39 protein-coding genes (1 of these 39 running past the window's edge) are annotated in these 57,671 nt (G+C 44.6%); 27 read left to right on the top strand and 12 right to left on the bottom strand.

Features of this window, described 5'->3' with window-relative positions; genetic code table 11:
- From rpoB to JFC07_RS06915, 3 genes are all read left to right on the top strand, one after another.
- Positions 1-2,473, top strand: the 3' portion of a protein-coding gene (rpoB, locus tag JFC07_RS06925) for a DNA-directed RNA polymerase subunit beta (protein WP_068405086.1). 1,646 nt of this gene lie to the left of the window's left edge; the window shows 2,473 of its 4,119 coding nt (coding positions 1,647-4,119); its start codon lies off the left edge, out of view; its stop codon occupies positions 2,471-2,473.
- Positions 2,474-2,640: 167 nt separating this feature from the next.
- Positions 2,641-6,861, top strand: a complete 4,221-nt coding sequence (rpoC, locus tag JFC07_RS06920; RefSeq protein ID WP_102077692.1) for a DNA-directed RNA polymerase subunit beta' — start codon at positions 2,641-2,643, stop codon at positions 6,859-6,861.
- A 276-nt stretch (positions 6,862-7,137) separates the two neighbouring features.
- Positions 7,138-7,680: a DUF6586 family protein gene (locus tag JFC07_RS06915; protein ID WP_102077693.1), complete on the top strand. Its 543-nt coding sequence runs from the start codon at positions 7,138-7,140 to the stop codon at positions 7,678-7,680.
- A gap of 133 nt (positions 7,681-7,813) precedes the next feature.
- Here the strand turns inward: JFC07_RS06915 and JFC07_RS06910 are convergent, their stop codons facing one another.
- A complete protein-coding gene (locus tag JFC07_RS06910) occupies positions 7,814-10,489 on the bottom strand; it encodes a penicillin-binding protein 1A (RefSeq protein WP_198328726.1) in 2,676 nt (891 codons plus the stop codon).
- 213 nt (positions 10,490-10,702) lie between these two features.
- Here JFC07_RS06910 and JFC07_RS06905 point away from each other — a divergent pair, with 213 nt between their 5' ends.
- The 11 genes from JFC07_RS06905 to JFC07_RS06855 all read left to right on the top strand — a co-directional run bounded on the left by JFC07_RS06905 (position 10,703) and on the right by JFC07_RS06855 (position 27,696).
- Positions 10,703-11,758 carry a pilus assembly protein PilM gene (locus JFC07_RS06905; protein WP_198328725.1) on the top strand — a complete coding sequence of 352 codons (1,056 nt, stop codon included), beginning with the start codon at positions 10,703-10,705 and terminating at the stop codon, positions 11,756-11,758.
- Entirely contained in the window at positions 11,758-12,411 is a 654-nt protein-coding gene (locus tag JFC07_RS06900) for a PilN domain-containing protein (RefSeq protein WP_102077696.1), read from the top strand. The genes JFC07_RS06905 and JFC07_RS06900 overlap by 1 nt, the downstream gene beginning before the upstream one ends.
- Positions 12,408-13,139 carry a type IV pilus inner membrane component PilO gene (locus tag JFC07_RS06895; RefSeq protein WP_198328724.1) on the top strand — a complete coding sequence of 244 codons (732 nt, stop codon included), beginning with the start codon at positions 12,408-12,410 and terminating at the stop codon, positions 13,137-13,139. The genes JFC07_RS06900 and JFC07_RS06895 overlap by 4 nt, the downstream gene beginning before the upstream one ends.
- Positions 13,139-13,672, top strand: coding sequence for a pilus assembly protein PilP (locus JFC07_RS06890; protein WP_068405097.1), 534 nt, complete (start codon positions 13,139-13,141; stop codon positions 13,670-13,672). Before JFC07_RS06895 ends, JFC07_RS06890 begins: the two co-directional genes overlap by 1 nt.
- A 27-nt stretch (positions 13,673-13,699) precedes the next feature.
- Positions 13,700-16,072, top strand: a complete 2,373-nt coding sequence (pilQ, locus tag JFC07_RS06885; RefSeq protein WP_198328723.1) for a type IV pilus secretin PilQ — start codon at positions 13,700-13,702, stop codon at positions 16,070-16,072.
- 165 nt (positions 16,073-16,237) lie between these two features.
- On the top strand, positions 16,238-16,801 hold the full coding sequence (aroK, locus tag JFC07_RS06880) for a shikimate kinase AroK (RefSeq protein ID WP_068405099.1): 564 nt from the start codon (positions 16,238-16,240) through the stop codon (positions 16,799-16,801).
- 89 nt (positions 16,802-16,890) lie between these two features.
- Positions 16,891-18,066, top strand: coding sequence for a 3-dehydroquinate synthase (gene aroB, locus JFC07_RS06875; protein ID WP_198328722.1), 1,176 nt, complete (start codon positions 16,891-16,893; stop codon positions 18,064-18,066).
- Between the two features lie 207 nt (positions 18,067-18,273).
- Positions 18,274-19,401, top strand: coding sequence for a hypothetical protein (locus JFC07_RS06870; protein WP_068405103.1), 1,128 nt, complete (start codon positions 18,274-18,276; stop codon positions 19,399-19,401).
- A gap of 818 nt (positions 19,402-20,219) precedes the next feature.
- A complete protein-coding gene (gene gltB, locus JFC07_RS06865) occupies positions 20,220-24,683 on the top strand; it encodes a glutamate synthase large subunit (protein WP_198328721.1) in 4,464 nt (1,487 codons plus the stop codon).
- 140 nt (positions 24,684-24,823) lie between these two features.
- Positions 24,824-26,245, top strand: coding sequence for a glutamate synthase small subunit GltD family protein (locus tag JFC07_RS06860; RefSeq protein WP_102077735.1), 1,422 nt, complete (start codon positions 24,824-24,826; stop codon positions 26,243-26,245).
- Positions 26,246-26,460: 215 nt separating this feature from the next.
- Positions 26,461-27,696: an FUSC family protein gene (locus JFC07_RS06855; protein ID WP_198328720.1), complete on the top strand. Its 1,236-nt coding sequence runs from the start codon at positions 26,461-26,463 to the stop codon at positions 27,694-27,696.
- 119 nt (positions 27,697-27,815) lie between these two features.
- Here the strand turns inward: JFC07_RS06855 and JFC07_RS06850 are convergent, their stop codons facing one another.
- Positions 27,816-28,937, bottom strand: a complete 1,122-nt coding sequence (locus JFC07_RS06850) for an ABC transporter substrate-binding protein (RefSeq protein ID WP_068405109.1) — start codon at positions 28,935-28,937, stop codon at positions 27,816-27,818.
- Between the two features lie 384 nt (positions 28,938-29,321).
- Here JFC07_RS06850 and JFC07_RS06845 point away from each other — a divergent pair, with 384 nt between their 5' ends.
- Positions 29,322-29,585, top strand: a complete 264-nt coding sequence (locus tag JFC07_RS06845) for a hypothetical protein (RefSeq protein ID WP_068405111.1) — start codon at positions 29,322-29,324, stop codon at positions 29,583-29,585.
- An 88-nt stretch (positions 29,586-29,673) separates the two neighbouring features.
- On the opposite strand, the gene JFC07_RS06840 is transcribed toward JFC07_RS06845, so the two are convergent.
- From JFC07_RS06840 to parC, 3 genes are all read right to left on the bottom strand, one after another.
- Positions 29,674-30,504 (bottom strand): Cof-type HAD-IIB family hydrolase, encoded by an 831-nt coding sequence (locus JFC07_RS06840; RefSeq protein ID WP_068405113.1) that lies wholly within the window; start codon positions 30,502-30,504, stop codon positions 29,674-29,676.
- Between the two features lie 231 nt (positions 30,505-30,735).
- On the bottom strand, positions 30,736-31,023 hold the full coding sequence (locus tag JFC07_RS06835) for a hypothetical protein (protein ID WP_193032070.1): 288 nt from the start codon (positions 31,021-31,023) through the stop codon (positions 30,736-30,738).
- A gap of 59 nt (positions 31,024-31,082) precedes the next feature.
- Positions 31,083-33,380 (bottom strand): DNA topoisomerase IV subunit A, encoded by a 2,298-nt coding sequence (gene parC / locus JFC07_RS06830; protein WP_068403640.1) that lies wholly within the window; start codon positions 33,378-33,380, stop codon positions 31,083-31,085.
- Positions 33,381-33,978: 598 nt separating this feature from the next.
- On the opposite strand from parC, the gene JFC07_RS06825 reads away from it, so the two are divergent.
- The 5 genes from JFC07_RS06825 (at position 33,979) to JFC07_RS06805 (ending at position 40,671) form a co-directional block, all read left to right on the top strand.
- Complete coding sequence (locus JFC07_RS06825) at positions 33,979-35,706, top strand: AMP-binding protein (protein WP_191690247.1); 1,728 nt, start codon at positions 33,979-33,981, stop codon at positions 35,704-35,706.
- A gap of 542 nt (positions 35,707-36,248) precedes the next feature.
- Complete coding sequence (locus JFC07_RS06820) at positions 36,249-37,970, top strand: AMP-binding protein (protein ID WP_369811293.1); 1,722 nt, start codon at positions 36,249-36,251, stop codon at positions 37,968-37,970.
- 225 nt (positions 37,971-38,195) lie between these two features.
- Positions 38,196-38,912, top strand: a complete 717-nt coding sequence (gene rph, locus JFC07_RS06815; protein WP_198328718.1) for a ribonuclease PH — start codon at positions 38,196-38,198, stop codon at positions 38,910-38,912.
- Positions 38,913-38,985: 73 nt separating this feature from the next.
- Positions 38,986-39,477 carry a hypothetical protein gene (locus JFC07_RS06810; RefSeq protein WP_198328717.1) on the top strand — a complete coding sequence of 164 codons (492 nt, stop codon included), beginning with the start codon at positions 38,986-38,988 and terminating at the stop codon, positions 39,475-39,477.
- 360 nt (positions 39,478-39,837) lie between these two features.
- Positions 39,838-40,671 (top strand): hypothetical protein, encoded by an 834-nt coding sequence (locus JFC07_RS06805; RefSeq protein WP_198328716.1) that lies wholly within the window; start codon positions 39,838-39,840, stop codon positions 40,669-40,671.
- Between the two features lie 164 nt (positions 40,672-40,835).
- Here the strand turns inward: JFC07_RS06805 and hemJ are convergent, their stop codons facing one another.
- The 6 genes from hemJ to serB form a co-directional block, all read right to left on the bottom strand.
- Positions 40,836-41,270 (bottom strand): protoporphyrinogen oxidase HemJ, encoded by a 435-nt coding sequence (gene hemJ / locus JFC07_RS06800; RefSeq protein ID WP_198328727.1) that lies wholly within the window; start codon positions 41,268-41,270, stop codon positions 40,836-40,838.
- Positions 41,271-41,389: 119 nt separating this feature from the next.
- A complete protein-coding gene (gene bioB / locus JFC07_RS06795; RefSeq protein WP_198328715.1) occupies positions 41,390-42,556 on the bottom strand; it encodes a biotin synthase BioB in 1,167 nt (388 codons plus the stop codon).
- Positions 42,557-42,878: 322 nt separating this feature from the next.
- Positions 42,879-43,385 carry an SCP2 sterol-binding domain-containing protein gene (locus JFC07_RS06790; protein ID WP_068403625.1) on the bottom strand — a complete coding sequence of 169 codons (507 nt, stop codon included), beginning with the start codon at positions 43,383-43,385 and terminating at the stop codon, positions 42,879-42,881.
- A 219-nt stretch (positions 43,386-43,604) separates the two neighbouring features.
- Entirely contained in the window at positions 43,605-43,994 is a 390-nt protein-coding gene (gene aciT, locus JFC07_RS06785; protein WP_198328714.1) for an AciT family ciprofloxacin tolerance protein, read from the bottom strand.
- 226 nt (positions 43,995-44,220) lie between these two features.
- Positions 44,221-45,231, bottom strand: coding sequence for a DUF368 domain-containing protein (locus tag JFC07_RS06780; protein ID WP_198328713.1), 1,011 nt, complete (start codon positions 45,229-45,231; stop codon positions 44,221-44,223).
- A 138-nt stretch (positions 45,232-45,369) separates the two neighbouring features.
- Complete coding sequence (gene serB, locus JFC07_RS06775) at positions 45,370-46,557, bottom strand: phosphoserine phosphatase SerB (protein ID WP_193032091.1); 1,188 nt, start codon at positions 46,555-46,557, stop codon at positions 45,370-45,372.
- A 522-nt stretch (positions 46,558-47,079) separates the two neighbouring features.
- Here serB and JFC07_RS06770 point away from each other — a divergent pair.
- The 6 genes from JFC07_RS06770 to JFC07_RS06745 all read left to right on the top strand — a co-directional run bounded on the left by JFC07_RS06770 (position 47,080) and on the right by JFC07_RS06745 (position 52,195).
- Positions 47,080-48,585, top strand: coding sequence for a hypothetical protein (locus JFC07_RS06770; RefSeq protein ID WP_102077717.1), 1,506 nt, complete (start codon positions 47,080-47,082; stop codon positions 48,583-48,585).
- Positions 48,586-48,774: 189 nt separating this feature from the next.
- Positions 48,775-49,011: a PA3496 family putative envelope integrity protein gene (locus JFC07_RS06765; RefSeq protein WP_068403618.1), complete on the top strand. Its 237-nt coding sequence runs from the start codon at positions 48,775-48,777 to the stop codon at positions 49,009-49,011.
- Between the two features lie 250 nt (positions 49,012-49,261).
- On the top strand, positions 49,262-49,819 hold the full coding sequence (locus JFC07_RS06760) for a UPF0149 family protein (protein ID WP_198328712.1): 558 nt from the start codon (positions 49,262-49,264) through the stop codon (positions 49,817-49,819).
- 91 nt (positions 49,820-49,910) lie between these two features.
- A complete protein-coding gene (locus tag JFC07_RS06755) occupies positions 49,911-50,381 on the top strand; it encodes a YbjQ family protein (RefSeq protein WP_198328711.1) in 471 nt (156 codons plus the stop codon).
- Between the two features lie 48 nt (positions 50,382-50,429).
- Positions 50,430-50,918 carry a YbjQ family protein gene (locus tag JFC07_RS06750; protein ID WP_198328710.1) on the top strand — a complete coding sequence of 163 codons (489 nt, stop codon included), beginning with the start codon at positions 50,430-50,432 and terminating at the stop codon, positions 50,916-50,918.
- Between the two features lie 353 nt (positions 50,919-51,271).
- The gene (locus JFC07_RS06745) at positions 51,272-52,195 is read left to right on the top strand and encodes a bile acid:sodium symporter family protein (protein ID WP_198328709.1); all 924 of its coding nucleotides are present in this window, start codon (positions 51,272-51,274) and stop codon (positions 52,193-52,195) included.
- Positions 52,196-52,461: 266 nt separating this feature from the next.
- Here JFC07_RS06745 and JFC07_RS06740 read toward each other — a convergent pair whose 3' ends face one another.
- A complete protein-coding gene (locus JFC07_RS06740; RefSeq protein WP_198328708.1) occupies positions 52,462-53,568 on the bottom strand; it encodes a formate/nitrite transporter family protein in 1,107 nt (368 codons plus the stop codon).
- Between the two features lie 251 nt (positions 53,569-53,819).
- Here JFC07_RS06740 and JFC07_RS06735 point away from each other — a divergent pair, with 251 nt between their 5' ends.
- Complete coding sequence (locus tag JFC07_RS06735; RefSeq protein WP_198328707.1) at positions 53,820-56,789, top strand: valine--tRNA ligase; 2,970 nt, start codon at positions 53,820-53,822, stop codon at positions 56,787-56,789.
- Positions 56,790-57,671: the final 882 nt, after the last annotated feature.

The raw sequence follows: 57,671 nt of genomic DNA, 5'->3' as shown, positions 1-57,671 counted from the left end.
ATCAGCGTTAGGACCGGGCGGTTTGACCCGTGAGCGTGCAGGCTTTGAAGTACGTGACGTTCACGATACCCATTATGGCCGCGTCTGTCCGATTGAAACACCTGAAGGTCCAAACATTGGCTTGATTAACTCATTAGCGACTTTTGCTAAAACCAACAGCTTTGGTTTTTTAGAAACGCCATATCGCCGTGTGGTTGACGGTAAAGTAACGGATCAAATCGAATACTTGTCAGCGATTGAAGAAGTCGGTACGGTCATTGCTCAGGCGGATTCGCCAGTAACGGCAGAAGGCGCGCTATCTGATGAAATGGTCAGTGTGCGTAGCTATGGTGAGTTTGTACGTATGCCGCCAGAAAAAGTGACGCATATGGATGTGTCACCAAGCCAGGTGGTGTCGGTTGCCGCCGGTTTGATTCCGTTCCTAGAGCATGACGATGCTAACCGAGCGCTCATGGGCTCGAACATGCAACGTCAGGCTGTTCCTACGTTACGTGCTGATAAGCCATTAGTTGGTACCGGTATGGAGCGTCACGTTGCTCGTGACTCTGGTGTTTGTGTGATCGCGAAGCGTGGCGGTGTGATCGAAGACGTTGATGCGTCGCGTATCGTCGTGCGTGTCAATGAAGATGAAATGGTCGCCGGTGAAGCGGGTATTGATATTTATAACTTGATCAAATACACGCGCTCAAACCAAAACACTTGTATTAACCAACGCATCATTGTAAACCAAGGTGATGAAATTGCTTTTGGTGATATCTTAGCCGATGGTCCGTCAACCGACCTTGGGGAGTTAGCGTTAGGTCAGAACATTCGTATTGCCTTTATGCCTTGGAATGGTTACAACTTCGAAGATTCGATTTTGTTATCTGAAAAAGTGGTCAAAGAAGATCGTTTCACCACCATTCATATTCAAGAATTAACCTGTGTAGCGCGTGATACTAAGCTTGGTACCGAAGAGATTACTGCCGATATTCCAAACGTTGGTGAAGCGGCGTTATCAAGCCTTGATGAAGCAGGTATTGTTTATATCGGTGCTGAAGTTGACGCTGGTGATATCTTAGTTGGTAAAGTCACGCCAAAAGGTGAGACGCAACTGACCCCAGAAGAAAAACTGCTCAGAGCGATCTTTGGTGAAAAAGCCGCTGATGTGAAAGACACCTCATTGCGTGTTCCAACATCAAGCAAAGGTACGGTCATTGACGTCCAAGTCTTTACCCGTGACGGCGTTGAAAAAGATGCGCGTGCTAAAGCGATTGAAAAATCACAACTTGATAGCTACCGTAAAGATTTAAAAGAAGAGCTACGCATCTTTGAAGAAGCGGCTCGTGGCCGTATCGCAAGCTTGCTTGATGGTCAAAAAGTCAGTGGCGGTTCTGGTCTAAAAGCCGGTACAGTCATGGCATTGGCTGACATGAAAGAGATGAGCCTTGAAACCTTGCTTGATATCCAGCCGGTTGAAGAAGAAATCTCTGAGCGTCTGACCCAAATCGCTGATTACTTGGTCGATAAGCAAAAAGACATCGATGTGAAATTTGCAGAGAAAAAACGCAAATTGACCGCTGGTGATGACTTACAGCATGGCGTACAAAAAATCGTTAAAGTATATCTAGCGGTTAAACGCCGTATCCAGCCTGGTGATAAAATGGCCGGTCGTCATGGTAACAAGGGTGTGGTATCGCGCATTATGCCGGTTGAAGACATGCCTTATGACGAACATGGCAATACCGTTGACATCGTCTTGAACCCACTTGGTGTACCATCGCGTATGAACATCGGTCAGGTATTAGAGACGCATTTGGGTATGGCAGCGAAAGGCCTCGGCGAAAAGATTGACGGTATGCTCAAAGCCCAAGCTGCGATTAAAGATTTGCGTGATTTCTTAGATAAAATCTATAACAAAGTAGGCGGTGAGAGCGTTGATCTTGATAGCTTAAGTGATGATGACATCATGGCGCTGGCGGACAACTTACGCGACGGTGTACCAATGGGTACCGCAGTATTTGATGGTGCTCATGAGTATCAAGTCAAAGAATTGCTTGAGCTTGCGGGAATGGATCGCGATGGTCAGCAGACCTTGTATGATGGTCGTACGGGTCAGAAGTTTGACCGTAAAGTAACCGTTGGCTATATGTATATGCTCAAACTTAACCACTTGGTTGATGACAAGATGCATGCGCGTTCTACCGGTTCTTACTCGCTTGTGACGCAGCAGCCGCTTGGTGGTAAAGCCCAGTTTGGTGGTCAGCGCTTCGGTGAGATGGAAGTTTGGGCCCTAGAAGCCTATGGCGCGACTTATACCTTGCAAGAGATGCTAACGGTGAAGTCGGATGACGTTGAAGGCCGTACACGTATGTACAAAAACATCGTCGATGGTGAACAATACATGGATCCAGGTATGCCTGAATCGTTTAACGTATTGACCAAAGAAATCAAATCACTGGGTATTAATATTGAGTTAAAACAAAGCAACTAAAACCAACGCAGGCAAAATAGCTGTTTAACTTAGTTGTCCACTAAAGGCAGTCTGCTTTATTGCTGCTGCTTTTAGTGATTTGTCTCAACCCTATTCATTGCCTTCATTCATCTTAGCCGCGCTCATAGCACGCTGTCAGATGATTATAAAGATAACGGAGAAGCAACTTGAAAGATTTACTCGATATCATGCAAAGCCCTACCGGTAACGGTAACCATGAATTTGACAGTATTCAAATTACGTTGGCCTCACCTGATGTGATCAAATCATGGTCACATGGTGAAGTTAAAAAACCAGAAACGATTAACTATCGTACCTTTAAGCCTGAGCGTGATGGTCTATTCTGTGCCAAAATCTTTGGCCCAGTAAAAGACTTTGAATGTTTATGTGGTAAATACAAGCGCCGTAAGTTCCAAGGCGTTATCTGTGAAAAATGTGGCGTTGAAGTCACGACCGCTAAAGTACGTCGCGACCGCATGGGTCATATCGACCTAGCCAGTCCTGTTGCGCATATTTGGTTCTTAAAATCTTTACCAAGCCGCATTGGTCTGTTGTTAGATATGACGCTTCGTGATATCGAACGCGTCCTATATTTTGAAAGCTATATCGTCACCGAGCCTGGTCTGACTTCTTTAGAGAAGTATCAGCTGCTTGATGATGAAGATTATTATAAAGCGCTTGAAGAATTTGGCGATGAGTTCACGGCCAAAATGGGTGCTGAAGCGGTTCAAGACCTATTAAAAGACATCGATTTAGATATCGAGATTGATGAGCTGCGTGAAGCCATTCCGCAAACCGGTTCTGAGACTAAACTTAAAAAGATGTCTAAGCGTCTTAAATTATTAGAAGCATTCCGTGATTCTAATAACAAGCCTGAGTGGATGGTAATGAATATCTTACCAGTACTACCACCAGATTTGCGCCCGCTAGTACCACTAGAAGGCGGCCGTTTTGCGACATCAGATCTAAACGATTTATATCGCCGCGTAATTAACCGTAACAACCGTTTAAAGCGTCTATTAGAGCTAAGCGCCCCTGATATCATCGTACGTAACGAAAAACGTATGTTGCAAGAATCAGTCGATGCCTTGCTTGATAACGGTCGCCGTGGACGTGCGATTACCGGTAGTAATAAGCGCCCATTAAAATCTTTGGCAGATATGATCAAAGGTAAGCAAGGCCGTTTCCGTCAGAACTTACTTGGTAAGCGTGTTGACTACTCTGGTCGTTCGGTTATCGTTGTAGGTCCGACCCTGCGTCTACATCAGTGTGGTCTACCGAAGAAAATGGCACTAGAACTATTCAAGCCATTTACTTATAACAAGCTATTGTCTCATGGTCTAGCGACTACGATTAAAGCTGCCAAAAAGATGGTAGAGCGTGAAGAGCCACAAGTGTGGGATATGCTGGCCATGGTTATCCGTGAGCATCCAGTACTACTGAACCGTGCGCCGACGCTTCACCGTTTGGGTCTACAAGCATTTGAGCCAGTATTGATCGAAGGTAAAGCGATTCAGCTGCATCCTCTCGTTTGTACCGCGTTCAACGCCGACTTTGACGGTGACCAAATGGCGGTACACGTGCCATTGACCCTAGAAGCACAGCTTGAATCACGTGCGTTAATGATGTCGACCAACAATATCTTGTCGCCTGCGAACGGTGATCCAATCATCGTACCATCACAAGACGTTGTACTTGGTTTGTATTACATCAGCCGTTCATCAATCAATGCCAAAGGCGAGGGCATGATCTTTGCCACCGTTAATGAAGCATTGCGTGCGATTGGCTCAAACGATTTGCATGTTAACGCTAAGATTAAAGTGCGTGTAACGGAAACTCATGTCGACGACGAAGGTAATGAGACCAAAGAAGTCAAGATGCAAGATACCGTTGCTGGCCGTTTGTTGATCTGGAACATCATGCCTAAAGGTATGACGTTTGATGAGTGTAACCAAGAGATGACCAAGAAAAATATCTCTAAATTGATCAACTCTTGCTACCGTAAAGTTGGCGTGAAAGAAAGTGTTATGTTCGCTGACCAATTGATGTACCTTGGTTTTGCACAAGCAACCTTATCTGGCGTATCTATCGGTATCGATGATATGGTCATTCCACCGCTGAAAAAACAAATCATCGAAACCGCTGAAGCAGAAGTTCGCGAGATTGAAGATCAATTCGAGCAAGGTTTTGTGACCGCGGGTGAGCGTTATAACAAAGTGGTTGATATCTGGTCGCGTACCAATGATAAAGTCGCTAAAGCGATGATGGATAACTTGGCAACTGATAAAGTTATCAATGCCAAAGGTGAAGAAGACGAGCAGAAATCGTTCAACTCTATCTTTATCATGTCGGATTCTGGTGCTCGTGGTAGTGCCGCTCAGATTCGTCAGTTAGCAGGTATGCGTGGTTTGATGGCAAAACCGGATGGCTCAATTATTGAGACGCCGATTAAGGCCAACTTCCGCGAAGGTTTGACCGTACTGCAGTACTTTATTTCAACGCACGGTGCACGTAAAGGCTTGGCTGATACCGCTCTAAAAACCGCTAACTCAGGTTACTTGACGCGTCGTTTGGTTGACGTAGCGCAAGATTTGGTTATCACTAGCGAAGATTGTGGTACTGAGGAAGGCTTGCTCATGAAGCCGCACATTCAAGGTGGCGAAATCATCGAGAAACTCGGTGAACTAGTCCTTGGTCGTGTGACCGCGCGTGATGTTACTTACAACGATGATGCGTCAAAAGTCTTGATTCCAGCAGGTACCTTAATCGATGAGTATTGGGTAAATGTGCTTGATAACAACGCGATTGATGATATTTGGGTACGTTCGGTCATCACGTGTGATATTGAGCATGGCGTTTGTTCACAGTGTTATGGTCGTGACCTTGCTCGTGGTCATAAAGTCAATATCGGCGAGTCAGTCGGTGTTATGGCAGCGCAGTCTATCGGCGAACCTGGTACTCAGTTAACCATGCGTACGTTCCACGTTGGTGGGGCTGCAAGTTCGGCGTCTGTAGACAATAGCATCTCAGCACGTAATGCGGGTCAAGTGCACTTTGAGAACATGAAAACGGTACAACATACCGATGGTCACTTGGTTATCGTATCGCGTTCAGCAGAATTGGCATTGACCGATGAGCTTGGCCGTGAGCGTGAGCGCTATAAAGTACCTTATGGTTCTAGCGTCCTTGTGAAAAACGAAGAGCAGGTCGAAGGCGGTCAAACTATCGCTAAATGGGATCCGCATACGCACCCAATTATCACAGAGTTCGCCGGTACCGCACGCTTTAGTGATATTGTTGATGGTTCGACAGCAACGGTTAAAGTTGATGATGCCACTGGTATGAGCTCGTTTGAAATCCTAGCGACTCGTGACCGTTCAAGTTCAGCCAAAGACTTACGTCCGGCGATTATCTTGAACACTGACGAAGGTAAAGAAGTGGTTTACTTCTTACCAGCTGAAACGATTATTCGTGTCAGCGATGGTGAGAAAGTAGCAGCCGGTTCGATTTTAGGCCGTGTACCACAAGCGTCTTCAGGAACCAAAGATATTACCGGTGGTCTACCACGTGTTGCTGACTTATTTGAAGCGCGTCGTCCGAAAGATCATGCCATCATGGCAGAAATGACGGGTGTCGTCAGCTTCGGTAAAGAGACCAAAGGTAAAAATCGCTTCATTATTACCAATGAAGATGGTGAAGTCCATGAAGAGCTAATCCCGAAATGGCGTCAGATCAACGTCTTCGAAAACGAGACGGTTGCTCGTGGTGAGATTATCGCTGATGGTCCACAAAACCCGCACGATATCTTACGTCTAAAAGGACAAACTGCGCTTGCTGATTATATCGTAAACGAAGTTCAGGACGTTTATCGCTTACAGGGCGTGAAAATCAACGACAAGCACATCGAAGTTATCATTCGTCAGATGCTGCGTAAAGTTGAAGTCACGGACGGTGGTGATTCAAGCTACTTTAAAGGTGACCAGGTTGAGTACGCTGACGTCAAAGCGCTGAATGCGAAACTGGAAGCGGAAGATAAGTTCCCAGTTAAGTATGAGCGTCAATTGCTTGGTATTACCAAAGCAAGCTTGGCAACAGAAAGCTTTATCTCAGCGGCATCGTTCCAGGAGACAACCCGTGTCCTAACGGCGGCAGCTGTGACAGGTAAAGTTGATGAGCTACGCGGTCTAAAAGAGAACGTGGTGGTTGGTCGCTTGATTCCTGCTGGTACTGGTCTTGCTTATCATAAAGCTCGCAAAGAAAAAGCGGAGCAAAAGCTGCAAGATAATGATTTGAATGCAGCGTTTGATATGTCTGCTAGTACCGATAGCACAGACTTTGCAAGCTTTGATGAAGCCTTTGCTCAAGAGCTTAACCAAGGTAATCATTAATCTAAATAACCTTTAGTTATTTCTCTCAATAAAAAAGCCAGCCTCAGTTGCTGGCTTTTTTATTGCCTAAAGAAAATAGAGTTTATAAATTATTTTTGTATACCATCACTTTTTTATAATAACTTAAGCAAAACGTACATTGCTATAAAGATGCCTTTTAAATTACTATTAATAGATTTTGAGCGCGTTATAGAATGATATGACATTTTCAATGACGGTAGCCAATTAAACAATTCACTTCATTCAATTAACTTATAAATACATAGGGATAAGCGCATGGCCGGTAAGACTCGCGTTGCTAAATACCAAGCTGATCGTACCAATCAAAAATTATATTTTTGTCGTTTGGGCTGTCAAGCAGCTGCTAATACGAGCGATAAACAACTATACCAAGCGCACTGTGAGACCGCTATTTTTCATTTATACGGCGCCTATCTTGCTTTTATACAAGAGCTTGGAAATTTTTATGGTTTAACGATGACCGCGCCAACCTTAGCAGATATTGAAGAAGGACTAAGCGCCCGTACGCAAGTATCGCCTGAAGTACAGCGCTTAGAGCAGCTTTTACAGCAAGGTTTTTTGGCTGATATAGAGCGTGCCTATCAGCGTTGTCTATATCCAGTGTTACCTGAGAATGTAATAGATGATAAGGTAATAAATGACAAGGCAGGTCGCGGCACAGCAGCGGCACCCGATCTGATTGTTAATGTCGTGACGTTATCAAATCAGTGGCTGCCAGATGAGGCGACCATACGCGAATGGCGGCAGCAATTATTAGAGCTGATCGAACAACTGCGCGCCGGTATGGTTGAGTTTTAAATAACCTCTAGGCTTTTATACTCTGTTTAAGTAATAGGCTTTATTTTTATAAATAAGTGTTAATAAAAAAGGTCTGGCACAGTGAAATTGTGCCAGACCTTTTCTTTGCATCTAAACTAAAACTGTCCCTTATTTATTCGGGCATCGGCGGCATGCGCTCAACCGGCGTGGCTGATAAAGGTTTGTTTTGAGGATTACCGTTATCAGTACGACTTGGTTTTGGTTTTTCAGGAGCGGGTCGATTTTGAATCTGCTCTTCAACTGGCTCAGGGGCAGGTGGCTTACGTTGTTGAGTGGTGGTTTTGACTGGCTTTGCTGATTTGCCATCATCTGCTTCTTCATCTTCAAGCTCAGCTGCGCCTTCGTCCATCATTTCTATGATAGTCTGCTTCTGCTTTTTAGATTTGGCACGGTTATTGATAGCTACCCATTGATGAGGGGTGTTATTTAACTGGGCTTTCATAAAGTCCATCCAAACAGGCAGCGCTGCCACGCCGCCATATTCACGGCGTCCAAGCGTTGATGGCTGATCAAAGCCCATCCAAACGACAGTAGCATTGGTAGGATGAAACCCTGCAAACCATGCGTCTTTTGCTTCATTCGTCGTTCCGGTTTTGCCACCAATGTCATCGCGTCCCAACGCTTTCGCGCGCACAGCCGTACCGCGCTGGATAACGTCGCGTAGAATATCGGCCATCTCAAAAGCCACTCGCGGTTTTAAAATACGCGGCGCTTGCTCAGCACGTACATACTGCAAAACTGGCGCTTTTAGGCGATCCGAATCTGGACTGGCATCATAAACTTCTACATCAAGTGCTTTGCTATCTTTTAATGGACTGTCTTCTGTAGCATCAGAATCTGAACTATTTTCAGCTTTAATATCGCTCTCTGATTTTATCGACGCCTTATTTTCTTCTTCTACTTTTGCTTCATAATCTTCGATAAGTTTTTTGTTGAGGTCGTCGAGCTGTTCATTAAAACATAACGCGCATGCTTGTTGCGGGTTGGCTTGAAACAGCAGCTTATTATTATAATTATAAATTTGGTCGATAAAATAAGGCTGAATACGATGACCACCATTGGCAAAGGTCGCATAAGCCGTCGCCATTTGTAATGGGGTAGCTTGACCTGTGCCCAATGCTAACGACAAAGTGGTAGGCAGCTTTTCTTTATCGAGTCCAAACTCATCTAATAAATTACGTGCATCGGAGATACCAATGGCTTGTAGCAAGCGAATAGACACTAAGTTACGTGATAAATAAAGTCCACGGCGCAAGGTAATATCGCCTAAAAAACGTTGGTCAGAGTTTTTAGGTTTCCAATCGCCTACTTGAATCGGACGGTCTGAAACAATGCTGTCTGGGCGGTAGCCTTTTTCTAGGGCCGCGGTATAAACCAGTGGTTTAATCGTTGAGCCGGGCTGGCGCCAGCCTTGTAGGGCGCGGTTAAATTTACTGTGATTAAAATCAAAACCGCCAACCAAAGCTCGTACAGCGCCTGTTTCAGGGTTTAAGGAAACCAAACTGCCTTGTACGTCTGGTATTTGACTCAATTGCCAACTGCCATTAGCGGCTGGTATCAAGCGCACGATGTCATTTTTACTAACAATCTGGCTGGCATTACTCGGAAAATAGCCAATACGGTCGGCAGAGATATATTTACGTGCCCAGCTCATGCCAGACCAATTGACGGTGACGCTTTCACCGGACTGCAGGATTGCTTCAAAACTGCGTGAGTTAACCTTGGTGACTTTCGCCGGCGACATATTGCTATAACGACGGAATTTTTCCAGCGGTTCACCGTTTGCTTCTGGACCGCGCCAGCCATGACGATGCTCGTAGGCCACAAGCCCCGTCAATATTGCCTTTTCTGCCGCTTTTTGCGCTTCACTATCAACAGTCAAACGCACGCGCCAACCGCCATTCATGACTTGTTCGCCATAGCGCTCGACCAAGGCAGAACGTGTCATCTCTGCCAAATACGGCATGTTCATATCAAGCTTTTCTTGATAAAGGTTGATACCGATAGGGGCGTTGATCGCTTCGTCGTGCTGCTGCTTGGTGATATAACCAAGCTCATGCATACGGCCAATAATCCAGTTGCGGCGGGTGAGTGCACGACTAGGATTGGCGACAGGATTGTATTTAGAAGGGGCTTTTGGCAAACCTGCAAGCATAGCCATCTCGGCCACCGTCAGGTTCTCAAGTGATTTACTATAGTATTTTTTGGCAGCAGCGCGGATACCATAAGCGCCTTCGCCTAGATAGATTTTATTGACATATAAGGTAAGAATGTCGTTCTTACTCAGCTCATCTTCTATTTTACGGGCTAAGAACAGCTCCGTTAATTTACGGTTTAATGTACGTTCAGGGCTTAAAAAGTAGTTTTTAGCGACCTGCATAGTGATGGTAGAGCCGCCGGTTTGGCTTTCATCGTCGGTTACCACTTCGGTCACGGCGCGACCAAGTCCTTTAATACTGATACCGCTATGCTGGAAAAATGTTGCATCTTCGGCCGCCAAAAAGGCATGCGTTAAGCCTTCGGGGATTTCTTCAAATGTAACTGGTAGCGATAAACGGTTGCCATACTGACCAATCAGCTTGTCGTCACTACTATAAATCTGTAAAGGCATCTCAAGATTGGCGGTTTTAATCTCTTGGGTACTGGGTAAGGTTGGCGCTAAATACATCGCCATACCATAAAAACCAATCGGTACAGCAAGCGCTAAAATGAGCGCTAACGCTAAGCAGGCAATGAAAAGCCCCACCAAAAAGTGAATGAGACGAGCGGTAGCATTTTTTTTGGTCATAATCAGGCTTATCAATTAAAATTTGCAACAGGTAGGAGATTATACCTTGAACAAAATAGGCAGGTAATAATAAATGTGTAAGTGTGGCTTAATAAGTAGTCTAAATGCTTGATAAACAATCTAAATGCTTGAATCTATCTATTAAGTAAAGTGTTGTACTAAATTATTACAAATAACTATCAGAATGTACACTTAATATAAGGTATAGAGTTTGTGAGGCTATTTACTTCTAAAAGTCGGCATTTGATTGGCGTGGATATTTGCGCCACGTCAGTAAAGCTGGTCGACATTCAGCGCCAACAAGGTATCTTTCATTTAAAGTCTTACGGTATCGAAGCGCTACCAGAAGGCGTAGTCGTTGACAAACTCATCGTAGACACTGAGGCCGTAGGTAATACTATAGCAAGCCTAGCACGGCGTTGCCAAGCTGCGGGCAGTAATGCGGCAACTGCTGTATCAGGTTCTGCTGTGATTACCAAAATTATTGATATGGATATGGTGCTTAACGATGTCGAGCGTGAAGCGCAGATTCGTTTGGATGCCGATCAATATATTCCTTATTTATTAGAAGATGTAAATTTAGATTTTGAAGTACTAGGGCCGTCACTGATAAATGATGATATGGTGCAAGTGCTCCTAGCGGCGTCGCGCTCAGAAAACGTCGACCAAAGAGTCGATGCGCTTACTTTTGGCGGTTTGCAAACCGAAGTGATGGATATCGAATCGCATGCTATTGAGCGTGCCTTTGGTTTGATGGTCGATAATCTCTCAAATATACCAGACTTGGTCGCTTTAGTTGATATTGGTCATAACCAAACGACCTTATATATAGCTAAAAACGGTGAGTTTATTTATAGCCGTGAACAGTTATTTGGTGGTGCGCAGCTCACTGATGCGATTCAAAACCGTTATGGACTATCTGCTGAAGAAGCAACCATTAGCAAACGTGAACGCACTCTACCTGATGATTACTACCCTGAGGTATTGACACCGTTTATCGAAAATACCATTCAGCAAATTACGCGCTCATTACAGTTTTACTTCTCATCAAGCCAATCCAGCAGTATCGATCATGTCGTGCTAGCAGGTGGTAGCAGCTCTATTGCAGGGCTTGCCGGTATGGCGCAGCAACGATTGGGTGTCCCTGTCACTATCGCAAATCCGTTCATCAACATGACCATTGCTCCTTATATCGATAATGAGCAACTGGCGATTGATGCACCAAGCTTAATGGCCGCGTGCGGTCTTGCGTTAAGGAGCTTCGACTAATGGCTCGTATTAACTTATTGCCCTGGCGGCAAGAAGAGCGCGAACGCCGCAATAAAGAATTTATCACTTTGGTGGCCGCAGTAACCTTGCTCACTTTATTAGCGGCATTTGCCTCATGGAGCTATTTTAATAATGAACTCGATGAGCAATTGGATGCCAATGCGCTGATTGAGCAAGAAAACGCGCGCTTAGATAAAGCCTTAGTAGAGATTGATAGCTTAGAACAACGCCGTGAAGACATCATCTCACGGATGCAGGTTATCCAAGATTTGCAAGGTCGACGTCCGGTTCCAGTCCGTATATGGGATGATCTTGCCAAAGCAATACCGCCTGCTCTGTATTTAACCAATTTAAAACGCGAAGGCGATGTACTGACGTTAACAGGTCTTGCTGATAATCCAAATATCGTCTCTAGCTTGATTCGTAATCTAGACAGCAGTAAATGGATGGGCAATTCAGCGGTAAGCAATATTCAGCAGAATATCAGCGCCTATCAAGCCGCGCCCATCTTAGAAAATACGGTGACTACTGGAGCGCAGCCGCGTCCGGTTTATCCTGAAGACAGCTATGTTCAGTTTGTTGTCACGACTAAAGTACAGTCAGAAACAGCGGAAGCGACTGAAGCTAACGCTGCGTCTGGAGGTGAGTTATGAAACTGATTCGAAAAAAGAGCTTGGTTAAAACCAAGAAAGAGGCGTTAAGTACGAAAAAGCAGTTTGACTTGAATGAGTTTCGCCGCAGTTTCGAATCATTAGACAGCGAAAACTACGGCAGCTGGCCGCTTCCTGTCAAAGTTACCGTGATTGGATTTATTATTGCTTTGATTGCAGCGCTATCTTGGGCGCTGCCAATCAGCAGTAAAATTGATGAAATTAATGCCGCTGAAAGTCAGCAGCAAACTTTACTTGATAGCTACCGCGAAAAAGAATCGCGTGCGCGTCATTTAAAAGCCTATCAAGCGCAAGTGATTCAAATGGAAACTGAGTTTAATACTTTACTCGATCAACTCCCAAAAGATACCCGCGTATCAGAGCTGGTCGAAGGTATCAATATGACGGGCGTTGGCAGTAACATTCGTTTTCAAGATATCTCTGTTGAGCCTGAAATTGAGAATGAGTTTTTTATTGAGCAGCCTATTCGTATCGCTGCCTTAGGTGAATACCATCAGTTTGGTAGCTTTATCAGTGGTCTTGCTGCCTTGCCGCGTATTATTACCATGCATGATTTTGAAGTCAGTAATCCGCAGCCAACTCTAGATGTATTGCCTGAGCTCAATCTGGCGCTACAAACCAAAACCTATCGCTCAAAAGAAGCTGCTCCTGAAGGTGAAGAAACCGCCACACCAGACGCTGCTACCACTGATGCTGCAGGAGGCAACTAATGCGTATCCAAAAACTGCCCATGCTGCTGATTTTAAGCGCGACTGTTTTGTCAATGACCGGTTGTACTGACCGTATTGGCATGGCAGAGCAGGCGATGACTGATATTCGCAACCAGCCAGCACAGCCAATTGAGCCGCCGCCCAAAGCTGAGCTGGTAGAAGATTTTGTTTATAGTGCCAGTACGCAGCGCAGCCCATTTTTGCCACCAAGCTTAGTGAATGTCCAAGGCCCTGCCACCTCTATTGATGGTGTGCGCCCTGATATAACCCGAGTGAAAGAACCACTTGAACAATATGAGCTGTCGCAACTCGTCTTTCGCGGCGTCGTTATTTCACCTGAAGGTCAGCAATATGCCTTAGTGCAGCGTCCTGACGGTTCGGTTGCGAGCGTAAGAGTCGGTAATTATCTTGGCTTAAATGACGGCCGTATTGTTGAAATCACGCCGACCCAGATTAACTTGATCGAAATTGTGCCAGACAGCCGCGCTGGGTTTGTTGAAAAACCCCAGTCGCTGGTCTCCCCTATAAGCTAAGTCGGCAGATTTTTTGAGGAATATATAATGACAGTACGCAACAACAAGGTAATGACGATGAGCGACCGCGTATCTTCTAGTTTTGCCATCTCTGCATTGGCAATGAGTATGGTAGCAATAAGTAGCAGTGCTCATGCTGAGCAGCGTATCAATAACGTCTCTGTGGTACAAACAGCGCCAGCGGTTACCCAAATGCGCTTAGGGTTTGCCGGTAAGCCAGTATTACCTGCTGCCTATCAGCTTGATAATCCAAGCCGTTTGGTATTAGATTTTGAACAAGTGCAAAATGGGCTTGCCAGCCGTTTTAGTGAATATAATGTTGGTATGATCAACGATGTCACTACCCTGAATAGCGACAATACCACGCGTCTGATCGTCGGTCTCAAACAAGCGGGCAATTATACTACCGCTATTGAGGGCAATAATTTGCTGCTAACCATCAGCGACCCTAGTCGTCCGGTGGTTAATCAAGTAGTTACCAATGACCCAGTCCAAGACTTATTAAATGGCAACGCAGCTATCACCACTACTGCGGTAGTGACGCCAATTGTTGAAAGCAGTAGCGTTGCAGTTGCACCAATTAAAACCAAAGTAGTGAAAACTCAAGCAGTTGCAACACAGGCACCTGCTGATACGATGGTAGTGCGCGTCAATCCTTTATTAAGCCCACAGCTTGCCGCCTCACAAGTGAGTAAGCAATATAGTTATGATGGTTTAACGGCGTTTAATTTCACTAAAGGCAATGACGGCGGCGGTAATGTCAGTATTGCACTTGCTAACGAAGCTATTCCAGTAGACGTGCAGCGCCAAGGTAATAAGTTGGTGGTTCGTTTAACGGGTAGCACGGTACCGAGAAACTTGCTGCGCCGCTTGAATGTGAATAGCGGTCTGGTTGATAGTATTGATACCAAAAACCAAGGGCAAAATGGTGTGATCACTATTAATGTCAAAGAAGATTTTGAATATCAGGCTTACCAATCAGGCAATCAATTAAACATCAGTATCAGAAAGCCCGAGCTACTACGCGAGCCGACATTAGAAGAAAAAGTCTATACCGGCGAAGCATTATCGATGGAGTTTCAAGACGTCGAAATCCGTAGTGTTTTAGATATATTGGCCCAGTTTACAGAAATGAATATTGTGGCGAGTGACTCGGTGGCGGGCAACATCACTTTGCGTTTGATTAATGTCCCGTGGGATCAAGCACTAGATATTATTCTAAAGAGTAAGAATCTTGGCAAACGTGAAAATGGCAATGTGATTTTGGTCGCACCTTCGACTGAGCTTGCAGAACAAGAAGCGCGTGAGCTTGAAGCGCAGCAAGCGGTTGAGTCTTATGCACCGCTATGTACAGAATACATTCGCTTAAGCTATGCTAAGGCAGCAGATGTATTGACGCTGATCTCTCAAGGCAGTGGTTCAACAGGTAGTAGCGGTACTGGCAACGCAAACTCTGTTGATAACAATACCTTATTGTCAAACCGTGGTACGGTAACGGTCGATGAGCGTACCAATACCTTGATTATCAAAGATGTGGCTGAAAGCATCGAGAATATTCATAAGCTGATTGGTAAAATTGATATTCCAGTCCGTCAAGTAATGATTGAAGCGCGTATCGTTAGCGCAACCGATAGCTTTAGTAAAGAGATTGGCGTGCGTTGGGGGATTTTATCAAACGGCGCTGCCAATAACCGTAACTTGTTGGTCGGTGGTAGCAATCAGACGCTATGGGACTTAAAAGACTTTGATGTAGAGACGACGACCGTCAATGGTCAAACAGTTTCTTATCCTAAGTATGACATCAGCCGTCCTGATAACTTAAACGTGGATTTAGGGGTTGCCAACCCAGCGGGTAGGATTGCTTTTGGACTGCTTAGCATGTCAGATGTGATGCTCGATCTTGAATTATCAGCCCTACAAGCAGATAACCGCGGTGAAGTGATTTCGACGCCAAAGATTTTGACCGCTGATAAACAAACGGCAAAAGTATCTTCTGGTACGCAAATACCTTATCAAGAAGCCTCGGCCAGTGGCGCGACCACCACCAGCTTTAAAGAAGCGGCATTGAGCTTGGAAGCCACGCCAAACATTACCCCAGACGGTAAAATTGGTTTGCAACTGCTTATCACCAATGGCACACCGACTATCATTAATAATCAGGTTGCGATTGCTGAAGATTCTATTTCAACCAATGTGATTGTGGAAGATGGGCAAACCGTTGTACTGGGCGGCGTCTTTAAAAACCGTAAAAGTAATGGGGTCGATAAAGTACCTTTCTTAGGCGACTTACCTTATGTTGGTCGTGCGTTCCGCAAGGATGTACGTAACAATGCAAAAGAAGAGCTATTGATCTTTGTCACGCCAAAATTGATTAATGATGGTACCAGTCGCCTAAACTAATCTAGCGTTTCATTATTTCATAATAGAAAAAAGCAAGCAGCAACGCTTGCTTTTTTTATGGGTAAGTTTTGTGCCTCCCTATATTTTACTGACAATAATCAATACACGTTACTAGCCAGAATATCCATGACGTTGTATCATACCTAATTTAGCTGAGTGCGTATTATGGTTGAGGAATTACCGTCGGTATTTCTAGTGGGGCCGATGGGAGCGGGAAAGACCACCATTGGCAGATTGCTTGCTAAGCAGTTGGGACGCTCGTTTGTAGACAGTGATTGGTATATCGAGTCGCAAACTGGGGCTGATATTGCTTGGATATTTGCCAAAGAAGGCGAAGCGGGCTTTCGAGAGCGCGAGACGCGTGCCATTGATGAGCTGACGCAGCAAACACAAATTGTCTTAGCAACCGGCGGCGGTGCGGTAATGGCCGCTGAAAACCGAGCGTTTCTTAAAGAGCGCGGCATCGTCGTCTATCTCAATGCTCCGGTGGACGTGCAAATGGCGCGTACTGCAAAAGATAAGTCGCGACCTTTATTACAACAGCCCAACCCTAGAAAAATATTGCAAGATTTATACAGCGCCCGCGACCCCTTATATCGGCAAGTGGCGCATATTATCATGCCGACCGGTCATACTTATCCGCGCCATATGGTCAATCAGTTATTGCAGAAATTAGAAACCTTTTGTGAGTCGACTTCTATTAGCTCAGCACATGAAGAAGATGAATAATAAAAAATGAAATTTCGTTAATGAGCTTAAAAAATATTTATTAAAAATCCGCTAAATTTAACTCAATCCTCATACTTAAGGAGATTTTCATGGCAACGCCACTGTTTCATGCCACCCTAACAGTACAGACGCAAAGTCATGATTATCCTATCGTCATTACTGAAGATAGTAATGCAGGCAACCCTAAAAACATTGTTAGTAATATTACTGAAAATGGCGCTAATGACATTGCTGAAAATGGCGCTAAAAAAAGCAGCATGGCCAGTCAAATCGCGCCTTATATTACCGGTCATCAAGTCCTTATCGTGACTAATGAGACGGTTGCGCCTTTATATTTAAGCGCTTTACAAGAAGAACTTGAAGCAGAGTTTACGGTCAAGGTTTGTGTGCTGCCAGATGGTGAGCAGTATAAAAACCAGGCCAGTATCAATCAGATTTATGATGCGCTGATGGCAGAACACTTTAACCGCGATGTGACTTTAATCGCCCTTGGTGGCGGCGTGGTCGGCGACATGACAGGATTTGCCGCGGCAAGCTTTATGCGTGGGGTCAATTTTATTCAAATCCCAACCACTCTGTTATCACAGGTGGATTCGAGCGTCGGCGGCAAGACCGGCATCAATCATCCGCAAGGTAAAAATATGATTGGCGCATTTTGGCAGCCGCAAATGGTGCTTGCTGATATGAGTACGCTAAAAACCTTGCCCGCGCGTGAGCTATCAGCAGGATTGGCAGAAGTCATCAAGTACGCGCTGATTATGGATGCAGAGTTTTTGACTTGGCTTGAGCACAATTTGCCAGCGATGATGGCGTTAGATTTAGCCGTACTTGGCGAGGCGGTAAAGCGCTGCTGTCAGTATAAAGCCGATATCGTCGCACAAGACGAAAGAGAGTCCGGCGTACGCGCTTTGTTAAACTTCGGTCATACTTTTGGCCATGTGATTGAAACCCATCAAGGCTACGGCAATTGGCTACATGGCGAGGCGGTCGCCGCTGGCATGGTACAAGCGGCTGAGCTGTCGCAAAAAACTGGCTGGTTAACAACTGCGGACGTTGAGCGTATTAAACGCGTACTTACCTTGGCAAATTTGCCGATTACGCCGCCCGCTATTGACGTACAAACGGCATTAGGTTTGATGGGTCATGATAAAAAAGTCAAACACGGACAAATCCGCCTTATTTTGTTAAAATCATTGGGTGAGGCGGTATTGACCAACGATTTTGATGCCAAGCTTTTGACCGAAGTTTTGTCGCAGCATCAATAGTACAAGCTCGTGAAGTATTCAGTAGGTAAGTTGCACGTTTAATTTATCAGTTAATATATAATCGTTAAACGCTTAAAATAATCATTTCAGCCATTTTTAGCTACGATATATTTCGACAATCTTGAGCATTATTTTTTTAAGACCATTATTATATAAAACTCTTTTATAAGTATCTTTTTATAAGTACCCTTTTCCAAGGACCTCTCCATGGCAGCATCACGCTCGACGACTCGCACAGCTGGGCAGAAATATCGCCGTCAAGCACTGATTTGGCTGATAGCAACCCTGCTATTGGGCGTGTTTACCGCCTTAGTTTGGATGTTTAGTCAAACGCCAGCGATAGGTGCTAAGATTGAGAATGAGCCAATATCAGCGCCACAAGCCTCAACCGCTGAGCTTGAGCAGCCGCTAAAGATAGAGTCCTTGCATGAGCTCGATACAGACGTGCAGCCGATTAGTTTTGATACCACGGTTAAAGACTTACGCAGCTATCCTGATGAGTTTAAAGACAAGCGTTATCTGCTCGCTAATAAAGGCAAGTGGACCGTACAGGTGATGAATGTCGCTGAAAATGATGTGATCGTCAGCTATTTAGAAAGCCGAGAAGATCGCGATAAGTTCGCTTATTTCCGCTACCTTGATGAAAATGAGCAGGTGCGTTATATGCTGACTTATGGGCTGATGAGCAGTCCACAAGAGGCGGTCGGTGCCGCGAAGTTGATAGATTTTAAACTGCCTGCAAATGTACGCGTCTTACCTGAAGAGATCAATCGTTACGTCAGTATCATCGATAATTATGAACGTCCAGATCCGGTTAAGGATTTGAGCACCAAGCGCACGCGCAATGTAAACTTGCGCCCAACCAAACGCGAAGTACCAGTACGTCAACAGACACAAACGTCTGATGACAGTAATGGCCAAATGGCAAATAATAATGCCAATCGCGGCGCACAAGATGGCGCTAATGAAAGCATACGTCAGTCAGCTGATACTTCTGACACTTTGACTGTCAATGAAGAGCGGACGGTCGAGATCGAAGGGCAACCAACGACCACGCAATCCTCTACAGATACTAACCGTAAGCCTGAAGCAACCACTGGTAATGCAACAAATAATGGTTCAGGCAATAATAACGCACCGAAAAAACCGCCGGTGGTTGAAGCGCCTAAACCACCGAGCGCCAATGCAAATAGTAACGCCGCCAATAAAAATACCAACGCTGCTGGCAAAAACCCCAATGCCAACGCAGCTGGCAAAAACCCCAATGCCAATGCTAACGCCTCAAAAGGCAATAATGACAGCATCAAAGAGCTGATAGAAGAAAAAAGTAACTAATCTTACTAAGCATGCCGTTTTATAAACGCTCCTGTCGTATTTTATGGCGGGGGCTTTTTTGTGAACGATTTATTCACTATTAAAAAAGCTTAGTAACGCTAATAAAAGCGGCTTTGAATAAGTAATTATTCTCAATAGTTAGTCATTAATGTGTCATTGATAATATATTTTTTTTACAAAATCTAGAGTATGAGTTGACAGAAAAGACTAGATTTTTTAGTCATCATTCACTAAGATAACTGAGGGCGACGTTCTGTATAGTTATCGTAAACTGTTATTTCATACCTCGATATTGTCGTTTCAAGCGCTGCTACTTGCTACCTATTTAAGCTTATCGCAAGTGGCGCAACTCCTCACTTTATCCCGATTGGGATTGTTAAGGCGCTTGAATATAGAGCGTCTCATATTCATATTTAACGGCGGTTTAACCTATTCATCGCCAATTTATCCATAACTTTCTTATCAGCTGCTTTGCTTATTGTCTCTTAAAGAAGTTAAGGCGTCACCGTTTTTATTAACGTTTACGCCGCTCATATTGAGTTTTTAACCGCTAAAACAGACATAAAAGTAAGCAGAGTCCGATAAGGGTTTAGGTATAAATGCTTTAGCGTTAACGTTAAATCAGTAGCTGCGATGGTTATAAAATAAAGAGAGTCGTGATAAGTATTCTTATCACCCTCAAAACGCTTGCATTATTTTCTCCGCTTGCGCTTTATTAATCCGCTTACGTGAATATATTTAGCCCGTTCTGCCCGCGGAGTTTGGTTGCTACTTCATATTGAAAGTATAGGCCGTCCGCTCACTCAAAAGGACAAGCTATGTCAATGATTTCTTCCTCTACGCATTTGGCGGCGCCAGATGACTTCTCTGATAATTGCGGCTTTGGTTTGATAGCTCATATCGAGGGCCAAGCCAGTCACGATTTGGTAAAAACAGCTATTCATAGTCTAAGTTGTATGACCCATCGCGGCGGTGTTGCAGCTGATGGTAAGACTGGCGATGGCTGCGGTTTATTGCTGGCAACGCCGACGGTATTTTTTAGCGATATAGCCGCTGAGCAAGGCTTTACCCTGACTGCTGATTTTGCCGTTGGCATGGTGTTTGTCAGTTTGGATGAGACAAAAGCGCAGTATAGTCAGCAGGTGCTTAATGAAGAGATTGCCGCCCAAGGGTTAGCAGTGGCGGGCTGGCGCGATGTGCCGCTTGATTTAAGTATCGTTGGTGAGATTGGGCGTCAGACATTACCTGGTTTTCAGCAGATATTTGTCAATGCACCAGACGAGATAGCAGCCGATGACTTTAACCGCAAATTATTTGTCGCGCGTAAAAAAGCTGAACAACGCTTGGTTGATGACGAGCTATTTTATGTTTGTTCCTTAAACTGTCAGACCATTATCTATAAAGGTTTGGTCATGCCATCAGATCTGCCAGCGTTCTTTTTAGACTTACAAGATACGCGTTTGGCCTCGCATATCGTGGTCTTCCATCAGCGTTTTTCAACCAATACCTTGCCGCGCTGGCCACTGGCGCAGCCGTTTCGCTATCTGGCGCATAATGGCGAGCTTAATACCATCACAGGCAACCGTAGCTGGTCTGAAGCGCGCACGCCAAAATTAAAGTCTGATAAATTGCCCAATTTAAGTGAATTGACGCCACTGGTGAATAGTACGGGTTCGGATTCATCGAGCTTAGATAATATGCTAGAGGTGCTGATGTCGGGCGGTATGAGTTTATTCCACTCGATGTCAATTCTGGTACCGCCCGCTTGGCAAAATGTCGACAGCATGGATATGGACTTGCGGGCGTTTTATGAATTTTACTCGCAGCATATGGAGGCGTGGGATGGCCCAGCAGGACTAGTGATTCAAGACGGTCGCTATGCGGTATGTATGCTCGACCGTAATGGTCTGCGTCCGTCGCGTTGGGTCACCACCAAAAATGGCTATATCACGGTGGCCTCAGAAGTCGGCGTTTGGGATTATGCGCCAAAAGATGTGCTTGCTAAAGGGCGCGTTGGGCCCGGTCAGATGTTAGTTATCGATACCATGACCGGTCAAATCATGGATACTAAAGCGATTGCGACGTTACTCAAAAAAGCGCATCCATATCGTAAATGGCTGCGCGAAGAAGCAACCCGCATCCGCGATGATGAGCGCTTAGAAGAAGAATTAGCCGCCCAAGCTTGCCGCGGTGAGCCGCTAAAAGCATTGCAAAAAATGTATCATATCACCAATGAAGAGCGCACCGAAATTATCCGTCCTAATGCCGAAAATGCGCAAGAGCCAGTCGGCTCGATGGGCGATGATACGCCGATGGCGGTGCTATCTCAGCAAATTCGTCATGTCGGCGACTTTTTCCGCCAGCAGTTTGCGCAGGTGACCAATCCACCGATAGACCCGTTGCGTGAGTCAATTGTGATGTCGCTACAGACGTGTCTTGGTGCTGAAACCAATGTATTTGCGCCGTCAGCACGCGACGCGCATCGTATTATCTTATCGTCACCGGTTTTATCGGCCAGTAAAATGCAGCAGCTCGAAACCTTGGCTGATCCAGCGTTTCAAATGGCGCGTATCGACTTAAACTACGATACCAATCTTGAGCTAGCAGCCGCTATTAAAGCCATCTGTGAGCAAGTAGCAAATAGCATTCGTGCGGGTTTTACTTTAATTGTCTTGTCTGATAAGAATATCGCAGCCGACAAACTACCTGCCAACGCCATTATGGTCACTGGTGCGGTGCATCATTATTTAATTGCGCAAGGTATTCGTACCGATGCCAATTTAATCGTCGAGACTGGTCTGGCGCGCGATTCACATCAAGTGGCGGTATTGATTGGCTTTGGCGCGACTTGTGTCTATCCATATCTGGCCTATGACGTCATCGATGATTTGGTGGCGACGGGTGAGCTGCTTGGCGATCCGATTCAAGCGCGGGTCAATTTCCGTAAAGGCTTGGATAAAGGGCTGCTAAAAATCTTATCAAAAATGGGTATCTCTACCATTGTCTCTTACCGCGGCGCGCAATTATTTGAAGCGGTGGGGCTTTCTGAAGAAGTGGTAAGCTTATGCTTTAAAGGTGTGCAAAGTCGTATTAAAGGCGCAACCTTTGCCGATTTAGCTGCCGATCAAGCACAATTGGCGGCCAATGCTTTTAAACGCCGTGCGCCACTTGACCAAGGTGGTTTATTAAAATTTGTCTTTAATAAAGAGTACCATGCCTTTAATCCTGACGTAATTAACAGCCTACATACCGCAGTCCGTACCGGCGATTATGACAATTATCGCAATTATGCCGATTTGGTCAATAGCCGTCCCGTAGCAACCTTGCGCGATTTATTACAATTAAAAACCGATAATTCAATCGACGTAAATGACGTCGAGGACATCTCAGAAATTTTATCGCGCTTTGATTCTGCTGGTATGTCTTTAGGAGCATTGTCACCTGAAGCCCATGAAGCGATTGCCATGGCGATGAATACTATTGGCGGGCGCTCAAACTCTGGTGAAGGCGGCGAAGATCCGGTGCGTTATGGTACCTTGCGTAACTCAAAAATTAAGCAAATTGCCTCAGGTCGCTTTGGCGTCACACCGGCGTATCTGCGTTCGGCAGAAGTGCTGCAAATTAAAGTTGCTCAAGGAGCAAAACCGGGTGAGGGCGGTCAGCTGCCGGGCGGTAAGGTTAATGCGCTCATCGCTCGCCTGCGTTATTCGGTACCGGGGGTGACGCTCATATCGCCGCCGCCGCATCATGATATTTACTCTATCGAAGATTTGGCGCAGCTAATTTTTGATTTAAAACAAGTCAATCCAGATGCTTTGGTGTCAGTGAAGCTGGTCTCACGTCCGGGTGTTGGCACCATTGCAACGGGCGTGGCAAAAGCCTACGCTGACCTAATTACCATCTCAGGCTATGATGGTGGCACGGCAGCGTCGCCACTGTCATCTATCCATCATGCTGGCTCGCCGTGGGAGCTGGGGCTTGCTGAAACGCATCAATCGCTTCGGGTCAACGGCTTGCGTGATAAAGTTCGTATTCAAACCGATGGCGGTCTAAAAACGGGTCTTGATGTGGTCAAAGCCGCAATTCTTGGGGCAGAGAGCTTTGGTTTTGGCACCACGCCGATGATTGCCGTTGGCTGTAAATACTTGCGGATTTGCCATCTTAATAACTGCCCAACCGGCGTTGCCACCCAAAAAGCCCAGCTACGTGATGAGCATTTCATCGGTGAAGCAGAAATGCTGATTAACTTCTTTAAATTTGTCGCCACCGAAACGCGCGAATGGCTTGCCGCTCTCGGCGTGCGCAGTATGGAGGAGCTGGTCGGGCGTACCGATTTGCTTGACGTGTTAGAAGGTAATACTGATAAGCAGCGGCATTTGGATTTAACGCCGTTATTATTTAGTCATCCAGCCAGTAGCAGCAAAGCGCAAACTTGTCAGGTGGCGCGTAATGAGCCATTTGATAAAGGCTTGCTCGCTGAGCAAATGATTAACGATATGCTGCTAAGTATCCGTCAAGGTAACGGCGGCGATTATAGCTACGCCGTCGGTAACTGTGATCGCTCTATCGGCGCGCGTATTTCCGGCGAAATTGCGCAGGTCTGGGGCAACCTTGGCATGAGTGATAGACCCATTAAGCTGCATCTAAACGGCACCGCAGGTCAAAGTTTAGGGGTCTGGAATGCGGGCGGTTTGCATATTGAGCTAGAAGGCGATGCCAATGACTATGTTGGTAAAGGCATGGCGGGCGGTGAGATTGTCATTTATCCACCGCAAGATTCAAGCTTTACCACGCATGAAACCGCCATTATCGGCAACACTTGTCTGTATGGCGCTACCGGTGGCAAGTTGTATGCGGCGGGTACAGCAGGCGAGCGTTTCGGCGTACGTAATTCGGGCGCTCATGCGGTTATCGAAGGCACGGGCGACCATTGCTGCGAGTATATGACCGGCGGCATCATTACCGTCCTTGGGCGTACGGGGCTGAATTTCGGCGCAGGCATGACCGGCGGCTTTGCTTATGTCCTCGATATGGATGGTGACTTTTTCGATCGCTGTAATCATGAACTGATTGATTTAAACCGTATCTCAAGCGAGCAAATGGAAGGTCATCGTATTTACTTGCAACAAGTGATTGAAACTCATGTTGAAAAAACGGGCAGTGCGTGGGGGCAAACCATCTTAGCGGACTTTGAGCATTACGCGCGTAAGTTCTATTTGGTAAAACCCAAAGCGGCAAACGTTGCGACCCTGCTTAAAACCACGACGGCTGACCCACAATAAATTGGCTTGGTCAATAATAGGTTTACAAGCAGTTTAATTCATAGGTTTTAAACAGGTAAATGACAACCTCTATCCGTAAATTTGCCTCATTTGGGCTGCAGATATTGGCTGTCGTTACCCACTATAGAAGAGACAATACCATGGCAAAACGCTTAGAAAATAGTTTTCAGTTTTTAGATGTACCGCGCCTTGAGCCGATCAAAAAAGACATCGTTACGCGCTCAACAGAGTTTGTAGAAATTTATCAGCCGTTCGATAGCGAATCAGTAGCGCAGCAATCGCACCGCTGCCTTGAGTGCGGCAATCCATACTGCGAGTGGAAATGTCCGGTACATAATTACATTCCCAACTGGCTTAAATTAGCGGCAGAAGGACAAATATTTCAGGCAGCAGAATTGTGTCATCAAACCAATACTTTGCCTGAAGTTTGTGGCCGTGTCTGTCCGCAAGACCGCTTGTGTGAAGGCGCTTGTACGCTAAACGATGGCTTTGGCGCGGTCACCATCGGCAATGTTGAGAAGTATATCAATGACACCGCTTTTGCCCTTGGCTGGCGCCCTGATATGTCCGAGGTGGTTTGGACGGATAAAAAAGTCGCTATTATTGGCGCAGGGCCTGCAGGACTGGGCTGCGCCGATATCTTAGTCAGAAATGGGGTCAAACCTGTTATCTTTGATAAGCGTCCTGAGATTGGCGGTTTATTAACCTTTGGTATTCCAGAGTTTAAAATGGAAAAAGATGTCATGCGCAATCGCCGTGTCATTTTTGAAGGCATGGGCATGGAGTTCCGTTTAGAGACCGAAATCGGCAGCGACGTCAGTATTGACGAGCTGCTAAGCGAGTACGATGCGGTATTTATGGGCATGGGCACTTATACTTATATGCGCGGCGGCTTTGCAGGCGAAGAGCTAGAAGGCGTCTACGATGCGCTAGATTATTTGATAGCTAACGTCAATCGCTGCAATGACTGGGAAAAAAATCCAGCAGACTATATCGATTTAAAAGGCAAAAAAGTGGTGGTGCTAGGCGGCGGTGATACAGCGATGGACTGTAACCGTAGCAGTGTGCGTCAAGGCGCGCAGCAAGTAGTTTGCGCTTATCGCCGTGACGAAGAAAATATGCCCGGCTCTCGCCGTGAGGTGGTCAATGCGCGCGAAGAAGGCGTTGAGTTTTTATTCAATCGTCAACCGACGAAAATCATTGGTTTAAATGGCAAGGTGAATGCGGTTAAGGTGATTACCACGCATTTGGGCACGCCTGACAGTCATGGTCGCCGCCACCCTGAGCCCATTCCTAACTCAGAAGAAATCATCCCGTGTGATGCGGTTATTCTGGCTTTTGGTTTCCGTCCTAGCCCGGCCGATTGGTTTGCCAGTCAGCAAGTGACAATGGACACGTCAGGTCGAGTCGTCGCCGCCGAAAAACAAACCTTTAAATTCCAAACCAGTAACCCAAGAATATTTGCCGGTGGCGATATGGTGCGCGGCTCTGATTTGGTGGTGACAGCGATTTGGGAAGGTCGTGAAGCGGCAGAAGGTATTTTGGATTTCTTAGAAGTCTAGCTTTTAGAAGTCTAGTATTTAGCTGTTGGCAGTTATCAATAGCCAAACACGCTTTTCCAATATTTTTCTGGTTATGTGCTAGTATCTTTACACCTTTAACGCCTTTTCTCTTTTAACAGATAAAAGGCGTTATTTTTTTGATAATTGTTTTATGAATGGTTAAGCTAGCAGTTATCATTTAAGCCACTTTTTATTTATTATAAGAGACGCCCTGCGTGAAACCGACTTTTTGGCAACGATTTACCGTGCCGTTTGTAGAGCCTTACGCCCGCTATCAGCATGCCGATGTTTTGCATGCCATACGTTTGGGCGTGGCCGTGCTTATTGCCCTGTTGTTAAATGAGTTTACCCACTTACCGCATGGTGAATGGACGACCATCACCGTGTTTGTGATATTGGGTTTGTTGCAGTATCAAGGGGCGATTTATACCAAGGCCAAAGAGCGCATACTCGGCACTTTATTAGGTGTGGTGGTCGGGCTGAGCTTTTTATGGTTGATTCAAGATACCGGTGGCTGGCTATGGTTATATTACGGGCTAATTGGTATTATCAGCGGTATTATTGGCTACGTGGCGGTTAAGCAGTTGGGTTATATCGGGCTGCTAACGGGCATTACCATGCTGATGATTGTCTCAAGCCCCGACCATAGCAATATCACCCAAGACGGTCTGTATCGCGCAATTAATATCTTACTTGGCGCAGGGGTTGCGGTCGCTGCGACCTTGATTTTACCGCTGAAATCAACGCTAATGTGGCGGTTTTTATTGGCCAGTAACCTTGAAACCTGCGGTAATTTATACGCTGGAGTGGGCAATCATATTGATGCCGAGATTTTAGTACCAAAACCCTTTAAATATAGTAAGGCGACCAGTTCAGCCAGTATTATTTACCCAAAAAACCCCTCTGTACCAGATACACCAGTGAATAAAGCCTTGGTCAAAGCGCTGCAAAAGATCAATAAGCGCCTGCTTGCCGTACGTCCGCATATCGCCGCCACAGCGAGCGAATCTGGGATTGAAAAAGAAACGCTAGAGACCATTCAGCGTACCCATCGCAATATTATTGGTACGATTGATTTATTATTAAGTGCCGCGCCGCGCTTGGCAAACATCGAGATTGACGATGAAAACCATATTTTACTGATTCATTATCAGCACGAATTAACCCAAGCGATGCAGCATATGGCGGCAGTATTACGTAGTCCAAATGATGAAGTGTTTCGCCCGATTACCCGTATCGCGGTATCAGAATATCCAAGTGTGGAAAACTTAGGCTTTGAATGGCAAGGTTATTTTTGGCTCACCCAAACGCTGCAAGTACAGTTACAGCGGCTTAGTGAATTATTGCAAACCACCAAGCCGCAGTGGTTTGCTGCCTCTGGGTTGCGCTATCAGCGCCGCGAGCAGCGCCGTATTGAACATAAAGGTAGCGAAACCGATTTGCACTTATAAATAAAAGACAAATAAAAGAAAAGACAAATAAAAAACGCTGACTTAATAAAGGCAGCGTTTTTTGGATAGATAATAGGTATCTAAAACAGCAATCAATAAATGCGTATTAATTTACAGAATTAACGCCCCGTTTTAAGCTTATCCCAATACTGCTGATACACTTGCAACGCTTCATCACCGACATCTTCTTGAAACTCCGCTTTTGCTAGCACCTCTTTGCTTGGATAAATGGTTGGATTGTTGCGCACCTCTTCTGGCATCAGCTCACGCGCGGCCATATTCGGTGATGCGTAACCAATCTCTTCGCTGACGATTTTAGAGTTCTCAGGACGCAGTAAGTAGTCGATAAATTTGTGCGCCGCATCCACCTGTTTGGCATTTTTTGGAATAACAAAGTTGTCCATCCAAAGAATAGCCCCTTCAGTTGGGTATTTATACACCAAGCTGGTCAAGCCTTCGTTATTGGCGATGATGGCTTCACCATTCCAGCTCATACCAACCGTGGTTTCCCCTTCCATATACGGCATGCGTGAAGCATCCGAGTTAAAGGTTTTTACATTTGGCATCAAGGTCGTTAGCTTCTCGTAAGCGGCTTTGATTTCTTCAGGGTTTTTACTATTACCTGAATAGCCCAAGGTTAAGAGCGCCATGCCAAACACTTCGCGCATGTCATTCATCAGCATCACTTGACCTTTATACTCAGGACGCCATAAGTCATTCCAGCTATTTACGGTTGCAGGATCGACCGCTTCGCCATTGATGGCAAGACCGGTGCTGCCCCACATATAAGGAATCGAGTATTTGTTTTCTGGATCAACCTTGGTATTGGTAAAGGAGGTATCAAGATTTTTAAAGTTGCTTAATTTGGATTTATCAAGCTCTTGTAGCAGTCCTTCTTTGGCCATTTTTTCCACATAATACGTCGATGGAATCGCTAAATCGTATTGGCTAGAATCATCAAGCAATTTAAGCTTAGCGTACATAGCTTCGTTAGAATCAAAAGTAGTGTAATTGACTCGAATGCCAGTCTCTTTGGTAAAACCATCAAGAATTTCTTGCGGCATATATTCCGACCAGTTATACAGGTTTAACGTTTCTGCACTGGTCGCAGCGCCATCGGTAGCGGCGTTATCTGATTTACTACAGCTCACAAGTGCGAGCCCAACCGCCACGGCTAATAAGGCTTTTGGAAGCATGCGAGCGCTACGAGCGGCAGCGCGCGACGATGATAAATGAGTCAAAATATCTCTCCTAAAATAAGAATGGTGCAAAGCAAGAAAACCCGTAAAACAGGCGCGATGCTAAATTTACAGCTATGTAAACCATTATGGCTATGATTGCGCATAATTTAAAGGGCAATCGTGCATAGCGTTTTTGCTAGTATCGTTACAGCTAAGGCGATTAAAAATAATATGCCAAATGATCATAAATGATGACAAATGCCGCTTTGTATTATGCTTGATTTAACAATAGCCTTTTATAGAATAAACAGATTTACCATAGCGTCGTAATCAAAAAGGCGACATGATAGGCGCGTTTTATGCCACTATAGTTACCGCATGAGACTTTAAACAATAAAAATAAGACAATTTTACCCAATTTGATTGAATTAAAAGAGGAAGACAATGAATAATCGTGTACGCGCTGGGATAGTGATGGCTTTAATTGGCATTATAGGTTTTATGATTATATTTAATTCGGGCTCGCCAACCTCAATTCTGAATTGGCCAGTTGAAACTTATCTGGGTTTGGCATTTACCATTGGCTGGTTAAGCCACGTACCAAATTGGCTGGCTTATGTGCTCGCAGCGTTGGTAATTATTTTAATCATCGTCGGATTTTATAAAGTCGGTAGCTGGCTTTATGGTTTGATGGCTAAGCGTCGTTAAATAGCGTCGTTAAATTCTGCTAGGACGTGCTCTTCTTTTAAAAATGAGGACACGCCTTATATAAATAGCGGTTTTTATAAACTATTTATCAAGACGCTATATGAAATTGCTTGAGTACCGACTGGATGCCACGCTCTTCAATCGTACCCGTGACAAAATCCGCGCGCTCAATCAACGCAGGCTGGGCATCGCCCATCGCTACTGCATAGCCGACCAAATCAAACATCTCTAAGTCATTCATGCCATCGCCAAACGCCATGCATTCGGTTGCATCTACGCCATAATAGCGACAGACGTCTTTGATACCGCGCGCTTTAGAAGCATTGGCGGGCAGGATATCTGCGCCGATATGATGCCAATGTACCAGTTTTAAATCGTCCTGTGCAAAGTCGATATCTTGCATTTTATCGAATTGATTGTTAAAAAACACTGAGCATTGATAAACGGGGTTTGATTGATAATAGAGTGGATCCACGATAGAGTTGGGCGTTTTGGCATTAAAATCACGCAAACGCTCGTTTTCGCCTGACCAAGCAATGTGGGTCGCCGAGTCAAACTTATGAATCAGCTGACTGGTTTGGCATAACTGCACAATTTTGTCCGCTTGCTCAGCAGACAATGGATAATGGCTAATCAAGCCTTTATTATCAAAACTATATTGTCCATTCATACAAATAATGGCATCTAAGACATCCGCTTCGAGCAAGGCTAAAATATCCGCTGGCAATATCGCTTTAGAGCGTCCGGTCGAAATCACCAATTTAATATCAGTTTTGGCCAGCGCCTCAAGCGTCGCTTGGTTGTGCGTAGCGATGATGCCATTACGGCTGAGCGTGTCATCAATGTCAAAAAATATTACTTTCGGCACTGGTAACGCCTGATTGATATTGGCTGGCGCCGCCTTATCTACAATAAACATGAGTATCCTTTATATTTAAAAACCGACTGTATAGGTATTCAAAGCAAGTATAGAAAGTCGTTGGAACTTGCTGAATAATTTTAAATGTAGGGTGCGTCCAGCGCATTATTTCCATACTTTATTAATCTTATCGGTGCGTGGAACGCACCCTACTAACACTCAACTTGTTAGATTGTAAAAGCTAAAAACCCATAAAGTACATCTATGAGTATCATCACTCTTATCGATAAGTTACTCATTGACAAACGATAAAAGGCTTTGAGCGAATTCGAATTGTAGGCCAAGTCTATATGCGTCATCATCAGACCAACCTAAATCTTTTAAAGACCTAATAACTAATTCAACGTCAATTTGTTTATGAGTTTTATGGACTAAATATAAGAACCGAAACCACCTTTCTTCGTCTAATGGATGTCCAGCAAGAGTCGACTTGTTTGCTAATCTTGAAAATCTCTCAAGAGCTTCTTTTGTTTCAGAATTAAAAGTACTTTCTAAAAAGTTAATATTTTCTGAATTCATAAGATTTTTTCCAATAAAGTTTATACGATAAAGTATTTTTCTTACTAAAGAACCATAAACTACCCAATCTCAACACTCGTCACATTCTGAAAGCCTCTTGGCAACTGTCCACCGCGATTACCGCGAGTGCCCGTATAATTAGCCAAATCATTAGGCTTTAGCGTCACATGGCGTTTGCCAGCAGTGATGATTAAGCTGTCTTGCTGACTGAGTGGCGTGATGGCAAGTACTTCTTCACCGTCTTTTAATTTGATCAGCTTATTACCCTTACCACGTGCCTGTTCAGGCAAATCATCAAGGGCAAATATCAATAGATAGCCCGCATTGGTCACGACAGCGAGATGGTCAGGTGTGGCTGTTACCGCTTCACTATTATCGCCATTAGCTTCTGCATTAGCATCAATCTGCGCAACAGGTAGCAAGCGGCTATCAGTTGCTAGGTTGATGATGTTTTTACCCGCTTTTTGATTGCTATCGAGATTGCCAACGGTGTTGATAAAACCATAACCTGCTGAACTTGCGAGGATGATGCGTTGGTTATTATCTCCCGTTAATAGCTGCTCAAAACTGGCGCCCGCTGGCGGTTTGAGTACGCTGGTCAGCGGATCGCCTTGACCACGAGCCGATGCGAGGCTATGGGCGTCGATACTATAGCTGCGCCCAGTGCTGTCGAGCACGTAGATTCTCTCATTGGATTTAGCACGTACATGCGCTTGATAGCTATCACCTGAGCGATAAGTCATGCCGGCAGCATCGACGTCATGACCTTTGGCAGCGCGAATCCAGCCCGCTTTCGATAGGATGGCAGTGACAGGCTCGCTTGGTACGAGGTCAGACTCTTTTAACGCTTGCGCTTCTTCGCGTTCTGCCAATTGCGATACGCGCTCGTTGCCGTGTTCCTTCATGTCGGCGCTAAGCTCATCAATCATCAGATTGGTCAGGCTGTCTGGATTGTCCAAGTATTCTTGAATGATGGCACGTTCGGCAGCCAGTTCATCTTGCTCGCGGCGCAGCTCAATCTCTTCTAGTCTTGCCAGCTGGCGCAGACGAATATCTAAGATAGCATTGGCTTGGATTTCAGTCAGATCATAGCCTTGCATCAATGATAATTTTGGATCGTCTTCTTCACGAATGATACGAATGACTTCATCGATATTGAGATAAGCAATCAGCAAGCCTGCGAGGATATGTAAGCGTTTATCAATTTTATCGAGGCGATATTGCAGACGGCGGGTGACCACGGAGCGGCGACAGACAAGCCATTCTTCAAGGATTTCTTTGAGGTTTTTGACCTGCGGCTTACCATTTAAGCCAATCATATTCATGTTGACGCGGTAATTACTCTCAAGGTCAGTACTGGCAAATAAATGACTCATGACACGCTCAACATCGACGCGCGATGAACGTAGTTCAAGTACGATACGGCAAGCGTTTTCGTGGTCTGATTCGTCATGGATATCCGTTACCCATGGCAACTTTTTATCCATCATGAGTTTAGCGATTTGCTCTTGAATTTTATTGCCTGACACTTGATAGGGAAGCGCGTCGATGATGACTAAATTCTTCTCTTTTGGGTCAATATGGAAAGTGGCGCGCATTTTATAACTGCCGCGACCGCTTTCATACATTGCCTGCAAGTCTTTTTTACTGGTGATGATTTCAGCAGGCGTTGGCAAATCCGGTGCGGGTATCGATTGGGTCAATTGCTTCACCGATAAATCAGGATTTTTAAGCAAACGAATTGCCGCCCGTACCACTTCATTAAGGTTATGCGGCGGAATATCGGTCGCCATACCGACGGCGATACCCGTCGTACCATTCAATAAAATATTGGGTAGGCGCGCGGGCAGGGTGACCGGCTCTTGCATGGTGCCATCGAAGTTATCTTGCCAATCGACCGTGCCTTGACCAAGCTCGGCAAGCAAGGTATTGGCATAAGCCGACATTTTAGCTTCGGTATAACGCATGGCAGCAAAGGATTTGGGATCATCAGGGCTACCCCAGTTGCCTTGACCTGTAATCAGCGGATAGCGATAACTAAACGGCTGCGCCATCAGCACCATCGCTTCATAACAAGCGCTATCGCCATGAGGGTGGTATTTACCCAGCACGTCACCGACCGTACGTGCGGATTTTTTGGCTTTGGCAGACGATTTTAGCCCAAGCTCGCTCATCGCATAAACGATACGGCGCTGCACAGGTTTTAGACCGTCAGCGATATTGGGCAATGCGCGATCCATGATGACGTACATGGCGTAGTTGAGATAGGCTTGCTCGGTGAATTCCGCCACGGAGCGGGTATCCATCGGTTCATTAGGAATAATAGGGTCAATCGTATGATCAATAACATCGGACATAAAATAGGGTTCGCTTTTGATTCTTAAAAGAGGTTTTCAATCAGTTTATATCGATAAAATAGGGAAAAATAAGATAGTGCTATCGTAAAGGATATTGGCAAAATTAAAAAGGGATAAGTCAGAATAGACGACAGGTCGTGACGCGCTTGATATAACAGCTTTAATATCAAATATTGAGAATGAAGTGTTGAGCAAAGTAAAAATGTGCCGGTTTTATAATTTTAGAAATGGTGGAAAATAGTGAAAAAACTGATAAATTTCTTAATAACAAATAAAAGTTTATTATATAAATAGTCGTAATTATAGCCAATTTTAGTATTTAAGTCACTGATATTAATAAAGATAGATATCGTCAAGTAAGTTTAAGAACTCAAGTTTCAATCTTTTGTATTGAGTAGTTTGTATAAAGTGTGTATGTTAATCAACAAAGGGCTATTTACCGCTATATTGTTGATCCTTCGCCATATTTTATATCGTCAGCCGCCGCCATTACTTACGTTATATCAATGGTTGGTTGTACGGCGATGTTAGATATGTTTGACCTTTTCGATTATGGATGGATTGATACCAGCACACTATTATTAGGAGCAGTAAGATTATGGAAAATCAAGGTAACGTAATTCGTCGCGATGACAAACCGTGGGTAAAAACTTACGAAAAACTTGGCATCCAATACGATATTGATATGCCGCCCGCCAACACTTCTTTGATCGATATCCTCGAACAGAATTTCGTTACCCATGCAGGTCGTACCGCTTTTGTGTGCATGGATGTGACACTTTCTTATGAAGATTTAGACCGTTATAGCAAACAAATTGCCGCGTATCTACAGTCGCTTGGTTTACAAAAAGGCGATAAAGTAGCGGTTATGATGCCCAATATCTTGCAGCTACCGGTTGCTGTATTAGGGGTGTTACGCGCTGGCATGACCTTGGTCAATGTCAATCCACTTTATACCACCAAAGAGCTTGAGCATCAGTTAAAAGACTCTGATACCAAAGTGCTATTCATCCTAGAAAACTTTGCCAAAACCTATCAAGACATCGGTAAAGACTTGGTTGATCACGTCGTCATTACCTCGATGGGCGATTTGATGAGCCCGTTAAAAGGCTTTATCGTGAATGCAGTCGTGCGCCATGTCAAAAAACTGGTGCCTGATTATAAGGTTAACGGTAGCGTAAACTTTAAAAAAGCACTTAATAAATTGTCTGTCAAAAACTATAAACGCCCAACCAATATCGGTCTTGATGACGTGGCGGTCCTACAATATACAGGTGGAACCACAGGTGTTGCCAAGGGCGCGATGCTGACGCACGGCAACTTGGTCGCCAACCTTATTCAATGTGATACTTATCTTGGCGATGCGTTTGATAAGTTCCAAGAGCGTAACGAGCAGCCGGTCATTATGACCGCCTTGCCGCTGTATCATATTTTCTCATTTACCGTTTGCGGTATGTACGGTTTATATAGAGGTTGTATCGGCTTATTGGTACCAAATCCACGTGATGGCGCAAGCTTAATCAAGGCTTATAAGGACTATCCACCGGCGTTTTTCCCAGCGGTCAACACGCTGTTTAACGCGCTTGCCAACAGCGAAGCCTTTCAAGCATTGGACCATAGCAAGCTTGAGATGTCGATGGGCGGCGGCATGGCAGTATTAAAAGACACCGCGGCTAAGTGGGAAAAAATAACCGGCAATATTATCGTCCAAGGTTATGGCTTATCAGAGACATCTCCTGTCGCGTCGGCAAACCCGCAAGGTACCGGCGAGTTCTCAGGAAATATCGGTCTACCGATGCCAGCGACTGACATGGCCATTTTGGACGAAGAAGGTAATGAGTTGCCAATTGGTGAGCGCGGCGAAATCTGTGTTCGTGGTCCGCAGGTTATGAAGGGCTACTGGAAACGCGAAGACGCGACGGCTGAGGTCATGACGGCGGATGGCTATTTCCGTACCGGCGATATCGGCGTGATGAATGAAGAAGGTTACTTTAAGATTGTCGATCGCAAAAAGAATATGATTTTGGTCTCAGGCTTTAACGTTTATCCAAACGAAGTAGAAGATGTGATGTCTGGTCATCCAAAGATTTTGGAATGCGGCGTTATCGGTATCGACGATGAAAAAAGCGGCGAAGTGCCGAAGATTTTTGTTGTGCGTAGTGATAGTAGCCTGACCGAAGAGGAAGTGCTTGCTTATGCCAAAGAAAACCTCACCGGTTATAAGCGTCCTCGTTATGTTGAATTTATCGACGAGCTGCCAAAGTCTAACGTCGGTAAGATTTTACATAAAGACTTACGCGCCCTAGAAGAAAAGAAACACGCTTAAACCGTTTCATATAATAAATAACCTAATACCAAATTTAGCGGGCTTTTTATAGCGCTTTATCAATACTGAGCATTGATAAAAATATCTTGATATTTGATAGGCGAATGGTGAAAGATGATAAGGTCTTATGCAAATGACCTTATCATCTTTTTTGTTTTTCTATAAGGGTTTGCTAGTATTCATAGAGAACTGGGCGCAAAACTGCTATAGTTCTTGCCCATAAATACTCTATTTAACAGGTGTATTTGACGATAAATGTAGAATATTATCGTCATAAATACCCTTAGACATGCTCTATATGTCTCGAGATTTTTAACTTAAAAGTTTGTGAATGACAAATTCTCTTGAATAAGCAGTTTCTTATGTCATAAGACTTCTTATTCACAAGTTTTTGCTTTTATAACTCAGTGATTGTAAACCACGGTGATTCTATTTAATAAATTTTGATAGCAACTTACTAACAGTAATATTTAGGGAAGATTATGACGGACAGTACCAATAAAGAAGCCAAAAACCATAACGCTGCGGCAGATAGTCAATCAATGGTTGAAAATACCTTTCCTACCATGCCGACGATAGATAGCGACAGTCCGTGGTTAGGCGCGTATGAGCGCTATGGCATCAATGCAACCATCGATATGCCAGAAGACAATACGTCTTTACTGGAAGTGTTCGAACGTAATTTTAGCCGTTATGGGCAAAAACCTGCTTATATTTGCATGGGTTCATCAATCACCTTTAAGCAATTAGATTTATACAGCCGCCAAATCGCCAGTTATTTGCAGTCATTAGGATTGGTCAAAGGTGACAAAGTTGCCGTTATGATGCCCAACATCTTGCAGTATCCTATTGTGATGCTCGGTATCATCCGCGCTGGCATGATTTTGGTCAACGTTAACCCGCTATATACCAGTCGCGAGTTGTCGCATCAGCTAAACGATAGCGGTGCCAAAGCGTTATTTATCGTTGAGAATTTTGCCAAAACTTACCAAGAAGCCGAAGACAAAGGTCAAGTGCAGCACGTTATCGTCTGTAAATTGGGCGATATGCTTGGTTTGGTCAAAGGCACCGTCGTCAATCTTGTTGCGCGCCACGTGAAAAAAATGATTCCGGCTTACCGCTTGCCCGGTAGCACGAGCTTCAAACACGCGTTAAATGCTGTCTCTGCGAGTAAATATAAGCGTCCTGATTTAAACTTAAGCGATGTCGCTTTATTACAATATACCGGCGGTACCACCGGTGTTGCCAAAGGCGCGATGCTGTCACACGGCAACTTAGTCGCCAACATGCTCCAAATCAGTGTCTTAATGAATAGCGCCTTCAACGACGATGTCGATGCCGATGACGTGATTTTGACCGCGCTGCCGCTATACCATGTGTTCTCGTTTATGGTTTGCGGTATGTACGGCATGTATCAAGGTTATGCTGGCTTGCTGATTCCAAATCCGCGTGATTTGGATGGCTTGATTAAAGAGATGGCGAAATATAAACCGGCATTTATCCCGGCGGTAAATACCTTATTTAACGGTTTGGTGCATAAAGAAGGTTTTGCTGATTTAGATTTCTCTAATCTGAAAGCCTCGATTGGCGGCGGTATGTCGGTCTTGCCAAGCGTGGCAAAAGAGTGGCATAAAATCACTGGCTTGCCCATCGTTGAAGGGTACGGTTTGTCGGAAACCTCACCAGTAGTGGCCTTTAACCCGATGACCATCTCTGAATTTACCGGTAAAATTGGTATTCCTGCTTCTAGCACCGACATTATTTTAATCGATGATGATGAAAATGAAGTTGCACTCGGCGACCGCGGCGAAATCTGTGTCAAAGGGCCACAGGTGATGATTGGTTATCAAAACCGCCCACAAGAAACGGCTGAAACCTTTACCGCCAAAGGTTTTTTGAAAACGGGCGATATCGGTATCATGGACGAAAAAGGCTTTATCAAAATCGTTGATCGCAAAAAAGATATGATTTTGGTGTCAGGCTTTAACGTCTATCCAAATGAAATCGAAGAAGCCATGAGTGAGCATCCGAATGTGGTAGAATGCGGCGTTATCGGCATTCCTAACGATGAGCGCGGCGAAGATCCTAAGCTGTTTGTAGTCAAAAAAGGCGAGGTAACCGAGCAAGAGCTGATTGATTTTGGCAAAAAGCAATTAACTGGTTATAAGCGTCCGCGTCATATTCAGTTCGTGGATGAATTACCAAAATCAAACGTCGGTAAAATCCTGCGTAAAGAATTGCGTAAGATGGAAGGGTTAGAATAAGGTTGGCAGCAGACCTTTAACACTAAACTTTTGGCATCAAACTTTTAGCACTAAATCTTGCGAAAGTAGCGGCGTAATAGCTTGGTGATTCTTGCTATTGCGCCGCTGCCACGTTAGGATAACGTCATCTTTTCGTCTGCCAACATAGCTGTTGACGTCGCGACGACCCTATTATTTTATAACGCTTTATCACTTTGATTTTATAACATCGTACTAGGAAATTTTATGCGTATTGATAACCGTGAGCTTAACCAACTTCGCTCGATCAGCTTTGAGCGCCATTACACGAAGCATGCTGAAGGTTCAGTATTGGTCAGCTTTGGCGATACCAAAGTACTATGCACCGCGAGCGTGGAGACGGGCGTACCGCGCTGGCTCAAAGGTAAAGGCAAAGGCTGGGTTACTGCCGAATACGGCATGCTACCGCGTGCGACCAATACTCGTAATCAGCGCGAAGCGGCTCGCGGTAAACAGTCAGGGCGCACGCAAGAAATCCAGCGTTTGATCGGTCGCAGCTTACGAGCGATGATTGATTTGGGTAAACTTGGCGAAAATACCATCTATCTTGATTGTGATGTATTACAAGCGGATGGCGGCACGCGTACCGCCAGTGTGACGGGCGCGGCGATTGCCCTTATCGATGCATTAGAGAGCCTACAAAAAGCCAAAAAACTAAAAGCTGATCCGTTAATTGGTTTGGTCGCTGCGGTATCGGTTGGTATGAAAGATGGCGAAGCGTATTTGGACTTAAACTACGAAGAAGACGCCAGCTGTGATACCGATTTAAACGTGGTAATGACCCAAAAAGGTGAGTTTATCGAACTACAGGGTACGGCAGAAGAAAAACCTTTTACCCGCGCACAAGCAGACGCTATGCTTATCCTTGCCGAAAAAGGTATCGCTGAGCTGATCGATATGCAAAAAACAGCATTAGGTTGGTAAATCTCTAAGCGTATTTTTAAGGTTTATTATTTCAATTTTTAACTATCCACTGCTCTTAAACAGGTATTCATGCATGCTAAAGCTGACCGATGACGGCGCCAAAATCACCTTGCAAGGTCAGTCGCCCGCAGCCGATAATGGGCTGTTTTGGTTTGGCACGGCATTGTTGGTTGGAGCGGTGGCGGTCGCTTTGGCAATGAGCTTGCTATCTGAGCGCTTAGCAATTGGTGCTTTGGCACTATTGATTATTGGTAGTTTTATTTTTAATCGGCAGCGCCAGCAGCGTAAAAAAACCATGAGCGGTGTTATTAGTAGCGGCGTCTTGTGGGTGCGCGATGGCGAGTTGGTACATGACCATCAAGGTAAACGCGCGCATATCCATCTGACCGATGGCGACAAAATTAACTTAATTGGCGAGCAGCTACAAATTGTCGACTGTGATGACATTCGTAAATATCTAATCAGTGGCTTTGATAATATCCAAGAAGCAACCGCGACCAAAGCCATCTTACAAGGTCAGGCTTTGAGCAAACGCCATGCCAATATAAAAATGAGCGATGAGTAAATTATTGATTAGCTTTTATCCTTTGGTCTGTTTTTCTATAAATAGTCTACAATCTGATAATAGCTAAGTATTCTTTCTGAATCTCCGTTCATATTTCTAAAGCCGATGTCTTTCTAAAAACCATATTTTTATAAAAACCAAGCCTCGTTTTACCACTTATCCTCAATTTCATACCTTTTATCGCTTATCTAAAAGCAATAGTACTTGCAGATTCCTGTACAAATGGTTTATAAGTAGGGTTGAAAAATTTATCTTATTTATCGTTAATATGCTTATTGATACCAGCTTATAAAGACCAAACTTTGTGAATGGTCAAAGCTCAAGCTAAGTCATCAATAATATGTCGCCAAGGAGTTGGTCATGTCGCGTTTGTCCTTTTGGTCAATCACAACGTCGAGCAGTGCATTATTATTTACCTTTGTTACAGTTTTTCCGGTCAACCAAGCAAATGCCGATAGCATGAGCGCCCTGATTGCACAAAAATCAGCTCAACCTAATTATAGCGCCCGATATACCCCAACGTACTCAGCGGTTCCTCCTGCCAAAATCACGACGCGATCTACCATTCAACGCGCTAGCAATGCTGCTAGCTATCGCGCGAATGCGAGCAGCGCGCAACCAAGTTATACGACTAATAGCGCGTCTAATACCTCGTATGCTAACCAAAATGCTTATATCGGTAACGCCCAAAGCAATTACCGCTATCCGGCAGTCCAACGCCAAGCGCCAACCGTTCTGCCGGCATTTCTATCGGGCAGTTATGACAATGTCGATAGCGAATATTTGCCGCTACTCAGTAATGCTGAAACCCAAAGTAGTCGGGCGGCGCGGGAAGTCATCAGCACCGCGCGCAAGATGGCGCTCAATGAGCGGACGATTATTAAAGGTGGCTGCTGGGATTATCTCAATGCGGTATTTAATCGAGCAGGGGTGAGCCGTAATACCATCCATAAAGGCACCTACGGACAAGGCCCTTATGCCAATAGCAGTGAGATAGAAGTCGGTGATTGGCTCTACTATATCAATCACGGCTACAATGGCGTCGAGCACAGCGGGCTATTTGTTGGCTGGGTCGATGAGCGTGCCAAGCAAGCATTGATACTTAGCTATGCTGGTGAAAATCGCCGTGAGCCTGCGCGCTACCGTGTTTATGATTTAAGCAATGTCTATCAAATCATGCGGCCAAATGTTTAATAGCGTTAATTTGAGATAACAAGACTTAAAAAAAGCGTCCGTTACTTATTAAAGTAATAAACCGTCCAACATTTGGGGGTCAGTTCATAACGGACGCTTTTTTTTGAGTTTCAGACTCAAGATAAAAATACTTTTAAGGTAAGTCAGCTTTACTTTCCATTATTTTAAAAAGGTTTTACCACCACTAAAATGACAATGAAAATTAACGCAAATACGGGGATTTCATTAAACCAGCGCCAAAATTTATGTGTTTTATAATGCGGATTATCAATCAGCTTTTTGCGATAAAATCCGCAAGCGCCATGATAACCTGATAGCAGTACCACCAATAGTAGTTTTACGTGTAGCCAGCCCTGAGTTTTATACACATCCCAGCCCATTCCCAACATCCATAAACCAAACAACCAAGTGGCTATCATCGATGGCGTCATGATACCGCGATAGAGCTTTCGCTCCATAATGGCAAAGCGCTCGTAGCTGATGCTATCGTCACTCATCGCATGATACACGAATAGGCGTGGCAGATAAAATATCGCCGCAAACCAGCACACCATAGAGATAATGTGAGCCGCTTTAATCCAATTAAAATAGTCTGCCATCATTTTCTCTCTTACGTTTTAGTATTTTACGTTTTAGTATTTTGTGCGCAATTTCTTAATTAATAATGTTGGCAAGCTTAGCGTAGATGACGCGATAATGGTAGCGGCACGTATGGCATTTACTCTGCTAAGACAACTTGCGACTGATGACCACTCATGGCGTCAAGCACCGCTACTTGCTTTGGCGCTCGTGGCGCGGCAAATTGCTTAGTCAAACCAAGCTCGCGCATCAGTCTATCATCACCTGACTGGCTGGCATTGCCAGTGGTCAAAAGCTTATCACCATAAAAGAATGAATTTGCCCCTGCCATGAATGCCAATGCTTGTTCAGCGTCAGACAAGCTTTCGCGTCCAGCAGATAAGCGTACGTAGCTGGTTGGACAGCAGATACGCGTTACGGCAATCGTCCGTATCCATTCAAGAACGGATAGCTGACCTTGTGCTAATACTTTATCGCCAATCGGCGTCCCTTGAATAGGCACCAGTAAATTGACTGGAATAGATTCAGGCGCTTTGGGCATTTTTAGTAACTCATGGACCCAAGCGATGCGATCATTACGGCTTTCACCCATGCCAACGATGTTGCCGCTACAAACGTTAATACCTGAATTGCGTACATTCGCAATGGTATCTAAGCGCTCATCATAGCTGCGCGTACTGACCACTTGCTCGTAGTAACTTCTCGAGGTATCGAGATTATGATTGTAATAATCTAAACCTGCATCCGCCAACTGTGCTGCTTGGTCTGTATCTAGCATACCAAGAGTCATACAGGTTTCAAGTCCCAATGCTTTGACTTCTTTGACCAGTTCGACCACATAAGGCATGTCTTTGGCGCTTGGATGCTTCCACGCTGCACCCATACAAAAGCGCGATGAACCTGTGGCTTTGGCGCGTTTGGCGGCGGCAATGACTTTATCGACTTCTATACGCTTTTCTGCTTGTAGCTTAGTGGTATCGCGGTGGTGACCGGACTGCGAGCAGTAACCGCAATCTTCAGGACAGTTACCGGTCTTGATAGACAGTAAGGTGCTGATTTGTACTTCATTAGCGCTAAAGTGTTGGCGGTGTATCGTCTGTGCTTGCAGTAATAAATCCATCAACGGCAAGTCAAACAACTGAGCGATTTGTTCACGGCTGTATTTTTTCTCGCGGTTTTTAGTCGCGTCTGTCGCTAAGCTTGCTAAAAAATCATGGGACGCATTGTTATTATTAAGTATTGAATCAGTATTATTATGACTATGGTTATTGGCATTTGGTTCTGAGATATTAAGCAATCCTGCCATGAGATAAATCCTTTTATAACGATATTAAGAGGTATTAGATAAATTAATAGCGATTAGTTAAATTAAGAAAAATTGAGTAACCTTGGGTTTATGCCTTTGTTAAAGTGTAGACAAAATAATTTAGGCAATAAAAAAAGGTTGCCGTATAGTATACCGCAACCTTTTTAGAAAATCAGAATAGTGCTAAGTAGTGAAACGTATCTAGGTTATTTTTACACTAGACTGTTTTTACGCTAAATTGTTTTTACGCTAGATTATATGGACGTTAGCCAGCTACTCTCTGCTTATTTTCACTCGTGACATTATTTATTCGATTGAGTTATTACTTACCCAATTTATGCTTAGCAACACCGATCCAATGATTGGCAAATTGCTGCGCTTTATAGGCATAAGGCTTGGCTTGTTGAATATAAGGTTTGTACTGTTCTGGCACCGCTGGCACAATATGTTTGGCAAGCTTATTGAACCACATCATGAGGCTATAGTCGCCCTCGATGCTCAAATTGCCTTCTTGCACGGCAGTCATAAAAGCAGGCAGGCTGCCTTTGGTCAATAGCTTAACGCCCGTCATCGAATCTTTAAAATTAATCGTCAAATCAGCGTCTTTGGCGTGACCGCTATGTTGACTAAATTGACCATTATCAAAGCTATAGTAACGCGCGATATCAGCGTCAGTGCTGGCAAGCTCGATAGTGACTTTACGATCAGCAAACAGCGCTTTGACGTCTTCATCTTCGCTATCAGCGAGCATCGATAAACGATAACCAATCACCGCCAATAACACATCTAATGGGTCAGACTTAATATCTAATACAGGAACAGTAAACATAATCGAACTCCTAAACAACCTAAAGAATGAAAAATGAAACGCAAAATAATGCGTACTTTATAACAATTTTTATGACAAATATATAATTAGATTATAAACGATTGAATAGATGATAAGTTTCCATTCTTTAGGATTTACGTAGAGTGCCTTAAGTATCTTGTAACATTCGATGACAGCGGTATGATTGGAACAAGCTTAGTAAATGACCGAATGACTGAATTACTGAAAGCGCGGTTGATAGTCATCATCATAAACGGGCGTGTGTTCAATATAGCGGGCGGCTTGTCGCTCGCGCTGCTGATGTACAGTGCGGCTGACGTCTTCGTAACGCAATGCTCTATAGAGTACCCAACCTATCAAAGGCAACCAGCTAATACCCATCGCGATCACATAATTGTGCCATTCTGATAGTACCGACCAATAACTTAACAAGCTATGAATGGCTTCAACCGCCAACCAATACGCCATGCCGCCAAACAGATACCACAGTAACCAACGCTGCGACGATAAAGCCAGCGCAAGCACCAAACCCATTAGCAGTCCAGTACCCAATATGGCACCTACGCCCCATGTCTCACTGGCAAAAGTAGAAAATATGGTTAATAACATTGTTCATCTCGCTCTTTATCAGGTGAATTCCAACAGGGTCATTATGGAAGTTTGCGAGCTAAAGCTAAAGAGGCTAGCGACGACTTTGCGACAACAGCTGACGTTTGATTTTTTTAAACAGTTTTAAGGAAATTGCTCGCAAATATCGCCGTTAATAGCAACAAAAAAGCGCCTCAATCGTGGGCGCTTTTTTGGACTTAACATACTCTTTAACGTAGATTTGGCTTTAAGGGCGAACGCCGCGGCGCCCCCACCACGATAAGGCAGTGACCAAAACAGCGCCTAACAGCATCAAGCCCAAAGTCGTCAGCCAATGCGCGCCCGTAGGGTATTGCCATGGCATGACGTTACTGATAGCAGCGCTATTTAATGTACCGAGCGCATCGGTTTTCCATGGCCAAACTTTCACCAGCGAGCCTGCAATAAAACCTGTCAACAAGGCAAGGGTTGCTTGATAATAGCGTGATAGCAACCATTTGAGCATACGGGTAAATAATAATAACCCCGTTGCCATGCCAGCTATGACGGTAAAAATAATACTAAAGTTTAGCGTATGCACCGCTTCGAGTACGGTGTCATAAGCGCCCATTAATAATAGAATAAATGAGCCTGAGATACCGGGTAATATCATCGCACAAATGGCAATCGCACCTGCAAGAAACAAATACGGCAAACTCGGCGCGGTGGTCAATAACGGTAAGCTACTGATGACAACCGCGCTACCAGCCCCTAGCAAAAACAATACCACCCGTCCTATATTCCAGCGTGTAATCTCAGTCAATAAGATAAAGACTGTTGCCACCACCAAACCAAAAAAGAACGACCAAATCAGTAAAGGCTGATGGTCGAGTAAATGCTTAATAAATCCAGCTAACGTAGCAAAACTGGTGGCGATACCAAGTAGCAAGCACACCAAAAAAGTGGCATCGACTTGCTTCCATACGGCGACCAAGCCTTTAAGCCCGCCTTGTTGGCGAAAGATTTGCCAAAGATGAGGGCCGACGCTACTCAAAGCATTAATCAAGCGCTCGTAAATCCCTGCAATTAGGGCAATCGTGCCGCCAGAAACACCGGGTACAATGTCTGCTGCACCCATCGCAATGCCTTTGGCATAGACGCCAAATAGCTGCTTTGGACTGTCATTATAAATAGGGGTGCTTTCTTGGGATAAAGACGCATTATCTATAGGAGTGGAAGATGACGGCGCATCTGGCCGCGGTGATTGTGATGCCGTCATGGACAGTCCTTTTTTATTTAATAAGATAAAAGTAAGATGAATAGGGTAAAAGAGATGTAGGTATAAAAAAGCTTCAACCATAAAAGCTAGGCTAAAGACAAATCCTTAACCTAGCTAATTTTTTAGAATGGTTAAGCGTTATTTAGTGCGGGCAAAGGCTGGATAGCCAAGCGCATAAAGCACGCCTTCAAGCCCTGTAACATTGACCGCAGCGTCCGCACGCGCTTGAACGATAGGTTTGGCATTAAACGCCACGCCCAAATCCGCTAGCGCCATCATCGGTAAGTCATTGGCGCCATCGCCGACGCAAACCACTTGTGACATATCAATACCCAAGCGCTCAGCAGTATGTTCAGCAATCGCCGCTTTTTTGGCGCCATTAATAATCGGCAGTTGCACATGACCGGTCACTTCGCCGTCTTCGATATCTAGCGCATTGGCGTGGACTTCATCGATGCCTAGTTGCTCAGCGATATAACGGGCAAAATAGGTAAAGCCGCCTGAAACCAAGACTGTATGATAACCCAGAGCTTTAAGGGCGCTGATAGTGGTCAGCGCGCCTGTTGATAAGGTTAAACGGCTACAAATATCATCAAGCACATCGGTCGATATGCCTTTTAGTAACGCCACGCGCTGTGCAAAGGATTCATCAAAATCCATCTCACCGCGCATCGCCGCTTCGGTAATGGCTGCAACTTTCTCGCCGATACCCGCAGTTTTTGCCAGCTCAACGATGACTTCTTGTTCAATCAACGTCGAATCCATATCAAAACAGGCCAGCTTATGGGTACGTAGCATATGACCGACCGACAAGATATGACAGTCGACCACATCTAAATGCTCGCTACCTATGGCAGTTTGCGAGTTTTTATAGTCTTCCATTAATTCTTGACGCAGACGGGTGGTCAATTGGTCATCGATAATGTGCGCCGCTGCTGTCTTTTTAGCAGGGTGCATGAGAGTATCGGTGACGGGCACCAGCAGATAGCGGAACACTTGCACATCAATAAACGAGCGCTTGGCAAATGGCTGCGTGGTATCTATATCAGCAATCTCAATATCGACAAAATTGGCGTCGGCGTCTTCTGCGACAGTGACCAAGTGCCAGTTTGGCTGCTCATCGACCCAAGACTGCACATATTGATGAATATCGAGCGAAGATACATGCGTCGGCAATACCACAATTAAGGCAAACACAGGCAAGGATTGTAGCGCATCAAAATCATGTAGATTTGTGCCTTCAGGCAATAATGAGGCTACAGAATCGACCGCTTGTTGCCAAGCTTTGCTGTCTTTTGGTAACGAGTAAGATGTATTTTTTTGCATCGCTCAATTGTCCCTTGTATGCTGATATAAGATTGGGAATAATAGCAGCTTTACTGGGCAGCGCCTATAGATGAGGTACAAAGTCTCACAGTCTGATAAAAACGCTTAGCATACCCAATTAACAGGCCTAAAAAGCGCCGCCGCATAGAAGAAAATTCTTACAATAAATTTATGCGATTCGCTAACGCCATAACCCTTACTATGATGATATAGTAGAGAAAATAAGCGCTCGATTTGTCGGTAAAGGTATGAACCAAACATAATTGCACAACAAAACTGCTGTACGATGGCAAGGTCTTATCAATAGCATTGGTTTCATTGTCATCTGTTTAGGTGCTATTTGTTTAAGTGCTATTTGTTTAAGTGCTATGCGTTTAAATACTGCAATACTATTGATTGAGTGGCAGCGCTAGTAAATTAAGCAAAAAATAAATAGACAAATTAAGAGCTGCATACACTTCTAGAAAATGAGCCTTAGCCTCGTTTTTTTACTTCCATTTATCCAAAAAAGTTTACCATATCATGACGTATTTAGCGCCGCGGCAAGGGTTGTTTGCCATTATTCTTCTGGTTAGTTTTTGTTTGCAGACCCTATTATTGGTCATCAGTACCGATCAGCAGCTGAGCAATAGCCGTGCCCAAAAGGGCGAGCAAATGGTCGCTCAGCTCATTGATGAAGCGCGCTTATCTTTAGAAAATAAAGACCGCGTCAGCCTTAGCGTCATAGCCAATCGTTATACCAGCGAGCAGGACGTCACGCGCATTTTGATTAAAGACAATAATGGTGATGTCTTGGTACCAGTCGGTAATGCACCGATGCAGCAAGGCGATACCATTAGCCAAATCGCCACCAAAGGCGATGCAGTCATCGGTAGCGTGGCCTTGACGCTTAAAGACATTAGCAAGGGTGAGATTATCGCCATGCAGTGGCCGTTTGTGATTGGCTCGATGCTGCTGCATTTGTTGCTATGGCTGATTTATGGTTATATTGCGCGCCCAACCAAAGAGCAAATCAATGCGCTAAGCCGCGATATTCAAGATTTGCATCGCGAGCAGTACAGACAGATTGATCAGCGCGAATTTGCGCGAGGTTATGAGCGCAACCTTGAGCGTGGCGATGAAACAGAAGATGTGTCAACAGAATCCGCTAGTGCAGCCAATGCCGCGGCTACCAGCCGCAATCCAAATGCTGATAAATCAGACCTACCGCGTAAACTAGATATTCATAGTGCGGTCAATCAATACGTTAGAGGGCAGCAAGGTCAAAATCCTGAGCTTGATGCGACTCATGACACCACTTCACATGCTATGAATAACGATGGCGCGGACAATCTACAGGACCAACTGACTGCTGGCAATGCTAACAATCATGACAGCCATAAGTCTAATGGCTCTAATGGTATGGCTCGGCTGTCTGCCAACCGTCCATTTGATAGTGTCAGCGTCCAGATAGTCTTTCATGATGAGTTCAATATGCTCGAGCGCTTAGCGCCGTCGCAGCGCCTGCCTTATTTGGCATTATGTACGCAGTTATTAAATCAAGCGGTGACCGAATTACTGAAGCAGCCATTATTGCTTGGGGTCAGCGCAATTAATGAGCCACACTTTGATGAAAGCGGCGCTTATGTGATGCTAAAGGCAGATAATAGCCATGCCAAAGTAGCATTGGCAGGGGTGATGCTCGCTAAGCTGTATCTCATGCTCAATAAAATTATCCACGATAAGCATATCGAGCTGTCAAGATTTGCCTTACCAGCGAAAGCGGGTGTCAGTGACAATGCGCAAGTTGAAGCGATGAGCCATTTATTAGAGAGCGTCGGTAAAAAAGAGCAGATGCTTATTTTGCTACCAAATGCGGGTATTAAACAAATCAATCATCATGTTCAGCTCCAAAGCGTCATGCGCCCAACGACCGTTTATGAGCGCGAATGTGCGATATTCGATGGCGGTAATGATGCCATGATTCAGCGGCTGGCTGATGTACGTAATGCGGTATTGATGATTGAAGAGACAGAAGAGCAAGGGTAAATTTGTCACTTTAGACGTCAGTGAATCTCTACAATTGCCTGTAAGATAAATGCCTATGCGCTTATTATCTTTGAGCATAACGTTGTCATAGTGATAAAAAGGATTGACAACGCTTGGGAGAGACTTTATAAGGCATATATATATTTATGTATTTTTAATACCTTTGCCGAAAAACGATAGGAGCTTGTCATGAGTGACGCTGATATTGATGACGATTTTGATGACGATTTTGTCGATGATGACGACGCCAAGATGGTGGAAGAGGCCGAAACCAGTGTGCGTACGCGCTTAAGCAGCCTTGAAAAACGCCGTTTGATTGATAACCTACTAGAAGAAAAACGTCTAGAAAAAGAGCTCAAAGACGATCTTGATGACATCGATAATTTTGATGAAGATGGCGATGACTGGGATGATGACGATATTTAACCCGTTATTTCTGTTTTAAGTTTGCCGCCTGATAATCAGGAAAAGTAAAGATAATGGCTTGTGTTAGCCGAAAGTTGTTAACTGGTTACACAGATAAGCAATCATCATGTTAAGTATATTGTGCTAAGCTGATTGTCAGATATTTTTAATAATATTAAATTGTTAAAAATGATGCTGCAATCAGCTCTTTTTATGTTGCCATACTCATGTATGGCGTACGCCGTAATCTAGCCGCCAAGGACTCCCTGCTATGAATAACCCACTCAGTTTCGATGAATTATTAGACTATTTGGACAATGATGAGAGCCAGTTCGTGCTGGATAGTGTTGCCACCCACGGTTTTTTGACCGCCACTATTATCGGACGTCCATTGCCAAATTGGCTAGATGCGCTATTTGAAGGTCACGTCAGTGACATTCCTGCAAATGTGATTGACGGTATTCAGCGCTGGCGCGACTCGATTATGGCTGAGCTAAAAAACGAAACGCCGATCGAGCTACCCTTTGGTGAAGATGCGGGTAATGAGGAAGTGGCGGTCGATTTTTCAGAGGAGTCTGACATCGTTGCTTGGTCGATCGGTTTTGTCGATGCGATGTATGGCGATGAAGCCAGTGATTGGTTTGAAGATGAAGAAACGGCAGAAGATGTGGCGGTCTTAACCTTGCCTATGATTGTGCTAAGCGGTATCGATGATGAGGATCCTGAGCTTGCCGAAATGCGCGCTGATGAAGATAAAATGGCGCAAATGGCCAATAGCATCGAAGGCAATTTGACCGAGCTGTTTTTATTGTTTCATACCAATGACTAGCAGGGTTTGTTTCAACAATATTGATTGTTTATTATGCACTGACACCATCAATCTTCATTAAATTCATATAAGTCACCAATAAGGCTGTAGCATGACTGTGCAACTTTCCAACCTTGAGCACTTACCCAACTACCAGATTACCGAGCGCTTGGACGTTGTTTACGGTAGTACTGTGCGCTCAAAGCACATGGGCAAAGACTTGTTCGCTGGGCTAAAAAATATCGTTGGTGGTGAGCTGACGGCTTATACCGAGCTATTAGAAGAGTCACGCCAAGAAGCCATCGATCGTATGGTCATCAAAGCAGAAGCCTTAGGTGCCGATGCCGTGGTAGGTCTGCGGTTTTCGACTTCGAGCATTGCCCAAGGCGCTTCTGAGCTGTTTGTCTATGGCACCGCGGTTAAAGCCGTACCCATGCCGCAGCAGTCCGTCTCTTCGCCGTCATCTCATCAACCGCCAAGCAATCCTTCTTGTCCTACAGGTTTGCAAAATCACGACCAAGCAGCGCCGCAAAACCCCAACGTCGCCGCTGATGATTTGCCACGTTTCAATCCTTTTGGTTAATTAACCAGCAAAAAAAGCAGCAACGCTTTTTGACGCTCGAGACGGTCCATGAATAATTCTCTCACCCAAATGCTCATCAACTACGCGCCGCTTCTGGTGTTGTTTGTGGTCGGCTGGTTTTTTGGCTCACGGCATGAGCGTCAGCACTTGGCACAATTAAAAATCGCTGAAAAAGAGCTTAGCCATATTGTCGTCTCGACCGAGCGCTTTTATGTCCCCAAATTGGATGCTCATACTGAGGGTGAATTGGTACTTGGCAGCGTGGTGATTGCGCAAGATTATTTTAAAATGGTCATTGCTCGCGTTTTAAGTATCTTTGGTAAAAATCTTACCACTTATGAGACCTTACTTGATCGCGCGCGCCGTGAAGCTGCCGTACGTATGCGTAGCCAAGCGCAGGCGAAAGGCTATAGTCATATTTATGGCCTGCGTTTTGAAGTCAGTAATGTCAATCAGTTGGGCAGCATGGTCGAAGCCATTGCCTATGGTACCGCCGTCCATAGTTGTGAAAATTCTAATAAAGCCTCTATGTATTAGATATCATTTAACCGTAACTCCTTAGAATCTTCTGGCAAACCCTTTCTATTTCTACTCTATTCCCACATTTTACACTTGACTGATGAGTCGTTGAATAAAGCAAATGTATATGACATTTGCGCTATATACTCGCTATATGTTTTGCTGACTTTTATGCTATAAGCACTCTCATAAAAGCTATAGTGAGTGAAAAGTAATATCGATACATCAGCAATTCAGTATAACAATGAGTGATGGCTGTTGATGTTAAGCGTTAGCCGCTATTAACCAGCCTTAGCAAGGAATGCTAAGCAGGTATCACTTAATCATTAGCAGTTGATCTAGGAATAGGTCACATTTACAGGGATGTTAGTATGGAAAGTTTGGCGCTAGTCACTTTAGTAAACTCAGTTATTATTCCTATTTGCTTGTTTTTAATCATGATGGGCATGGGCTTGACCCTCGTCACCAACGATTTTAAACGGGTGTTAAAGTATCCCAAAGCTGTCGGTATAGGCTTGACCAATCAGCTGATACTACTGCCAATCATCGGCTTTACCTTAGCCAATATCATGCCATTACGCCCAGAGTATGCCGTTGGCGTTATGCTGCTCGTGCTATGCCCAGGCGGCACTACCTCAAACTTATTTACTTATTTGGCCAAAGGCGATGTGGCGCTGTCGGTGACGATGACCGCGATTGCCAGCGTTATCACGGTATTTACCATTCCAATTGTACTGAGCTTTTCGTTGATTTATTTTATGGGCAGCGGTAGCGCGTTTGAATTGCCCGTATTAAAAACGGTGCTTACTTTGGTGCTGCTAACGATTGTGCCTATTAGTATCGGCATGCTGATTAAGCGTTACGCGCCAGCAGTCGCCGATCGCTCACAAATCTATGTGTCGCGCTTTGGCGTGCTTTTTTTAACGTTTTTAGTGCTGTTTTTGGGCTATGTGCAACGCGATATCATCGTCGATGCCTTTATCGCTACCGGCCCTGTGTCGATAATATTGAACCTTTCAACCATGGCGCTTGGTTATTATAGTAGTAAATGGTTTGGTCTAAACTTGGCGCAAAGAACGTCGGTCACGTTAGAAGTCGGGCTCCAAAACAGTACCTTATCGATATTTATGGCGTTGACGTTATTATCGAACTACGATATGTCGATGATGCCAGCCATCTATACCTTGGTGATGTTCTTGACGGCAGGGATTTTGGTACGCATATTTAGCGCGCGACACAATAAACTGAGAAAGTCTGAAATAGAAAGCAGTGTATTAGCCGCGCGCATGCTTTAACGCTAATGATTTAGACAGACGTTAAGCATCTATAGCCAATTCAATATAAAAGTGGTTCATTTAAAATAGCGCTCTGCTGGAATAAATCTTCCTCGCTTGCTGTGTGCTTCGCACTCCAGAGGCTTCGAAAAATTTATTCCAGCAGTCCTATAACATTTCTAAATGGAATTTACTATATATCACTCGTTCATAAAATCCCATAACAGGTTTAAATGCTTAAAATCTGTTATGGGAAATTAGCTTAAGGATTTTACTGCTAATTATTGTTAATAAGGTCGTCGGGTATTTATACGGCTGTTTATATTGTTGACTTCGTTTGGTTTGTCTTTGGCAGTTTCTTCTTTGACCTTAGCAATATCAAACAAGAAGGTACGGTTTTTTAGTACCGCGACAAACACCACCCCGCCAACGGTGTTGCCAACCAATATCACCGCCAAAAATAGCAAATAGCGCGCTAAGCTGACGGTATTGCCATAAAGCAAAGCAGAAAATATCTCGATATTACCGACGATACTATGATGCAAACCTAAAAAGCCAATACTGCCAGTAATCAAGGTCACTAAAACAATGCGACTTAGGGTATCGCGCGCCGAGGTCACAAGCCAGGCGGTGATACCCATCATCCAGCCTGCCAAGATGGCGCTACCAAATATCACCCACCATCTAAACCCTAAGATATGCTCGGCATAGGCATCGATGTCACTGACGCTAAACAGCTGCATATTTAAACCTAGTCCGATCATCAAAGCGGCAAATAAACAGCCACCAACGACGTTACCGGCGATGACAATGCCCCAAAGGCGTAGCAATTTATGTAAGGGTTCGATTTTATTGAGTACAGGAAGGCTTAAAAGAGAGGTTTGTTCGGTAAATAAAAGCGATTGACCGATGACGACAATAATAAAGCCAATCGGATAAAGTAGGGAAGCGAGGACGATCGCGTAATGGCTCGGGAGCACGCCACTCAAAAGCGCAAAAGCCGATAAAATCATAAAGAAGCTGATGCCAATCTCAAGCCCAGCAGTAAAAGCACTGGTAAATAACGAGCCAAGCGAGCGCTCAAAGGTTTCTCTGGCATCCATCACCTGCTCAACCAAGATACTGGCATAGCTTTTTGCTTGGCTGAAATTGTCATCATTGGCGACTTTTTTGATGGTCTCTTTGTCTTCTTCGCTAATATCCTCAGAGAAATCTTCGTCCTCTAAGTTTTCTGTGGTATCGGAGTCGCTCTGCGCCTCAGTATCGCCTTCTACTTTGTCTTCAGTACTATTTTCTTCAGCAGCTATAGAGCGTACATCCTCTCTTTTTTCAGCTTTAGAGTGGCTGCTATTGCTACTATTATTGTTATCGTTGTGCTCGCTATCTTTAGACACGGTCGGCTCGCTGTTTATCTGATAATAATTTAGGTTTCTCTTTATTCTAGCGTATGCGCAGCGTTTATTATGTTGAGTGTTCAGCCGATTACTGTTGTAAATTGGCCCCTGCCGCTATTGAAGACTGATAAATGTCCTTAGCATCTAACAAAATCTGCCCATCTGCGTTAAAATCACTCTATTAATTATTTTCCCTATTTTTCGATAACTTTGTTTGACCACCTTCATTTTTAATAAAAGACCATTCTATTATGAGTACTTCTAATACCCCTGATAATACCAAGAGCAACACCAAGAGCAACCTGACACAATCGATTCAGGCCGCCTTAAGTCAATTAGAGAACGCCTATAATCCAAGCGATGTCGAAGCAGGCATGTATCAAGGTTGGGAAGAAAACGGTTATTTTAAGCCAAGCTTTGATAAAGACGAGTCGTTCTCTATCGCCTTGCCGCCACCAAACGTCACCGGTTCACTGCATATGGGTCATGGCTTTAACAATGCCATCATGGACGCACTAACCCGTTATCACCGTATGGATGGTGACAACACGCTTTGGCAACCGGGCACCGACCATGCGGGTATTGCCACCCAAATGGTCGTTGAGCGTCGTTTGGAGGCGCAAGGTTTGAAGCGCCGTGATATGACGCGCGAAGATTTCATCGATAAAGTCTGGGAATGGAAAGAAGAGTCGGGCGACAATATCACCCGTCAAATTCGTCGTTTGGGCAGCTCAGTCGACTGGTCACGTGAGCGCTTTACCATGGACGATGGTTTGTCGAATGCGGTAAAAGAAGTATTTGTACGCCTATTCGATGATGGCTTGATTTATCGTGGTAAGCGTCTGGTCAACTGGGATCCTAAGTTCCAAACGGCGCTATCGGATTTAGAAGTAGAAAACGTCGATGAAAAGGGTAGCTTATGGCATTTCCGCTATCATTTCACCGATAAAGACTTAACGACCCAAGAGGGTAAAAACTATCTGGTCGTTGCCACCACGCGCCCTGAAACCTTGCTTGGCGATACCGCCGTTGCCGTCAATCCAAAGGACGAGCGTTACGCGCACTTGATTGGCAAAACCATTACCTTGCCGATTACTGGTCGCATTGTTCCTATCGTTGCCGATGATTATGTTGATATCGAATTTGGTACTGGCTGCGTAAAAATCACCCCAGCCCATGATTTTAATGACTATGAGCTTGGTCGTCGTCATAACTTGCCATTGATTAATATCCTTGATGAACGCGCCAATATCTTACCTGCGATGGAAGTTTATCCTGACCTACAAACACGTGAGCCGACATTAGAAACCACGCCAAGTGAATATGCAGGACTTGAGCGTTTTGCGGCGCGTAAATTCTTGGTTGAGCAAGCGGGCGAGCAAGGTTGGCTAGAGGATATCGAAGACTACGCACTCAAAGCCCCACGTGCTGAGCGTGGTGGTACGATCGTTGAGCCGTGGTTGACCGATCAATGGTACGTGGCCGTCAGTAAGCTTGCCAAACCTGCGATTGATGCCGTAGAAGATGGCCGAATTGAGTTCGTTCCTGCGCAATATAAAAATATGTATATGGCGTGGATGACGGACTTGCAAGACTGGTGTATCAGCCGTCAGCTATGGTGGGGACATCGTATCCCTGCATGGTACGACGATGCGACTGGTGAGATTTATGTTGCCCGTGATGAAGCGGAAGTGCGTACTAAATACAATCTAAGCGACGATGTTAAATTGCGCCAAGACGATGATGTGCTCGATACCTGGTTTAGCTCGGGACTTTGGACGTTTAGTACGCTTGACTGGGCAGACCCGAACGCTGATCCGCGCGTACTTAAAACCTTTCACCCGACCAGCGTCTTGGTCACGGGCTTTGACATTATTTTCTTTTGGGTCGCGCGCATGATTATGCTGACCATGCATTTTGTCAAAAACGACGATGGCAGCCCGCAAGTACCGTTTAAGACCGTTTATGTCCATGGTCTCGTCCGTGATGGCCAAGGACAAAAAATGTCCAAATCAAAAGGCAACGTTCTCGACCCAATCGATATCATCGATGGTATCGATTTGGAGACGCTAGTAGAAAAACGTACCAGCAATATGATGAACCCAAAAGACGCGGCGAAAATTGAGAAGCAAACGCGTAAAGAGTTCCCTGAAGGCATCGCGGCTTACGGTACGGATGCATTGAGATTCACCTTTACCTCCTTGGCGAGCACGGGCCGCGATATTAACTTCGATCTGAAACGCGTTGAGGGCTATCGTAACTTCTGTAATAAAATCTGGAACGCCAGCCGTTTTGTACTGATGAACTGTGTCGATAAAGAGGGGAGCGCACTGCCTATTGACCAAAGCGCGAAGCCTGAGGTGTGGGAGCTACCCGAAAAATGGATTATGAGTCGTCTAAATTCTAGTGTCCAAAATATCCATCAGCACTTTAACCAGTATCGCCTTGACATGGTCAGCCATGATATCTATGAGTTTATTTGGAACGAGTACTGCGATTGGTACGTTGAGCTTGCCAAAGCCAGTCTCAATGATGACTCAGTGACAGACGAGCGTAAAGCGCAAATCCGCTACGTACTGCTGCATGTGCTTGAGAGCTCCATGCGCTTCACCCATCCGATTATGCCGTATCTGACCGAAGAGATTTGGCAAACCATCGCGCCGCTGCTAGATCGCAAAAACACCGACAGCATCGTCATCGCTGACTACCCGCAAACCGATAGCACGCTGATTAGCGAGCAAACCGAGTCTGATATGGACTGGTTACAAGAGCTGATCGCTAGCGTCCGTAATATCAGAGGCGAGATGAAACTCGGTAACGCGGTGCGCTTGCCTGTGCTACTACAAAATATCTCTAATGAGGAAGAGCAGCGTCTATCGCGCATTGCCAATCAATTTAAGGCATTAGCGAAAGTGGAGAGCTTAACCCTTCTAAAAGACGGTGATGAGGTGCCACTATCGTCATCGAGCATGGTTGGCCAGCTACGCGTCCTTGTACCCATGAAAGGACTGATTGACCCGACCGCTGAGCTAAAACGTCTGGGTAAATCTTTTGATAAGCTACAAAAGCAAGCCGAAGGTATCTCGCGCAAGCTCTCTAATGAAGGCTTTGTCAGTAAAGCGCCAGCCGAAGTAGTCGATGCTGAGAAGGCGAAACTGGCTGAGTTAGAAGGTCAGATTAAGACTATGGCGGGGCAGATGGAGGAGCTTAAAGCGTTGTAAATAAAGCGTAAATATCTATATAAGTAGAAAACGCCGTCACGATTGTGATGGCGTTTTTTATTGTCTACTGGTAGGTTCTATAAGTAAATCTTGGTTCTGATAAATAACTGAATATTTGTATGCTATTATCTATGGTTTATTAATATGAACTCGAATATATTTATATAAAGTAAAGCATCTGCAGAAGCGGTTGAGGCTGAAAAGATTAAACTGGCTAAGTTAGAGGGGCAGTTGACCGCGATGAAAGAGTCAAAGGCGTTGTAATGAAATACACATTAGTGAATCCATCCAAGACCAAGAGTTCTGTTCATTCAAATATATTCACTACAAAAGTAAAATGTAAAATAGATGATTGCTTAAATCTTACGTTCGGCACATTGGATAAGTGTGCCTTACATTGTGAAAAGGGTGATTATCGCACAGATTGGTATAATGGTTTACTATCAGAATTTACCAACTTATTAAATAGTTATATATTGAGGTACTTTAAAGATGACTATTATAGTTACAAAGGTCTAAACCATCATGCTAATCAGTTAATTTATGAATTAAAAGCATATCTTAATACTAGTAGAGATCTTTATTTATCGACTGTAATAGAAAGGTTTTTTTGTGAAATTGATATAGTGTTTTCAGGTATAAGGTTTCCAACTAGAGATAGCAAAGATAGTTTTGATTATTTTAAGACATTAAGAATGTTCAAAGGAATACACTTTGTTAATTGTGAATTTTACCTAGATAATTTATATATAAAAAATATAAGTTTTTTCTTTCAAAACTGTTACTTCAATAGCAACTTTACAATCCATCCAATAACACTGTTGAGACCATCCCGAATTCTGTGTAACTGCCATTTAGATTAAATGCTTACTGATACGGTCA

This window comes from Psychrobacter faecalis, from assembly GCF_016107575.1.
GTDB classification, from domain to species: domain Bacteria; phylum Pseudomonadota; class Gammaproteobacteria; order Pseudomonadales; family Moraxellaceae; genus Psychrobacter; species Psychrobacter faecalis.
The sequence above is the reverse complement of the archived record's forward strand: the minus strand, read 5'-3'. Positions and strand labels throughout refer to the sequence as shown.

What these genes read in the sequence shown, in the direction of transcription:
- JFC07_RS06735 (WP_198328707.1), top strand. Translation starts at nt 53,820, where the DNA reads ATGAGTACTTCTAATACCCCTGATAATACCAAGAGCAACACCAAGAGC.
- JFC07_RS06805 (WP_198328716.1), top strand. Translation starts at nt 39,838, where the DNA reads ATGTCGCGTTTGTCCTTTTGGTCAATCACAACGTCGAGCAGTGCATTA.
- hemJ (WP_198328727.1), bottom strand. Translation starts at nt 41,270, where the DNA reads ATGGCAGACTATTTTAATTGGATTAAAGCGGCTCACATTATCTCTATG.
- JFC07_RS06910 (WP_198328726.1), bottom strand. Translation starts at nt 10,489, where the DNA reads ATGACCAAAAAAAATGCTACCGCTCGTCTCATTCACTTTTTGGTGGGG.
- JFC07_RS06870 (WP_068405103.1), top strand. Translation starts at nt 18,274, where the DNA reads ATGGCAGCATCACGCTCGACGACTCGCACAGCTGGGCAGAAATATCGC.
- pilQ (WP_198328723.1), top strand. Translation starts at nt 13,700, where the DNA reads ATGACAGTACGCAACAACAAGGTAATGACGATGAGCGACCGCGTATCT.
- JFC07_RS06780 (WP_198328713.1), bottom strand. Translation starts at nt 45,231, where the DNA reads ATGACGGCATCACAATCACCGCGGCCAGATGCGCCGTCATCTTCCACT.
- JFC07_RS06765 (WP_068403618.1), top strand. Translation starts at nt 48,775, where the DNA reads ATGAGTGACGCTGATATTGATGACGATTTTGATGACGATTTTGTCGAT.
- JFC07_RS06810 (WP_198328717.1), top strand. Translation starts at nt 38,986, where the DNA reads ATGCTAAAGCTGACCGATGACGGCGCCAAAATCACCTTGCAAGGTCAG.
- JFC07_RS06820 (WP_369811293.1), top strand. Translation starts at nt 36,249, where the DNA reads ATGGTTGAAAATACCTTTCCTACCATGCCGACGATAGATAGCGACAGT.
- gltB (WP_198328721.1), top strand. Translation starts at nt 20,220, where the DNA reads ATGTCAATGATTTCTTCCTCTACGCATTTGGCGGCGCCAGATGACTTC.
- JFC07_RS06890 (WP_068405097.1), top strand. Translation starts at nt 13,139, where the DNA reads ATGCGTATCCAAAAACTGCCCATGCTGCTGATTTTAAGCGCGACTGTT.
- bioB (WP_198328715.1), bottom strand. Translation starts at nt 42,556, where the DNA reads ATGGCAGGATTGCTTAATATCTCAGAACCAAATGCCAATAACCATAGT.
- JFC07_RS06845 (WP_068405111.1), top strand. Translation starts at nt 29,322, where the DNA reads ATGAATAATCGTGTACGCGCTGGGATAGTGATGGCTTTAATTGGCATT.
- JFC07_RS06840 (WP_068405113.1), bottom strand. Translation starts at nt 30,504, where the DNA reads ATGTTTATTGTAGATAAGGCGGCGCCAGCCAATATCAATCAGGCGTTA.
- JFC07_RS06745 (WP_198328709.1), top strand. Translation starts at nt 51,272, where the DNA reads ATGGAAAGTTTGGCGCTAGTCACTTTAGTAAACTCAGTTATTATTCCT.
- JFC07_RS06760 (WP_198328712.1), top strand. Translation starts at nt 49,262, where the DNA reads ATGAATAACCCACTCAGTTTCGATGAATTATTAGACTATTTGGACAAT.
- JFC07_RS06825 (WP_191690247.1), top strand. Translation starts at nt 33,979, where the DNA reads ATGGAAAATCAAGGTAACGTAATTCGTCGCGATGACAAACCGTGGGTA.
- JFC07_RS06790 (WP_068403625.1), bottom strand. Translation starts at nt 43,385, where the DNA reads ATGTTTACTGTTCCTGTATTAGATATTAAGTCTGACCCATTAGATGTG.
- JFC07_RS06860 (WP_102077735.1), top strand. Translation starts at nt 24,824, where the DNA reads ATGGCAAAACGCTTAGAAAATAGTTTTCAGTTTTTAGATGTACCGCGC.
- aciT (WP_198328714.1), bottom strand. Translation starts at nt 43,994, where the DNA reads ATGTTATTAACCATATTTTCTACTTTTGCCAGTGAGACATGGGGCGTA.
- JFC07_RS06770 (WP_102077717.1), top strand. Translation starts at nt 47,080, where the DNA reads ATGACGTATTTAGCGCCGCGGCAAGGGTTGTTTGCCATTATTCTTCTG.
- rph (WP_198328718.1), top strand. Translation starts at nt 38,196, where the DNA reads ATGCGTATTGATAACCGTGAGCTTAACCAACTTCGCTCGATCAGCTTT.
- JFC07_RS06750 (WP_198328710.1), top strand. Translation starts at nt 50,430, where the DNA reads ATGAATAATTCTCTCACCCAAATGCTCATCAACTACGCGCCGCTTCTG.
- JFC07_RS06900 (WP_102077696.1), top strand. Translation starts at nt 11,758, where the DNA reads ATGGCTCGTATTAACTTATTGCCCTGGCGGCAAGAAGAGCGCGAACGC.
- serB (WP_193032091.1), bottom strand. Translation starts at nt 46,557, where the DNA reads ATGCAAAAAAATACATCTTACTCGTTACCAAAAGACAGCAAAGCTTGG.
- JFC07_RS06895 (WP_198328724.1), top strand. Translation starts at nt 12,408, where the DNA reads ATGAAACTGATTCGAAAAAAGAGCTTGGTTAAAACCAAGAAAGAGGCG.
- JFC07_RS06755 (WP_198328711.1), top strand. Translation starts at nt 49,911, where the DNA reads ATGACTGTGCAACTTTCCAACCTTGAGCACTTACCCAACTACCAGATT.
- parC (WP_068403640.1), bottom strand. Translation starts at nt 33,380, where the DNA reads ATGTCCGATGTTATTGATCATACGATTGACCCTATTATTCCTAATGAA.
- aroB (WP_198328722.1), top strand. Translation starts at nt 16,891, where the DNA reads ATGGCAACGCCACTGTTTCATGCCACCCTAACAGTACAGACGCAAAGT.
- aroK (WP_068405099.1), top strand. Translation starts at nt 16,238, where the DNA reads ATGGTTGAGGAATTACCGTCGGTATTTCTAGTGGGGCCGATGGGAGCG.
- JFC07_RS06835 (WP_193032070.1), bottom strand. Translation starts at nt 31,023, where the DNA reads ATGAATTCAGAAAATATTAACTTTTTAGAAAGTACTTTTAATTCTGAA.
- JFC07_RS06915 (WP_102077693.1), top strand. Translation starts at nt 7,138, where the DNA reads ATGGCCGGTAAGACTCGCGTTGCTAAATACCAAGCTGATCGTACCAAT.